The sequence below is a fragment of the Alteromonas sp. Mac1 genome (assembly GCF_001562125.1).
In the GTDB taxonomy this organism is placed as follows: Bacteria; Pseudomonadota; Gammaproteobacteria; order Enterobacterales; family Alteromonadaceae; genus Alteromonas; species Alteromonas stellipolaris.
On record NZ_CP013932.1, the window covers coordinates 440,001 to 497,671 of the forward strand.

General features: G+C 44.8%; 48 protein-coding genes and 2 rRNA genes (2 of these 50 cut by a window edge). 29 read left to right on the forward strand and 21 right to left on the reverse strand.

What is annotated here, in order from left to right; all coding sequences use genetic code 11:
* Together AV939_RS01760 and rrf are read left to right on the forward strand one after the other, a co-directional pair.
* Positions 1 to 54, forward strand: a 16S ribosomal RNA gene (locus AV939_RS01760); it begins 1,479 nt to the left of the window's first position.
* A 175-nt stretch (positions 55 to 229) separates the two neighbouring features.
* A 5S ribosomal RNA gene (rrf, locus tag AV939_RS01765) occupies positions 230 to 345 on the forward strand.
* Between the two features lie 476 nt (positions 346 to 821).
* Here the strand turns inward: rrf and AV939_RS01770 are convergent.
* Both AV939_RS01770 and gpmA read right to left on the reverse strand, forming a co-directional pair.
* Positions 822 to 1,970, reverse strand: a complete 1,149-nt coding sequence (locus AV939_RS01770; RefSeq protein ID WP_057794466.1) for an iron-containing alcohol dehydrogenase — start codon at positions 1,968 to 1,970, stop codon at positions 822 to 824.
* Positions 1,971 to 2,180: 210 nt separating this feature from the next.
* Positions 2,181 to 2,927 carry a 2,3-diphosphoglycerate-dependent phosphoglycerate mutase gene (gene gpmA / locus AV939_RS01775; RefSeq protein WP_057794463.1) on the reverse strand — a complete coding sequence of 249 codons (747 nt, stop codon included), beginning with the start codon at positions 2,925 to 2,927 and terminating at the stop codon, positions 2,181 to 2,183.
* 393 nt (positions 2,928 to 3,320) lie between these two features.
* Here gpmA and acnA point away from each other — a divergent pair, with 393 nt between their 5' ends.
* Positions 3,321 to 6,032: an aconitate hydratase AcnA gene (acnA, locus tag AV939_RS01780; RefSeq protein WP_061996867.1), complete on the forward strand. Its 2,712-nt coding sequence runs from the start codon at positions 3,321 to 3,323 to the stop codon at positions 6,030 to 6,032.
* A 100-nt stretch (positions 6,033 to 6,132) separates the two neighbouring features.
* Here acnA and AV939_RS01785 read toward each other — a convergent pair whose 3' ends face one another.
* Together AV939_RS01785 and AV939_RS01790 are read right to left on the reverse strand one after the other, a co-directional pair.
* Positions 6,133 to 6,624 carry a sel1 repeat family protein gene (locus AV939_RS01785; protein WP_061996869.1) on the reverse strand — a complete coding sequence of 164 codons (492 nt, stop codon included), beginning with the start codon at positions 6,622 to 6,624 and terminating at the stop codon, positions 6,133 to 6,135.
* 96 nt (positions 6,625 to 6,720) lie between these two features.
* A complete protein-coding gene (locus AV939_RS01790) occupies positions 6,721 to 8,937 on the reverse strand; it encodes a GspE/PulE family protein (RefSeq protein WP_082604982.1) in 2,217 nt (738 codons plus the stop codon).
* 470 nt (positions 8,938 to 9,407) lie between these two features.
* Here AV939_RS01790 and rpsJ point away from each other — a divergent pair, with 470 nt between their 5' ends.
* The 11 genes from rpsJ to rpsQ are packed head-to-tail and all read left to right on the forward strand — an operon-like array spanning position 9,408 to position 14,350.
* A complete protein-coding gene (rpsJ, locus tag AV939_RS01795) occupies positions 9,408 to 9,719 on the forward strand; it encodes a 30S ribosomal protein S10 (protein WP_006012796.1) in 312 nt (103 codons plus the stop codon).
* Positions 9,720 to 9,737: 18 nt separating this feature from the next.
* Positions 9,738 to 10,376, forward strand: coding sequence for a 50S ribosomal protein L3 (rplC, locus tag AV939_RS01800; protein WP_013785735.1), 639 nt, complete (start codon positions 9,738 to 9,740; stop codon positions 10,374 to 10,376).
* An 18-nt stretch (positions 10,377 to 10,394) separates the two neighbouring features.
* On the forward strand, positions 10,395 to 11,000 hold the full coding sequence (gene rplD, locus AV939_RS01805; RefSeq protein ID WP_013785734.1) for a 50S ribosomal protein L4: 606 nt from the start codon (positions 10,395 to 10,397) through the stop codon (positions 10,998 to 11,000).
* Positions 10,997 to 11,296 carry a 50S ribosomal protein L23 gene (gene rplW / locus AV939_RS01810; RefSeq protein ID WP_013785733.1) on the forward strand — a complete coding sequence of 100 codons (300 nt, stop codon included), beginning with the start codon at positions 10,997 to 10,999 and terminating at the stop codon, positions 11,294 to 11,296. The genes rplD and rplW overlap by 4 nt, the downstream gene beginning before the upstream one ends.
* 14 nt (positions 11,297 to 11,310) lie before the next feature.
* Positions 11,311 to 12,135 carry a 50S ribosomal protein L2 gene (rplB, locus tag AV939_RS01815; RefSeq protein WP_057794456.1) on the forward strand — a complete coding sequence of 275 codons (825 nt, stop codon included), beginning with the start codon at positions 11,311 to 11,313 and terminating at the stop codon, positions 12,133 to 12,135.
* A gap of 15 nt (positions 12,136 to 12,150) precedes the next feature.
* Positions 12,151 to 12,426 carry a 30S ribosomal protein S19 gene (gene rpsS, locus AV939_RS01820; protein WP_013785731.1) on the forward strand — a complete coding sequence of 92 codons (276 nt, stop codon included), beginning with the start codon at positions 12,151 to 12,153 and terminating at the stop codon, positions 12,424 to 12,426.
* 12 nt (positions 12,427 to 12,438) lie between these two features.
* Positions 12,439 to 12,771: a 50S ribosomal protein L22 gene (gene rplV, locus AV939_RS01825; protein ID WP_013785730.1), complete on the forward strand. Its 333-nt coding sequence runs from the start codon at positions 12,439 to 12,441 to the stop codon at positions 12,769 to 12,771.
* A 9-nt stretch (positions 12,772 to 12,780) separates the two neighbouring features.
* On the forward strand, positions 12,781 to 13,485 hold the full coding sequence (rpsC, locus tag AV939_RS01830) for a 30S ribosomal protein S3 (protein ID WP_013785729.1): 705 nt from the start codon (positions 12,781 to 12,783) through the stop codon (positions 13,483 to 13,485).
* Positions 13,486 to 13,488: 3 nt separating this feature from the next.
* A complete protein-coding gene (gene rplP, locus AV939_RS01835) occupies positions 13,489 to 13,902 on the forward strand; it encodes a 50S ribosomal protein L16 (protein ID WP_013785728.1) in 414 nt (137 codons plus the stop codon).
* Positions 13,902 to 14,093, forward strand: a complete 192-nt coding sequence (gene rpmC, locus AV939_RS01840; RefSeq protein WP_013785727.1) for a 50S ribosomal protein L29 — start codon at positions 13,902 to 13,904, stop codon at positions 14,091 to 14,093. Before rplP ends, rpmC begins: the two co-directional genes overlap by 1 nt.
* Complete coding sequence (gene rpsQ / locus AV939_RS01845; protein WP_013785726.1) at positions 14,093 to 14,350, forward strand: 30S ribosomal protein S17; 258 nt, start codon at positions 14,093 to 14,095, stop codon at positions 14,348 to 14,350. Before rpmC ends, rpsQ begins: the two co-directional genes overlap by 1 nt.
* Before the next feature lie 75 nt (positions 14,351 to 14,425).
* On the opposite strand, the gene AV939_RS01850 is transcribed toward rpsQ, so the two are convergent.
* Together AV939_RS01850 and AV939_RS01855 are read right to left on the reverse strand one after the other, a co-directional pair.
* Positions 14,426 to 15,517: a glycosyltransferase gene (locus AV939_RS01850; RefSeq protein ID WP_057794453.1), complete on the reverse strand. Its 1,092-nt coding sequence runs from the start codon at positions 15,515 to 15,517 to the stop codon at positions 14,426 to 14,428.
* Complete coding sequence (locus AV939_RS01855; protein WP_061996880.1) at positions 15,514 to 16,548, reverse strand: glycosyltransferase family 9 protein; 1,035 nt, start codon at positions 16,546 to 16,548, stop codon at positions 15,514 to 15,516. The genes AV939_RS01850 and AV939_RS01855 overlap by 4 nt, the downstream gene beginning before the upstream one ends.
* Before the next feature lie 144 nt (positions 16,549 to 16,692).
* Here AV939_RS01855 and AV939_RS01860 point away from each other — a divergent pair, with 144 nt between their 5' ends.
* Positions 16,693 to 18,009, forward strand: a complete 1,317-nt coding sequence (locus AV939_RS01860; RefSeq protein ID WP_061996882.1) for a 3-deoxy-D-manno-octulosonic acid transferase — start codon at positions 16,693 to 16,695, stop codon at positions 18,007 to 18,009.
* A gap of 295 nt (positions 18,010 to 18,304) precedes the next feature.
* Here AV939_RS01860 and AV939_RS01865 read toward each other — a convergent pair whose 3' ends face one another.
* On the reverse strand, positions 18,305 to 20,104 hold the full coding sequence (locus AV939_RS01865; protein ID WP_057794448.1) for a cation:proton antiporter: 1,800 nt from the start codon (positions 20,102 to 20,104) through the stop codon (positions 18,305 to 18,307).
* A 247-nt stretch (positions 20,105 to 20,351) separates the two neighbouring features.
* On the opposite strand from AV939_RS01865, the gene AV939_RS01870 reads away from it, so the two are divergent.
* Together AV939_RS01870 and AV939_RS01875 are read left to right on the forward strand one after the other, a co-directional pair.
* Positions 20,352 to 21,215, forward strand: a complete 864-nt coding sequence (locus AV939_RS01870; protein ID WP_061996884.1) for a hypothetical protein — start codon at positions 20,352 to 20,354, stop codon at positions 21,213 to 21,215.
* A gap of 113 nt (positions 21,216 to 21,328) precedes the next feature.
* Positions 21,329 to 21,916 (forward strand): hypothetical protein, encoded by a 588-nt coding sequence (locus AV939_RS01875; protein WP_061996886.1) that lies wholly within the window; start codon positions 21,329 to 21,331, stop codon positions 21,914 to 21,916.
* 20 nt (positions 21,917 to 21,936) lie between these two features.
* Here AV939_RS01875 and AV939_RS01880 read toward each other — a convergent pair whose 3' ends face one another.
* Both AV939_RS01880 and AV939_RS01885 read right to left on the reverse strand, forming a co-directional pair.
* Positions 21,937 to 23,847: a methyl-accepting chemotaxis protein gene (locus tag AV939_RS01880; RefSeq protein ID WP_061996888.1), complete on the reverse strand. Its 1,911-nt coding sequence runs from the start codon at positions 23,845 to 23,847 to the stop codon at positions 21,937 to 21,939.
* Between the two features lie 325 nt (positions 23,848 to 24,172).
* A complete protein-coding gene (locus AV939_RS01885; RefSeq protein WP_061996890.1) occupies positions 24,173 to 26,365 on the reverse strand; it encodes a M3 family metallopeptidase in 2,193 nt (730 codons plus the stop codon).
* 408 nt (positions 26,366 to 26,773) lie between these two features.
* On the opposite strand from AV939_RS01885, the gene AV939_RS01890 reads away from it, so the two are divergent.
* The gene (locus AV939_RS01890; RefSeq protein WP_061996892.1) at positions 26,774 to 27,292 is read left to right on the forward strand and encodes a YgjV family protein; all 519 of its coding nucleotides are present in this window, start codon (positions 26,774 to 26,776) and stop codon (positions 27,290 to 27,292) included.
* Between the two features lie 102 nt (positions 27,293 to 27,394).
* Here the strand turns inward: AV939_RS01890 and purU are convergent, their stop codons facing one another.
* Both purU and thpR read right to left on the reverse strand, forming a co-directional pair.
* Positions 27,395 to 28,249 carry a formyltetrahydrofolate deformylase gene (gene purU / locus AV939_RS01895; RefSeq protein WP_057794436.1) on the reverse strand — a complete coding sequence of 285 codons (855 nt, stop codon included), beginning with the start codon at positions 28,247 to 28,249 and terminating at the stop codon, positions 27,395 to 27,397.
* A 139-nt stretch (positions 28,250 to 28,388) separates the two neighbouring features.
* Positions 28,389 to 29,057, reverse strand: a complete 669-nt coding sequence (gene thpR, locus AV939_RS01900) for an RNA 2',3'-cyclic phosphodiesterase (RefSeq protein WP_061996893.1) — start codon at positions 29,055 to 29,057, stop codon at positions 28,389 to 28,391.
* Between the two features lie 189 nt (positions 29,058 to 29,246).
* Between thpR and hrpB the strand changes: the two genes are divergently transcribed.
* A complete protein-coding gene (hrpB, locus tag AV939_RS01905) occupies positions 29,247 to 31,874 on the forward strand; it encodes an ATP-dependent helicase HrpB (RefSeq protein WP_061996894.1) in 2,628 nt (875 codons plus the stop codon).
* A gap of 28 nt (positions 31,875 to 31,902) precedes the next feature.
* Here the strand turns inward: hrpB and AV939_RS01910 are convergent, their stop codons facing one another.
* Positions 31,903 to 33,129, reverse strand: a complete 1,227-nt coding sequence (locus AV939_RS01910) for a lytic murein transglycosylase (protein WP_061996895.1) — start codon at positions 33,127 to 33,129, stop codon at positions 31,903 to 31,905.
* Positions 33,130 to 33,256: 127 nt separating this feature from the next.
* Positions 33,257 to 33,460 (reverse strand): hypothetical protein, encoded by a 204-nt coding sequence (locus AV939_RS01915; RefSeq protein WP_057794432.1) that lies wholly within the window; start codon positions 33,458 to 33,460, stop codon positions 33,257 to 33,259.
* 226 nt (positions 33,461 to 33,686) lie between these two features.
* Here AV939_RS01915 and mrcB point away from each other — a divergent pair, with 226 nt between their 5' ends.
* Positions 33,687 to 36,032: a penicillin-binding protein 1B gene (gene mrcB / locus AV939_RS01920; protein ID WP_167542078.1), complete on the forward strand. Its 2,346-nt coding sequence runs from the start codon at positions 33,687 to 33,689 to the stop codon at positions 36,030 to 36,032.
* A 212-nt stretch (positions 36,033 to 36,244) separates the two neighbouring features.
* Here mrcB and AV939_RS01925 read toward each other — a convergent pair whose 3' ends face one another.
* Together AV939_RS01925 and AV939_RS01930 are read right to left on the reverse strand one after the other, a co-directional pair.
* The gene (locus AV939_RS01925) at positions 36,245 to 36,538 is read right to left on the reverse strand and encodes a hypothetical protein (RefSeq protein WP_061996899.1); all 294 of its coding nucleotides are present in this window, start codon (positions 36,536 to 36,538) and stop codon (positions 36,245 to 36,247) included.
* 370 nt (positions 36,539 to 36,908) lie between these two features.
* Positions 36,909 to 37,826 (reverse strand): DUF808 domain-containing protein, encoded by a 918-nt coding sequence (locus AV939_RS01930; protein WP_061996900.1) that lies wholly within the window; start codon positions 37,824 to 37,826, stop codon positions 36,909 to 36,911.
* Positions 37,827 to 37,997: 171 nt separating this feature from the next.
* Between AV939_RS01930 and AV939_RS01935 the strand changes: the two genes are divergently transcribed.
* Together AV939_RS01935 and AV939_RS01940 are read left to right on the forward strand one after the other, a co-directional pair.
* Positions 37,998 to 38,777, forward strand: a complete 780-nt coding sequence (locus AV939_RS01935) for an AraC family transcriptional regulator (RefSeq protein ID WP_063456610.1) — start codon at positions 37,998 to 38,000, stop codon at positions 38,775 to 38,777.
* Positions 38,778 to 39,001: 224 nt separating this feature from the next.
* The gene (locus AV939_RS01940; protein WP_061996901.1) at positions 39,002 to 39,880 is read left to right on the forward strand and encodes a DMT family transporter; all 879 of its coding nucleotides are present in this window, start codon (positions 39,002 to 39,004) and stop codon (positions 39,878 to 39,880) included.
* A gap of 39 nt (positions 39,881 to 39,919) precedes the next feature.
* On the opposite strand, the gene AV939_RS01945 is transcribed toward AV939_RS01940, so the two are convergent.
* Complete coding sequence (locus AV939_RS01945; protein WP_057794424.1) at positions 39,920 to 40,801, reverse strand: hypothetical protein; 882 nt, start codon at positions 40,799 to 40,801, stop codon at positions 39,920 to 39,922.
* A gap of 226 nt (positions 40,802 to 41,027) precedes the next feature.
* On the opposite strand from AV939_RS01945, the gene glnK reads away from it, so the two are divergent.
* From glnK to AV939_RS01965, 4 genes are all read left to right on the forward strand, one after another.
* On the forward strand, positions 41,028 to 41,366 hold the full coding sequence (gene glnK / locus AV939_RS01950) for a P-II family nitrogen regulator (protein ID WP_013785695.1): 339 nt from the start codon (positions 41,028 to 41,030) through the stop codon (positions 41,364 to 41,366).
* Positions 41,367 to 41,398: 32 nt separating this feature from the next.
* The gene (locus tag AV939_RS01955) at positions 41,399 to 42,646 is read left to right on the forward strand and encodes an ammonium transporter (RefSeq protein ID WP_013785694.1); all 1,248 of its coding nucleotides are present in this window, start codon (positions 41,399 to 41,401) and stop codon (positions 42,644 to 42,646) included.
* A 183-nt stretch (positions 42,647 to 42,829) separates the two neighbouring features.
* Complete coding sequence (gene ggt, locus AV939_RS01960; RefSeq protein ID WP_057794422.1) at positions 42,830 to 44,509, forward strand: gamma-glutamyltransferase; 1,680 nt, start codon at positions 42,830 to 42,832, stop codon at positions 44,507 to 44,509.
* 50 nt (positions 44,510 to 44,559) lie between these two features.
* On the forward strand, positions 44,560 to 45,489 hold the full coding sequence (locus AV939_RS01965; RefSeq protein ID WP_057794420.1) for a Dyp-type peroxidase: 930 nt from the start codon (positions 44,560 to 44,562) through the stop codon (positions 45,487 to 45,489).
* Positions 45,490 to 45,502: 13 nt separating this feature from the next.
* Here AV939_RS01965 and AV939_RS01970 read toward each other — a convergent pair whose 3' ends face one another.
* From AV939_RS01970 to AV939_RS01985, 4 genes are all read right to left on the reverse strand, one after another.
* Positions 45,503 to 46,585, reverse strand: coding sequence for an adenylate/guanylate cyclase domain-containing protein (locus AV939_RS01970; RefSeq protein WP_057794418.1), 1,083 nt, complete (start codon positions 46,583 to 46,585; stop codon positions 45,503 to 45,505).
* A gap of 18 nt (positions 46,586 to 46,603) precedes the next feature.
* On the reverse strand, positions 46,604 to 47,887 hold the full coding sequence (gene hemL / locus AV939_RS01975) for a glutamate-1-semialdehyde 2,1-aminomutase (RefSeq protein WP_057794416.1): 1,284 nt from the start codon (positions 47,885 to 47,887) through the stop codon (positions 46,604 to 46,606).
* Positions 47,874 to 48,905, reverse strand: coding sequence for an aspartate carbamoyltransferase (locus tag AV939_RS01980; RefSeq protein WP_057794414.1), 1,032 nt, complete (start codon positions 48,903 to 48,905; stop codon positions 47,874 to 47,876). Before AV939_RS01980 ends, hemL begins: the two co-directional genes overlap by 14 nt.
* An 85-nt stretch (positions 48,906 to 48,990) precedes the next feature.
* On the reverse strand, positions 48,991 to 49,647 hold the full coding sequence (locus AV939_RS01985) for a TetR/AcrR family transcriptional regulator (protein ID WP_057794412.1): 657 nt from the start codon (positions 49,645 to 49,647) through the stop codon (positions 48,991 to 48,993).
* Between the two features lie 120 nt (positions 49,648 to 49,767).
* Here AV939_RS01985 and AV939_RS01990 point away from each other — a divergent pair, with 120 nt between their 5' ends.
* The 3 genes from AV939_RS01990 (at position 49,768) to AV939_RS02000 (ending at position 54,946) form a co-directional block, all read left to right on the forward strand.
* Positions 49,768 to 50,922 carry an efflux RND transporter periplasmic adaptor subunit gene (locus AV939_RS01990; protein ID WP_057794410.1) on the forward strand — a complete coding sequence of 385 codons (1,155 nt, stop codon included), beginning with the start codon at positions 49,768 to 49,770 and terminating at the stop codon, positions 50,920 to 50,922.
* A complete protein-coding gene (locus tag AV939_RS01995) occupies positions 50,919 to 54,065 on the forward strand; it encodes an efflux RND transporter permease subunit (protein WP_057794408.1) in 3,147 nt (1,048 codons plus the stop codon). The genes AV939_RS01990 and AV939_RS01995 overlap by 4 nt, the downstream gene beginning before the upstream one ends.
* Before the next feature lie 185 nt (positions 54,066 to 54,250).
* Positions 54,251 to 54,946, forward strand: coding sequence for a DUF2982 domain-containing protein (locus AV939_RS02000; RefSeq protein WP_057794406.1), 696 nt, complete (start codon positions 54,251 to 54,253; stop codon positions 54,944 to 54,946).
* Between the two features lie 11 nt (positions 54,947 to 54,957).
* On the opposite strand, the gene AV939_RS02005 is transcribed toward AV939_RS02000, so the two are convergent.
* Positions 54,958 to 57,671, reverse strand: partial view of a hybrid sensor histidine kinase/response regulator gene (locus AV939_RS02005; protein ID WP_057794405.1) — the 3' portion only. 418 nt of this gene lie beyond the right edge of the window; the window shows 2,714 of its 3,132 coding nt (coding positions 419–3,132); its start codon lies beyond the right edge, outside the window; its stop codon occupies positions 54,958 to 54,960.

The following is a 57,671-nucleotide window of genomic DNA, read 5'->3' on the forward strand; positions in this document are numbered from 1 at the left end:
GTGAAGTCGTAACAAGGTAACCCTAGGGGAACCTGGGGTTGGATCACCTCCTTACCAAGGCTTTATATCTTGAGTGTTGTAAGACAAAGCTAATAGCAACTAGAGTAGTAGTACTCAGTGCTCAAAGATTGATTACGTGAATATCAGAATTCCTAAATTGTTAATTATTAAAGTAATATGGACTAAATAAGTCGGTATTACGCAAACTAACGTTTGCAAAAGTTTTTGCCTTGGCAGCCATAGCGATACGGTACCACCTGATCCCATTCCGAACTCAGAAGTGAAACGTATTAGCGGCGATGGTAGTGTGGGGTTTCCCCATGTGAGAGTAGCACACTGCCAAGCGTTTCCCCATGTGAGAGTAGCACACTGCCAAGCTCCCATTCGAAGAAAGGGCTATCCTAACGGATAGCCCTTTTTTTATGCTTGTAGAAAAGTGTGAGTTAGCGCGAAGCCCGTTGGTAGAAGTTACCATGTAGCTTACTTATGCTGATCGACTGACTCCAGCCGTATCCAGATCTTCAAAATAATATATTAATACGCCACTACTGAAAACTATGGTTAAAGTGAGTCGCTTAATTACGTACCTATAGTAAGTTACACAGAAAAAATAATAAAATCATGTGAGGCTAGTAGGTTAAGCTACATATTTCATGCCATAGCTTATCTGTCTGCTTTAAAACATAAGCTTTCAATTTAAGTAATTTAGTTAATCCCATAAGCCCCACCAAGTGAAATATGAACATGAAAGTATATGTGGGCATAAAGCCCACTAAACCAGAAGCATAAGTAAGATTGCTTAAGTAAGATTGCTGAGGCGTTTAAAACGCCTCTTTGTATATCTGTGCGATATCTTGTTTGCTTAATACTCTTGGGTTGTTACGTAGTAACCGAGTCACCTTGCTCGCTTCTTCCGCTAACAAGGGAATAGCGTCTTCGCTAATGTCAAAGTCACGCAGTGTGGCGGGGATCTCTACGTTTCTGCACAATGCTTCAATGGCATCTACTACCTGATTAGCAATCTCTAACGTGGTTTTATTGGCAACGGGTAAGTGTAAAAAAACCGCCACATCTACAAATCGCTGTTGGCATGCGCCTATATTCCAGCGCATAACATGGGGCAACATAACCGCATTGCTCATCCCGTGAGATAAATGAAAGCGACCGCCTAGGGGGTAAGCTAGCGCATGCACGGCGCCAACTCCTGCGTTCCCAAATGCCAAACCTGCCATTAAACTTCCTGTTGCCATATCTTCACGTGCTTTAATATCGTGGCCGTTTGCATAGGCTAGGGGGAGCGAGTGAAAGATAAGTGTCATGGCCTTGCTAGCCAGTGCATCGGTGATAGGGCTGGCATTAACGGATAAGTAGGCCTCAAGCGCATGCACAAAGGCATCCACACCGCTGGCGGCAGTAATGTGTTTCGGGCAGCTTAATGTCATTTCAGGTGTCACAATCGCAACATCGGGTAACAGGTAATCGCTTACTATGCCTTTTTTAACGTGCGCGATGGGGTCGGCCAATATGGCAATATTAGTGACTTCTGAACCTGTACCCGCCGTGGTGGGAATGGCAATGAGGGGTAATGTGCGCCCTGCAACCAAGTTCTCACCAAACAGCTCTGTAATATTGCCCGTGTAATCAAACGTAGCCGCAAGCACTTTGGCGCTGTCTATTGCGCTACCGCCGCCAACGGCAATAATTCCGTCTACTTTATGTTGTTTTAATCGAGTAAGTCTTTGCTCAATAATGCCTATTTCAGGTTCAGGGGGAATGTCGTCTATTACAATAGTGCATTCGCAATTCAGCACATTGGTTACATGGCTAAGGGCACCTGATTGGCTAACGCCTTTATCGGTAATAATGGCGGGGGCCTTTATGTTTAATCTTGAAAGCTCATTGGCAAGGTTCGCTAACGCACCCTCGCCCGTAATGAGTTTATTGGCTGATTTGAAGACCGATACCTGCATAGTGCACCTGCTGTAAAAACTGAGCTTGATGCCAATGTAGAGGGATTAGGTGCTGTTTACAAATTAGTAACAATGATAATGGTAGAAAAGGGAAACGCTTTAAAAAGTGTCCATATAAGATTAGTAGGCATAAAAAAACCGCAAACATTGTTTGCGGTTTTTAGTTGTCGCTCTAATAGTCAGCGTTAGCTTTAATTACTAAGCTTTTGATTACTTAGCTTTGCCTTGCTTAGCAACGGCATCCATCATTGCTTTAATCGCTTCTGGGTCGCCTAAGTATTCTTTAGAGATAGGCTTCAAGTTTTCGTCTAGCTCGTATACCAAAGGTACGCCAGTTGGAATATTTAGGCTTAGTACGTCTTCATCAGACATGCCATCTAAGTATTTAACCAATGCGCGAAGGCTGTTGCCGTGAGCAGCGATAATAACGCGCTTGCCAGCTTGAATGTCTGGACGAATAACATCGTGCCAGTAGGGAAGTACACGCTCGATGGTCATCTTCAAGCTTTCACCGCGAGGAAGGATCTCGGCATCAACGTTATTGTAACGACGATCTACCCCTGGGAAGTGTTCGCTGTCAGTATCTACTGCTGGTGGTGGAATGTCGAAACTACGACGCCAAACTTTAACTTGCTCTTCACCATGCTTAGCGGCCGTTTCAGCTTTGTCTAGCCCTGTAAGCGCACCGTAGTGACGCTCGTTCAAACGCCAGTGACGCTCAACAGGTAAGTAGTGTTGACCCATTTCTTCCAAAGAGATATTCAACGTTTTGATAGCACGAAGTAATACAGACGTGTAAGCCTGATCGAATTCAAAACCTGCATCTTTCATTAACTGACCAGCGGTTTTAGCTTGTGCTACACCTGTGTCAGTTAAGTCGACGTCGTGCCAACCAGTGAAACGATTTTCAAGGTTCCACTGACTTTCTCCATGACGAATAAGTACCAGTTTATACATAGTAAGGTTACCTGCGGCGTTAAAGTGAAAATGCCCGACGAGTGCCAATGAATTGGTACGTCAGACGGATACGAAAAAAGATGAACGCTATCATCGTTGATCGGCAATGAAAAATCCAGTTTCGAAAAGCCAAGTTTAACAGGTAAGACAAGCGAAGTAGCAAAGTAGACCCTTTAAGTAGCAACGTAAACTGCTAGGGCAAGGGGATGAAATCAACATGAACTTTTTTTCACTTTGTTACCGTATACAGCTATAAGTGAGAGTAAGTAGGAGCGCTAAATCATTGCAGTGCAAAATAGAAGTGACCAATAGCACTGCAATTCAATAAGGTTAGCGCTTCCTAATTTGCTCCTAAAACTATATTTATGACAGGCAAATAAGGATGGTGAGCGCGTGAAATATCAATCTTTTTCCAATATCGATGTCGATGGCAATTCCTTCAAAGCCATTAGCTTTGACAAAGTAAATGAGAACTTTGCGCTCGACCGATTACCGTATTGTATTAAAATTCTCTTAGAAAACTTACTGCGCCACGAAAACGAAGAGTTTGTGACCAGTGACGACATTGAACAAGTTGCTACCTGGAACACTGAAAATCACGTCGAGCATGAAGTCTCATTCGTTCCTGCCCGCGTTATCTTGCAGGATTTCACTGGTGTTCCAGCCATTGTTGATTTGGCCGCCATGCGCGATGCAGTTAACAAGTTGGGGGGCGATGCTCAGGCTATTAACCCCCTAAATCCCGTGGAGTTGGTAATTGACCATTCAGTAATGGTTGATTTCTTCGCAGAAGAAAACGCGTTAGAGAAAAACACCGACGTTGAAATTGAGCGCAATAAAGAGCGTTACCAGTTTTTAAAATGGGGGCAATCAAGCTTCGATAATTTCAAAGTTGTTCCTCCTGGTCGAGGAATAGTCCACCAAGTTAACCTTGAATACCTTGCTCGTGTTGCTTTCACCAAGCAAGAAGGTAACGACACTCTAGTGTATCCCGATACGCTTGTAGGCACCGATTCACACACCACCATGATTAATGGGCTTGGCGTATTAGGCTGGGGTGTAGGCGGTATTGAAGCGGAAGCGGCCATGCTAGGCCAACCCGTTACCATGCTACTACCTAAAGTAGTGGGCTTTCGTTTAGATGGTAAACTGCCTACCGGCGTAACCGCAACCGACATGGTGCTGACTATTACCCAGCAATTACGAGCACACGGTGTTGTGGGTAAGTTCGTAGAATTCTATGGTCCGGGCTTGAAGCATTTAACCACAGCCGATCGCGCCACTATTGCTAACATGGCACCAGAATATGGTGCAACCTGCGGTATCTTTCCTATCGATGCAGTGGCGCTAGATTATCTGCGCTTAACCGGGCGTGACGAATCACAGATTAAACTTGTTGAAGCGTATGCGAAGGAAAGTTCGCTGTGGCACGACGACTTCAGTAAAGATGCACAATACCACGAAACTTTAGAGCTGGACTTAAACGACGTTGTGCCTTCTATTGCAGGACCTAAACGCCCTCAAGATAGAATTGCGCTAGATAACGCTTCGAAGGCATTCAATGAATGGCACCGTTCGCAGATTGATGTGAAAGTGCTAGACGAAGAAACTGAGTTTGTCGCAGAAGGCGGTGCAGTACCTGAAGTGAACGAAGAGCATGATTCGTATGTAGAATTCCGTGGCAATAAATTTAACTTAGAAGATGGCGCTATTGTTATTGCCGCCATTACCAGTTGTACCAATACATCAAACCCTTCAGTGCTTATTGGTGCAGGGTTACTTGCTAAAAAAGCGGCGGAAAAAGGGTTAACCCGAAAGCCTTGGGTAAAAACGTCATTGGCCCCTGGTTCGCAGGTGGTGACGCAATACCTTGAAGATGCAAACTTGATGGACCCACTAGAAGCACTCGGTTTCAACCTTGTAGGTTATGGTTGTACTACGTGTATTGGTAACTCAGGGCCCTTGCCTGATGCTATTAGCGATGCAATCAAGAAGGCCAAGCTTACTGTTACCTCTGTACTATCAGGGAACCGTAACTTCGAAGGTCGTATTCATTCAGATGTTGCAGCGAATTACTTAGCGTCGCCACCATTGGTGGTGGCCTATGCGTTAGCCGGTAATATGAATATTGATATTACTAAAGAGCCATTAGGGTTAGGCAGCAATGGCGAGCCAGTATATTTAAAAGATATCTGGCCAAGTGAAGATGAAATTCAAAGCCATATTGCCGAACATGTCACCAGTGATATCTTCAAGGCAAAATACGCAGACGTATTTAAAGGAAGTGGTGTGTGGAATGACCTAACGGTTAGCCCAACATCGGTATACGATTGGCCCGACTCTACCTATATTAAACATCCGCCGTTTTTCCAAACCATGGGCGAGCAACCTGAAGCTCTTAGCGCTATCGAGAACGCGAGATGTTTGGTAAAAGTGGGCGATTCAATCACCACAGATCATATCTCTCCGGCAGGCGCGATAGCGCCAGACAGCCCTGCAGGTGAATACTTGCAAGCAGAGGGCGTAGATACCAAAGACTTTAATTCTTACGGTTCTAGGCGTGGTAACCACGAAGTAATGATGCGGGGGACTTTTGCTAATGTTCGCTTACAGAATCAGTTAGCGCCAGGTACAAAGGGCAGTGCAACTACCCACTACCCAAGCGGTGATTCTATGTCTATTTACCACGCGGCTATGCGTTATAAAGAGGAAGGCGTTGGTGCTGTGGTCGTTGGCGGTAAAGAATACGGTACAGGCTCTAGCCGAGATTGGGCCGCCAAAGGACCCTCATTAATGGGCGTGAAAGCGGTAATGGTGGAAAGCTATGAGCGTATTCACCGTTCTAACCTAATTGGTATGGGCATATTACCGTTGCAGTTTAAGCCTGGCGACAGTGCGAGTAGCTTAGGAATTAAAGGTAACGAAACCTTCTCAATTGGTGCAGTAAGTCGCGACCAAAAAGAAGTAGATGTAACTGTAACGTCTGATGCAGGCGAGTCGCAAACGTTCTCGATGGATATTCGAATCGATACCTCAAACGAGTTCACTTATTTCGAAAACGGCGGTATTTTGCATTATGTAATTCGTCAATATTTGAAGAAATAGGGATTGGATAAAAAGCGGCGTTTAGCGTTTTAGTGCGCTAGGAGCTAAAAGTAAAAAAGCCCGATGAATTTCGGGCTTTTTTTATGAATTAACCGATTAATTAGTAGAATCGCTTACTACAGATAATCTCTTTAATATTAGAGCCAATTGCCGCACGCTTTTCGCAGCGTAAGTCTTGAGCTTTCGCGCCATACAGTGCAATGTGTTCATCTACATAGGGCTGCATCGAGGTCTTGAAATCTTCTGGCAAAGCATCACGAATAGAGCGAAAAGAACGATTCCACTCCGCCGTTTTTTGTTCCATCGCGACTTGCAACCACAACCAACCCTCTTCATAGTTAGGTTCAATTCCCCAACCCTGAAAATACATTTGAGCTAAGTAATATTGGGATGTCTTATTACCCAGTTTCGCGCCTTCCAGTAACTTAGTATAGGCCTCTTCGTATTTTTCAGCTTTTAGCGCGTACAAACCACCTTCAACAATCGAAAGATATTCACTCTCCCACATTTTGTCTTTGGTACTTGATTGGGCGTCTGCTGCCGTTGATACTAGTATGCCTGCGAATAACATCGCAAAAGCTATTGCTTTCATCTTGGTTTCCTTTCCTTTAGTCATAAATGTATTAGCTTTATTTAATACTGAAACGCTCAAATCTACAAAATTAGAGTGTTAGTAAATATTTCATGATTAATCGCCGCCCACAATTTGCACCTGTGGAATGTCAGTATCCCCTTTAATGACTTTAAAAATGGCATCTTGTACTAAGGTGCGCATACCGTCTTGGGTGGCTTGCTTTTTCATCTCTGAAACACTGGCTTCTTTGTAAACCAACGAGCGTAATTCAGGTGTCATTCCTAGAAGCTCATGAACCCCTGTTCTGCCTTTATAGCCTGTATTACCACATTCTTCACAGCCTTTTGCTCTGTGAAGTTTGAGCGGAGAAGGCAACGCTAATTCATCTAGCATCTGCGCACCATACTGCCTTTCAATGAAGGCCATGTCAGTATCACTAGCTACGTACTCTTCTTTACACTTACCACAAAGGGTTCGAATAAGGCGCTGGGCTAATATACCTACGCAGGCATCTGAGAAGTTTACGGGGTCTAGTCCTAAATCTAACAGACGAGTAATGGTTTCAGGTGCAGAGTTGGTATGTAGGGTAGATAATACCAGGTGACCAGTAAGCGAGGCTTCAATGCCAGCGTGAGCTGTTTCTTTATCACGCATCTCACCAATAAGAATAATATCGGGGTCGGCTCGCAAAAATGCCCGTAGGGCGTTAGCAAACGTGAAGCCTATTTTGGGACTTACCTGCACCTGCTGCAAACCGGGCTGGGTAATCTCTACTGGGTCTTCTGCGGTCCATATTTTTTTCTCAGGCGTGTTTAAATAACCTAAAATAGCATGCAGGGTGGTGGTTTTACCGGAACCTGTTGGACCCACCACTAATAAAATGCCATGTGGCTTTTTAATCATGTCTTCTAAGCGCTTCAAATTGGTAGGCGCTAAGTTCATTTTCTCGATAGGCATAGCACCGCCAGATGCTAGCAAACGCATAACTACACCTTCACCGGCCACAGTAGGAATGGTGGCAACACGCACTTCTACCAGCTGCCCATTCATCTTAAACGCTAACTTACCGTCTTGAGGTACACGCTTTTCTGCAATGTTTAGGTTAGACATAATTTTAATACGGGCAATAACCGCATTATGGTGTGAGTTAGGCACCTTGTTCATGTCACGGCACACGCCATCAACTCGCATTCTTACACGAGTAGGGGCATTCTTCTCAGGGTCGATATGAATATCAGATGCGCCAAGGCGTTTTGCATCGTGTAATACACGACTAACCAAACGTACTACCGCAGGGGCATCGTCGGAAAGTTCATCGACAAGCTCGTCGTTTTCCTCACTTGATAAACCAATCTCATCAAGAATTTCATTCATGTCGCCTGGGGCAGCACCGCCGCCACCTTCACCCAAATACTGTAGTATGTGGTGAGGTAGGCCAACAGCAATTTCATAGCTCTCTATACCCAACGCGCTTTCCGTTTCCATCAACAGCGCCGCGTTATTAGGCTCTGCCATTAATACAATGGGATTACCTTCCACATCAGAAATAACCGCAACATGGTTACGTTTAAGATAAGACAGGTTTAGTTTACTTTCACCTTCATAACGATGGTACTTATCGGGTAAATAACCAATAAAGGGAACCTGGTAATGAATAGAAAGGGAATGCCCAATTTCATGCTCGGGAACGCGATGCTCTGACATCAAACCCTGCACGATAGTGCGAGTGTCTTTAGAAGTAGATAGCAGTGCTTTTAATGCAGGTTCGTTTATTAAACCTTTATGTAATAAAGAATCAAATGGATTGTTTGTACCACCAAGTTCATAACGGAATTTAGCCCCTAACACTAATGCTAAGTCGTTGGCGCGCGCTAAATCATTATCATCAAAACTGCCGTTTTGTTTATTGATAATTTGCATAACGCCCATCAATACGCCGGCATTAAGAATAGGCACACACAAAATATTAGTGGTTTTGAAGTCGTTGTCTTTATCGAATTTATCAGCAAACCGTAAACGAGGATGAATAGCTTTCAGCTCAGCGGCGTTATAAGGGTCGGCTATGAGTAAAGGCAGTTGTGAGATAGCAACATAGCCTGCAATAGACATAGGGCTTATAGGGACTTTAATCTCTAAGGTTTCTTTACCCGTTTTAAACCGAGCGACCAAGTCTTGGTGTTGTCGGCGACGCTGAAAGATGCTCATACGGGTAGCACCAAACATGTTAAGGATGATGGGCTCAAGCAAACTGTAAGCGTCTAATAAAGACGAGTGATTATTCAGAATGCGTTTAACATGGGTGAAAATATGCTGACTGTCTTCTACTTCCATAGTGCTCTTAGCACAGCGTAACGCTGCTATATCCAAATTTGATTAAACATTGTGGCATACGTTTTACCACCTTATAGGTATAGCGCATTAACGGCAATACAACTTACATTAAGGTAGTGCAACAATAACGTAACTTTACATCACCTATAAAAAAGAAGCAGCTGTACTAAAGTCATATATTTGCAATTAATGTGTACAAAAAGCGATCTAGCAGTTGCAATGTATCCTGCCTTCTGTATAATTCGCGCCCACTGCCCAAATAGGGCAATGTTTCTAGCCGCGACCTCACTGCTTTTAGGGTGGTTGCCAGCGTAGCAAGCGAAATCGATAAGATAAGACTGCTACAGGCGTGTTAGGAAAAAGAACAGGGTTCCAATTGGGAACCATCGGTTTACGCACATCTTTTCTTTCCAGAATAAAATGGAAGAGAAAAGGTGAATTTTTTTGTTCTTTCGATTGGAGCTTAATCGATGCCAAATCAAAGAATTCGTATTCGTTTGAAAGCGTTTGATCACAAGTTGATCGATCAGTCTACGGCTGAAATCGTTGAAACGGCGAAACGTACTGGTGCTCAGGTCAGCGGTCCTATTCCTCTGCCTACTCGCAAAGAACGCTATACAGTATTGACATCTCCTCACGTAAATAAAGATGCACGTGATCAATATGAGATTCGTACTCACAAGCGTTTAGTAGACATCATTGAGCCAACTGATAAAACAGTTGACGCGTTGATGCGTTTGGACTTGGCTGCCGGTGTTGATGTTCAAATCAGCCTGGGCTAACAAGAGAGGGTAATAACAATGGCGATTGGTCTAGTCGGTCGTAAAGTGGGTATGACTCGCATCTTCACTGAAGATGGTACGTCTATCCCTGTGACTGTTATTGAAGCGACCCCAAACCGTGTGACTCAGTTACGTACTGAAGAACTTGACGGTTATCGCGCTCTTCAGGTTACTACTGGAAGCAAGAAAACGAACCGCGTTAACAAAGCTGAAGCAGGTCATTTTGCCAAAGCTGGTGTTGAAGCAGGTCGTGCTCTAGTAGAATTCCGCCTGGAAGATAACGAAGGTGGCGATATTGAAGTAGGCAGTGAAATCACTGTTGAAATCTTTAACGACACTAAAAAGATTGATGTCACTGGTACATCAAAAGGTAAAGGTTTTGCTGGCGCGATCAAACGTTGGAACTTTAGTTCACAACGTATGACTCACGGTAACTCTTTGTCTCACCGTGCACCTGGTTCGATTGGTCAAAACCAATCACCTGGTAAAGTTTTCAAAGGTAAGAAAATGGCTGGTCAGCTTGGTAACAAGCAAGTGACTACCCAATCTTTGGAAGTGGTACGTGTAGACGTAGAAAACAGCCTAATCCTTGTTAAAGGTGCCGTACCTGGCGCAACTGGCGGCGATGTAATCGTCAAGCCAGCTGTTAAAGCGTAACGTCTGGGGAGTGAACTGATGGAATTAACATTGAAAGATGCGCAAAGCGCTCTTGAAGTATCCGAAGCGACCTTTGGACGTGAATTCAACGAAGCCTTGGTACACCAAGTCGTTGTAGCTTACGGTGCAGGTGCTCGTCAGGGTACAAAGGCGCAGAAGACTCGCGCTGAAGTACGTGGTGGTGGTAAGAAGCCATGGCGTCAAAAAGGCACAGGCCGTGCTCGTGCTGGTACTATCCGCAGCCCAATTTGGGTTGGTGGTGGCCGTGCATTCGCAGCCAAGCCTCGTGACTTTGATCAAAAAGTTAACAAGAAAATGTATCGTGGTGCTATCAAAAGCATCTTGTCTGAACTAATCCGTCAAGACCGTTTGGTTGTGGTAGAGAAGTTTGGTGTGGAAGCACCTAAGACAAAAGAACTTATTGCTAAGCTTAACGACTATGAACTAAATGACGTTCTTATCGTTACTGCTGATGTTGATGAGAACTTGTTCCTAGCGGCACGCAACTTGTACAAAGTTGACGTACGTGATGTTGCAGGCATCGACCCAGTAAGTTTGATTGCATTTGAAAAAGTGCTAATTACAGCTGATGCGGTTAAACAACTTGAGGAGGCGTTAGCATGAAAGAAGAACGTCTACTGAAGGTGCTTTTAGCACCGCATGTTTCAGAAAAGTCTACTATGGCTGCTGAAGCAAGCAACACGGTTGTATTTAAAGTAGCGAAAGATTCGAACAAAGCTGAAATCAAAGCTGCAGTTGAAAAACTGTTTGAAGTTGAGGTTGAAGGCGTTCGTACTGTAAACGTTAAGGGTAAAACCAAGCGTCACGGTCAGTCTTTCGGTAAACGCAGTGACTGGAAAAAGGCCTACGTGGTTCTTAAAGAAGGTCAGGACATCGACTTTGTCGGTGGCGCTGAGTAAGAAGGGGATTAGAAATGCCATTATTGAAAGCTAAGCCAACTTCTGCCGGTCGTCGTCACGTTGTTCAGGTTACTAACCCTGACCTTCACAAAGGCGCGCCTTACGCACCTTTGCTTGAAAAGAACAGCAAATCTGGCGGTCGTAACAACCATGGTCGTATTACAACTCGTCATATTGGTGGTGGTCATAAACAACACTACCGTGTGATTGACTTTAAACGCAACAAAGACGGCATTCCAGCCGCTGTTGAGCGTTTAGAATACGATCCTAACCGTTCTGCTAACATTGCTTTAGTATTGTATGCAGATGGTGAGCGTCGTTACATTCTGGCTCCAAAGGGTATGAAAGCTGGTGATGCAATCCAGTCTGGTTCGGATGCTCCGATCAAGTCTGGTAACACATTACCAATGCGTAATATCCCAGTAGGTTCTGTTGTACACGCAATTGAAATGAAGCCTGGTAAAGGTGCACAAATTGCACGTTCTGCCGGTGCTTATGCTCAGATCCTAGCACGTGACGGAAACTATGTTACCTTGCGTCTACGTTCTGGCGAAATGCGTAAAGTACTATCTGATTGCCGCGCCACCATTGGTGAAGTAGGCAATGCAGAGCACATGCTGCGTTCACTGGGTAAAGCCGGTGCAACCCGCTGGCGTGGTGTTCGTCCTACAGTTCGTGGTGTTGCCATGAACCCAGTAGACCACCCACACGGTGGTGGTGAAGGACGCACGTCGGGTGGTCGTCATCCAGTATCTCCTTGGGGTGTTCCTACTAAAGGTAAGAAAACCCGAAGTAACAAGCGTACCGATAAACTTATCGTACGTCGTCGTAATAAGTAACAGCGAGGATTCACCATGCCACGTTCTCTCAAGAAGGGTCCATTTATTGACCTTCACTTGCTGAAGAAGGTAGAGGCTGCAGTGGAAAAGAACGAACGTAAACCAATTAAGACTTGGTCTCGTCGTTCTATGATCATCCCAGATATGATTGGGTTGACCATTGCGGTCCATAACGGTCGCCAGCACGTTCCAGTCATCATCAGCGATGAAATGGTCGGCCACAAGTTGGGCGAATTTGCGCCAACGCGTACTTACCGCGGCCATGTCGCGGATAAGAAAAGCAAACGATAAGGGGTAGGATAAATGGAAGCATTAGCTAAACACCGTTTTGCCCGCTCGTCTGCTCAAAAAGCACGCTTGGTAGCGGATCAAATTCGCGGTATGCACGTTGAGAAAGCGCTTGAGCTTCTTACGTACAGCCCGAAGAAAAGCGCAGCGCTGGTTAAAAAAGTTTTGGAATCTGCGATTGCAAATGCAGAACACAATGAAGGCGCTGACATCGACGAATTAGTCGTTGCCAAGGTTTTCGTTGACGAAGGTCCAACTATGAAACGTATCAAGCCACGTGCCAAAGGCCGTGCAGATCGTATCTTTAAGCGTAGCAGTCACATCACTGTGGTTGTAGCGGATAACTAGGAGTAGATAATGGGACAGAAGGTACATCCTACAGGTATACGCCTGGGTATCAGTAAACCATGGACTTCTACCTGGTACGCTAATACTGGTGACTATGCGGATAACCTGTATAACGATCATCAGGTACGTAAGTATCTGACTAAACAGCTTAAAAGCGCTTCACTTTCTAAAATCGTGATCGAGCGTCCTGCTAAGAGCATCCGTGTGACTATTCACACTGCTCGTCCAGGCGTAGTAATCGGTAAAAAAGGTGAAGATGTAGAGAAGCTTCGCGCCTATGTTTCTAAGCTAGCCGGTGTGCCAGCTCAGATTAACATTGCAGAAGTTCGCAAGCCTGAGCTTGACGGACAACTGGTTGCCGATAGTATCTCTAGCCAGCTAGAGCGTCGTGTAATGTTCCGTCGTGCTATGAAGCGCGCGGTACAAAACGCAATGCGTCTTGGTGCTAAGGGTATTAAAGTTGAAGTAAGTGGCCGTTTGGGCGGAGCAGAAATTGCTCGTTCTGAATGGTACCGTGAAGGTCGCGTACCTCTGCACACATTCCGTGCAGATATCGATTACGCAACTTCAGAAGCTGCAACTACCTACGGTATTATTGGTGTGAAGGTATGGATCTTCAAAGGTGAAGTTCTGGGCGGTTTGCCTACAACTCAAGAGCAAGCTCCGCCTGCTCAACCTAAGAAGAAAGGCCGCAACTCTAAGCGTGAGGGCTAAATCATGTTACAACCAAAGCGTACGAAATTTCGTAAAATGCATAAAGGTCGTAACCGTGGTCTTGCCATTGCGGGGAGCAAGGTAAGCTTCGGTACTTATGGCCTGAAAGCAGTTGGCCGTGGTCGTATGACCGCTCGCCAAATCGAAGCAGCGCGTCGTGCTATGACTCGTCACGTTAAACGTCAAGGTAAAATTTGGATTCGAGTTTTCCCTGATAAGCCAATTACTGAGAAGCCTCTTGAAGTGCGTCAAGGTAAAGGTAAAGGTAACGTTGAGTACTGGGTATGCCAAATTCAACCTGGACGTGTTCTTTATGAGATGGAAGGTGTTCCTGAATCTCTAGCACGCGAAGCGTTTGAATTGGCAGCGGCTAAACTGCCATTTAAGACAACCTTTGTAACTCGGACGGTGATGTAATGAAAGCGACTGAACTGAAAGAAAAAAGCGTAGAAGAGCTGAACGCAGAGTTGATTAACCTGCTACGCGAACAGTTCAACTTGCGCATGCAGCACTCAACTGGTCAACTTGAAAAGACTGATCAATTGAGAACTGTACGTCGTAACATCGCGCGTGTTAAAACCATTCTGACTCAAAAGGCTGATGCGTAATGACTGAACAAAAAGTTCGTACAGTGCAAGGTCGTGTGGTTAGCAACAAGATGGATAAAACCATTACTGTTGTTGTTGAGCGTTTTGTAAAACACCCTATCTACGGGAAGTTCATCAAACGTTCTACTAAACTTCACGCCCACGATGAAGAAAACGTATGTAACCAAGGCGACGTAGTCACTATTAGTGAATGTCGTCCATTGTCTAAAAGCAAAAATTGGACATTGGTTAGCGTTGTAGAAAAAGCTGGCGTTTAATCGCTGACTTTTCTTACAATTGAAAAAGCCGCTCTTGAGCGGCTTTTTTATTGCTTAAAATTCAACAATACAAAATTAAGATGGCTGTGTGACGGTCAAATACAACTCGCTATAACTGGCAGCCATTTCCTTGGTACTGAAATGCCCTTTTACATGTTGATACAACTGATTGCCTAAGGTCTCTCGGGTTTGCTTATCATTTACCAGTGTAATCAGCGCATCGGCTATTTCATCTATATTCCCTGGCGTCACCATTAATCCCGTTTCATCATGCTCGATAATTTCTGGAATGCCGCCTACAGGTGTAGATACCACAGCACGCTTACAGGCTCCCGCTTGAAGAAGAATAACGCCCAAGCCCTCTGCATAAGCGGGGTGAACCACAATATCAACACTCGGCAGAATTTTGCTGACCTCATCGGTAAAGCCGCACAGGTGCACATGTTCGGTGAGAAGATGTCGTTCGATAAGCGCTTGATAGCTTTCTTTAAGATTCCCTTTGCCAAAGAGTAAGCAGCTTACTTTAGGGTTATTTTGAACCACTTTTTCCATAGCCAAAATAATATCGGCTTGGCCTTTACGAGATATAAGCTGAGCAAAGTTGGCAATAACTGTATGGTCTGAAGGGATGGAAAAGGTTTCACTTAGCCACGCTTTGTCCGCAGTCTTAGAGAACTCCTTAAAGTCTACTGATGAGTGAATAACCGGTTGGTGTTTTACCGCCTCACAGTGATGGCTCACTACATTAAATACGCCCTCGGAAATACTCGCTACAGCCGCAAACTGGCTGTACTTGTAGGTAGCAAACAGTGACTCAGGATTATCTACTCGTCGGGTGCATATAGCGGGAATGCCGGTTATCTTTGCTACCATGGCGCCGAATACATCTGCCCCACGGCGGCTATGTACATGAATCACGTCGGCCTTAATTTTACGAGCGATGTTCACCATGCGTTTTACTGCAAATAAGTCGGTTTCTCCGCGATAGGAAATAGTATGTGTTTGGCAGCCCGAAAGGGCCAGCGACGCAATTTTACTGTCTTCTGGACATATTAAGTGGTTTTCGTAATCAAACTGACGGTTCAGTGAATCTAACAAGTAGACCACTTGTTTAGCGCCGCCGTACAGGTTTCGACCCAATTCAATATGCAAAATCTTTAAGCTCACAAGTATTCCTTCACAGTGGTAAAAACTTCTTCTGGGCGAATGGATGCCATACAGTCAAATGTACCATTACAGGTTGGTTTACGCTTGCATGGCGCACAGACTAGGCTTTTATATAATACATGAGTGTTGGCATTATCAGTATATGTATACGGACAGGTAGACCCAAAAAGAGCAACTGTAGGGCGAAGAAAAGTGACCGCCATGTGTGTTAAGCCAGTATCAACGCCAATAAAGGCTTTAGACTGTTTCACGGCCACGGCTGATACTGCTAACGATATATGCCCCGCTAATGAATAAACATCACTATCATTGAAGGTTAGTGACTCTGCATCACAGCTATCTGACGGGCCGCCTAGAATAACAATAGCGATATCACTGTGTTGACGAATCAGAGTGATAAGTTGCTTCCAGTGATTAATTGGCCAGTGCTTTTGCGGGCGGGTAGTAAAGGGGGCTAGTACAATATAATTGCTATTCACCAACAGTGCATCTAGTGTGCGCCGTAATTGTAGTGTGGCAGCTTCCCCCATTTCGACATGTAGTTGGTAGGAGTTAGCGCCCATATGCTTTGCTAAAAATCGGTACTCGCTACTGATTTCTTCTGATATTGGTTTATCTATCGTGTCGGTCAAAAAGCGCTGGCTTTGCTCTCTACTGTTAAAACCAATACGGTGGGCCGCGCCACTGAGATAGGCTAAAAAGGCACTTTTAAGTAAGCCTTGGGCATCAATGGCGTGGGTAAAGCCTTTATCGCGGAGTTGTCGCCTAAATGCCAGAACGGATTTGAACAAAGACCAATAGGCGCGCTTCTTACCAAACGCTTTCCATTCGCTTTTCGGCCATACAAGAATGTCATCTACAAAAGGGTGGTGCAGTATTAGCTCTGCATACGGTTTTTCGACTAACCAAGTAACTCGGGCATTTGGTAGAGCTGCTTTTATGCTGGACGGAAGCCCTGAGGCCATTACAATGTCACCAATAGCGCTAAGCCTGATTAAAAGTACGTTCGGCTGGGTTGCAGTAGAGCTCATAAAACTTACATGTAGACGAGTTATAATGGGTGAGTAAAACACATAATAACGTCAGTTTGATGACGACCTAGCTTAGCGCTACGCTTTTCGTTTATTGTGTAGTTAGCCAGTCAGGCTGCCAAAGAATAACAATAGGAATTACTAATGATAAGAGGCGGTAAAGAAGCCGAATACAGACCTACATTACTAGAAGATGTCTGTCGCTGGCTTTACTCCTGTGTATTATTTTGCATTATCCCTTTCGCATTTATCCAGCTAATGCGCCGTGGTTCGACAAGAAATAAAGAATATAACCAGCGCCGGTTTGAACGATTCGGTTTCGTAGCTATACCCCCTAAAACTGGCGGTTACCTGTTTCACTGTGTTTCAGTTGGTGAAGTGGTGGCGGCATCTTGCTTAATAAAGCGCATCATTCAGGCTGAGCCAGATACACAAATTACGGTGACCACCACTACACCCACAGGATCGGCAAGGGTACGTGATATTTTTGGTAATACTGTGCATCATTTTTACTTACCCTATGACCTGCATACGGCCATGGCTGCAATGATAAAGCGCGTTAAACCTAAAGCAGTACTTATTACCGAAGTCGAATTATGGCCTAACTTTATACATGCCTGCTGGAAGCGTCACATACCGATAATGGTGATTAATGCGCGTATGACAGATAGGTCGGCCAAGCGCTACATGAAGATAAGTAAGCTATTTAGGCCGATGCTAAACAAACTTTCTCATATATGTACTCAAGGCCAACGTGATTACAATAATTACCTTGCACTCGGTATGCCTGAAACACGTATGACCCAAACCAATAATATTAAGTTTGACCAAGCTGCTAGCAAAACGGATCAAAGCGTAGGGTTTATGGGCCTTTCACTAACAGATGGCCCAATATTAGTTGCTGGCAGTACCCACGATCTTGAAGAGCAAGCCATGATTGATGCCATAAAGATAATCGGCTCATCAAGTGCAGTTAATCTTCGCCTACTGTTAGTGCCTCGTCATCCAGAACGGTTTGATACAGTCGCTAAGCTTTTAGAGCAAAACGAACTTGAATACGTTCGTACAAGTAACATTGATGCTATATCCCCAGAAAATAACGTTATTTTGCTTGATGAAATGGGCAAATTAAATAGTGCTTATAGCGTTGCCAGTTTCGCGTTTGTAGGTGGCTCGATTGCAAATCGAGGTGGCCATAATGCGCTAGAGCCAGCCGCCTTTTCAATTCCCATAATGATGGGGCCGCATACCTATAACAACCCAGTAATTTGTGAGTATTTGGCAGAACGTGGTGCCCTTACCAAAATAGAGAATGCACAGGAAATTGCTCAGCAGTGTGAAGCTTGGATTAATAACCCGTTGAAACGAGAAGAAGCTGGAAAAGCCGGCCGTAAAGTTTTAGAGGAAAACAGTGGTGCATTGGATAAAACGTTAGCGGTTGTAAAACGTAATGTAGATTAGCCTTACCTATAAATATCAATTGGTTAATTTTAGCTCACCAAAATTGTGCGCGCATTGCACCAAGGTTTTTCTTTGCACTCCTGTGGCAGCTCTTTAATTTATCAATAAATATATAACTTGTTGAAAATAAAAATAAAATACAAAGTGGTCTGTTCTTTGCTTTTATAATGCCGACAGCGTAGTTACGGTAAAATATAAACAATTATGCTTCTCACGAAGAAGCACTGAATTACGCGTTCTCCAGGGAGATGCACCCTGCTTAGGCAGGGTGCCATCTTAACCCGCTAGCATCTTCTTATACCGCTTCACCTTCAGGTAAAATCAAACTAATTACTCGCCACCCAGCTTTAGGGTGAATGCTGTTTCCATTCACAAACGTGAAGCTTTTTCCTTCAACATCTATGGCTATTAATGGTGTAGCTCTATCGCCATACTTTTCATTGTACTGCGCGAAGGTGAACTCATCAGACAGTCGTGTGGTTTTCACGCTAGCATCGCGGGCAATTGCAGAGGCTAAATAGCCATAAGTCACACCTTCATCGAATAAGGTAAGACGTTTAGCGTATTGTTCGCTTACTTGGTGACTTGGACGGGTGGACTGTTCGTTACTTGTCAGTGCCCACACTTTGTCTTTGCCCATGGTATTTTCAAAGTGATACGCAATGGGGGGGTTAAGTTGTTTGTAAGGCGACATAATTAACACCGTACCAAAGCTGGCAATATCGAGATGACGAGCTGCATGATCTGACATAGGGTTACCAAAATATACAGGAATATCCATCATTCGGGCTTCTCGAATGGCATCCCAGTTGGTATCTGCAACGGTAACGCTTAGCTCTTGTTTAATCATTTCATCAGCAAGCATACGGTTAAACTTACTACCACCGAACATAAGGTAAGCGGTAGGGGCAGGGGCTCTTACTTTAAGCAACGTAGCGACACTTCGAGAAGTCAGGCTTTGTACCACTACAGTCGCGATAATCACAAGAAAGACCATAGGCACGATAACACCAGCACCCTCGTAGCCAATTTCCTCAAGCTTTAAAGAAAACAATGCAGATACGGCTGCGGCCACAATTCCGCGAGGAGCAATCCAGCTCAACAAGGCGAGCTCATTAAGTTTAAGACCTGTGCCAATAGAAGATGCTGCTACCGATAATGGGCGTGCAATAAACATGATTGCGCCAAGTACAACAAGCGCTCCCCAACCAATGTCCGCAATAGATTGAAGGCTAAGACGGGTAGCAAGTAAAATGAACAAGCCAGAAATAAGCAGTACACTCAAGGTTTCTTTGAACTCTAAAATGTCTTCTACTTCCACGTTCTTCATATTGGCTAGCACCATACCTGTGATAGTGACCGCCAATAGTCCAGATTCATGTGCAACATAATTTGACGCAGCAAACACACCAAGAATAATAGTTAAAACCGCGGTATTTAATAAGTAATGCGGTATCCAATCTTTGCGAATAGAAAGTCCTAGCAAGTAACCCGAACTAAACCCTAGTAGGAAACCAATCCCGATGGTTTTGCCAAAGGTGATAAACGTATGGGAAATCGCATTGCCTTGAGAGGCGACAATAAACTCAAATACCAATACGGCCAGCAGAGCGCCGATGGGGTCGATAACAATGCCTTCCCACCGTAAGATACTCGCTAAGTTAGATTTAGGTCGTACCGTACGCAGCATAGGGACAATCACAGTAGGGCCGGTCACCGTCACGATAGCACCGAATAAAAAGGAGAGTTGCCACGACAAGTCTAGGCTGTAATGGGCCGCCACTGCGGCTATAACCCAGGTGACTAATACACCCACACTACAAAGGTTACGTACCATATTGCCATGGCCCGCAATATCGCCAAACTTAAGGGTAAGGGATCCCTCGAACAGAATAATAGCAACGGAAAGCGATACAACAGGAAATAAAAGGTCGCCAAAAAGCGCATCAGCGTTAAGCACACCAAATACTGGGCCAACCACAATGCCTACAATCAAAAGCGGCAAAATGGCAGGTAAACGAACTTTGTACGCGAGGTATTGGCAGCTAATCGACAATAAGCCTACTGCTACCAAAGACATGAGTGGATCTGACAATGCGTGTTCCCTTATTTTATAATGCTAAGTGTATAGCCATACTTATAATGTTATGCGGCTCCATCATATAGCAACTTATCTACATGCCGACAGAGACTTTCGTATAAGCGCAATATAATTAAAACAGAGTTTAGTCCATGAGGGATCAATTCGCTTATATTCAACGTTGTCGTGGAAGGGGAAGCGTAGTATTTTAAGATTTCATTTATTACGCGCCAAAGAGCGCCTTATCAACGGACTATAAACGTTGCTTAATCACTCATTTTTACCTGTAGCAGTTGCTACGTTTTTTTCGCTCTCGCTACTTTCTGGTTGTGCTGCTTCATACCCTGAAGCTCAGACAAAAATATCAGTGGGTGAGTTAACGGTACTTCCTGATGTGTTGGAAGAAACGTCGGGGCTGTTTTGTAATGCATCAACACTCGTGAGTTTGAACGACTCTGGCAACAAGCCGGAACTGTTTCATTTATCTTATGAAGGTAAGGTGGTCGAAACCGATAGACTGGCGTTAGACAATATCGACTGGGAAGCCATTACGGCAAGTTCAACTCATTGGTACGTGGCGGATGTTGGCAATAACAAAGGCCGTCGTGAGAGTCTTACTATTTATAAGGTTAATAAAAACGACCTTAACGATATTGTGACGATGACAGTAACCTACGAAGGCAACGAGCCAAATAGCAATATGCCTTATGCCCATGATTTTGATTCTGAGGCCATGGTGTATGCCAACGGAAAGCTAATTTTGTTCTCGAAAAGCTGGCGTACTGGCGTAGCCAAGGTGTATGAAGTTAACGAGTCTACTCAACCACAAACATTAACCGCGTTTGCGCACATTGAAGGTTTACCAGGCGTTATTACTGGCGCCGATTACGATGCCGCTCGAAACCTTTACGTGATTGTGGGCTATAAATCTGACCCTTTTGGTAACTTTGATACTTTCATTGCACAGGTTGATAGTCAGTTTGTTCCTATTAATATCTGGCCGTTACCTGCTTATAAACAAGTAGAAGGTGTATGTGTTGATGACAACGGCAATTACTGGTTTTCAGAAGAAGCTGCTGGGCATCGCAAGGCATCTCTTACCGAAGTTAAAATCATTCAAAAATAAATTCGTCTACATTTTAATCACTTAAAGGGAGTTAGCATAATGGCTAATTCCCACGCTTTATACTTCGTGGTTATATAAGTTCCTACTCTGCTTTTGCATATTAGGTCGGTTTAATGCGTAGATTCTCTCAGCTTATAGTGATGCTTACAGCGCTTCAAAGTGCATGGGTATCCATGTCTGCATCTGCTTCAGCGATAGAAGATGCTGAACAGTGGTTGAGTGAATATGTAAGTTTGGATGATACTTTTTCCATCGCCTTATCTAAAAACAAAATTAGATTTAAAGGCTGTAAGCAGAAGCAATATCAGTTAGTGATTAATCAGCAATTCACTAAACGCTTCAATGTGGAAGCCATTGTGCACTATAACAAAGGCTTACTCGATTACGGCGTACTCGCTCAGCGGGTTAAAAGCCATGAATTTGAGGTGGTGAGTTGGTGGGATAAAGGAAGTTACCGGGTTGGGTTAAGCCACAAAATTCGTCCTGAACATGAAATTTCCATTCCTGTTGCTGAAGTGATTCAACTCCCTACCAGTACTACAGCAAGTGTGTATTTTGAAGTTCCGTTAATGGAAGAAAGGCACACGTTGACGGTTGCGGCTTCTAGAGAATCATGGAAGTCGGACAGTGCAACAATCCAGTTGCCGTGGAACGAAGCCCACGACAACCAAGTAAAACTTCAATACGCCATCGCATTTTAACGCCAATAGCATTTATCGTTTTATAATTTAAACTGACTTACTTCTTGAGCCAGTTCGTTGGCTAATTCGTCTAGCTTCTCGCTAACCCCTACCAACACATGTGTGGCATTAAGGGTTTCATCACTCGATGAACTTATCTCATTAATACTCCGGCTAATATCTTCAACGACGGTAGCTTGTTGTTCTGTGGCGGTGGCCACTTGGGTATTCACATCGTTAATCAGCACAATTTCCTCAGCAATTTTCTGCAGCAGCTTATCGATATCATCGGTAGCGCCAACCACTTCTCTGGTTTGTGCTTTACTATCTTGCATTTGAGAAACTGCCGTTTTGGAGTCTAGCTGGAACTTATCAATCTTAATCTGAATTTCATCGGTGGCGACAGCTGCACGCTGAGCAAGAGTGCGAACTTCATCGGCTACAACTGAGAAGCCTCTTCCATGATCGCCAGCCCGAGCGGCTTCTATAGCGGCATTCAACGCAAGCAAGTTAGTTTGCTCTGAAATACTACGAATAGTATCAAGTATGCCGCCAATAGCCGCAGTGTGCTCATCAAGGGACTGAATAACCTCAGACACGCTTTCTACTTGGGTAGAAAGATTTGATATTGCGTGCACCGCTTTTTGCGTAAATAGTCGGCCTTCTTGCGAGCTTTCAGTGGCTCGATTCGCATTTTGCGCCGCGTAAGTAGCAGACTGTGCGACCTCGGTTACGGTGCTCCCCATTTCAGTTAACGCTGTTGCCGCCTGAATGGTTTGGTCACGCTGACTACGAGTAGAGCGTTCATTTTGCTGCGATTGGCTGGCTACTTCTTGAGCTGAGGCTTTTAGGGCTTGGCTAGTTTTCGCTACCGATGCAATTGTGCTGTGAAGGTGGTCAATAAAGCTATTGAAGCCTTCAACCAGTCGAGCGGTTTCTTTTTGTTCTGGTACGTCAATTCTTGAACGTAAATCGCCTTGCCCTTTTCCAAGTTGCTGGAAAATATCAGCCAGTGATTCGATAGGTTTTGTAAGAGATGATGCCAGCCAAATACCAAGCAACGCAAACAAGCCCGCAATAGCAATAGACCATAAAATGATTTGTCGACTGCCGGCATTTAACGAGGCATAAAGTTCTTGTTCTGGTACTTGGGCAACCACGTACCAACCGGATTTTTCTACATACGTACTAGCAAAAAGGACGTCATTTGAATTTACTTCACTGGTTGCCATCGCAAAGTCACGCTGTTGCAGTAAAGACCGCGACGCATCTGCGCCACTTATCGCGCTCAGTTTGGATTTTCCCAACAGGCTAGTGTCAGGGTGAGCAATAATAGTGCCTTCGCCATCAACCAAATACACAAAACCGGTTTGGGCAATTTTTACCGCGTTAATAATGTCTAGTAACTCGTCCACTGACTTCGCGACACCAGACATACCGCGGCCTGCGGTTTGTTGGAAGTTTGCGAACAATCTATAACCTTGGCCAGGTTCGTTATACAAGCTAAGTGAAATTGGCGTACCACTATCACGGTAAGCGAAAAACCAGCCGTCGAATTCATCGTTTTTCAGCACTCGTAAAAAACCGTCTTGGTTCCAATACTTGGTGGTTTTTCTATCGACGAAAGAGGCAACAGTTAAGTCGTTGAAATTCACGATGTCGTTCAGATAAGCGATAAGTCGCCTTTCACCGGAACTATCAGCGCCTGCTGCCGACCAAGCTAATATGTCAGGGTTGGATGCTATGCCATGGGCAACAGAAAGCATCACACTGGCTTCTCTGTCTACCTGATTACCTATTTGCTTCAACAGTGAAGGAAGCTGAAGCTGCTCCATGTTCTCTTTTACTAAGTCTCGGGCTATCCATTGGCTAATTGAACCTACCAAGATAGAGGCTGCCAAAACGGCCACCATTAGTGAAATAATCAGTTTTTGTTTAATACTCAAAGTCATAACTTCCGACCATATTTTGACTGCTGAAATAACGACGCTGCACTGCAGGCACAGTCACGTCTTGGGCGTTGGGTTATTACTGTTAGCGTCTACGTAGCTGCTTAGTTGCAGGTTATTAATCACTTCATGAAACACGAGGAGAGGTAGTGCGCACTAGTTTTTTTATTATTGTATTTATATCGGCTGACTATCGCGAATTATTATACTTTCGACGTATAAAAGCCGACAAGATGATTTTGAGGTTAAATTGACCGAAAGGTCAAGAAAAAGCCGCGAAATGAGATGAATTTTTCAATATCGCGGCTTCTTTAGAGCGGTTTAGCGATTAATCTTCGCTTTTATCTTCAAGGATAGGAAAGCCTCGGTCGCGCATTAATGCGTCAACTTTGGCATCGCGGCCGCGGAATTTGCGATAGGCTTCTGCTGGGTCCATCGCATTACGAACTGAAAAGAGGTACTTCACTAAGCGATCGCCCACTTCTTTGTCGTAAAATCCACCCGGTGCTTCCATAAAGGCTTCTGATGCATCAGCCGTCAGTACCTCTGCCCACATATAGCCGTAATAGGCTGCGGCATAACCTTCACCCGAGAACACGTGACCAAAGTGAGGTGTGCGGTGACGCATAACAATCTCTTCAGGCATACCGAGTTTTGTAAGCTCTTCACGTTCAAAGGTATCTGGCTCAATATTAGCTGGATCAGTAGTATGGTACTTCAAATCCATAATGGCAGAGGCCATATACTCAGTGGTTTTGAAACCCTCGTTAAAGGTTGATGCCTTTTTAATCTTAGCAACAAGTTCAGCAGGGATAGGTTCACCCGTTTCATAATGTACTAAGAACTGATTAATGACTTCGTCGGTGGTTAACCAGCGCTCTAACAGTTGCGACTGGAACTCAGTGTAATCACGTACACCCGAGTGCGAAGAAGGGTATTTCACGTCAGCAGATAAGAAATGCAGTGCATGACCAAATTCGTGGAAATAGGTTTCTGCATCATCAAATGAGATGAGTGTGGGTTCGCCCTCAGCCCCTTTAACGAAATTAGAGTTGTTAGAAGATAGCACTGTCTTTTTACCATCGAAGGTTGTTGATGAGCGATAGGTCGTTGCCCATGCGCCCGAGCGCTTACCTTTGCGTGAGAACGGATCTAAGTACCACAAACCAATGTGTTCACCAGAGTCTTTGTCGGTCACTTCCCAAACTTTAACGTCTTCGTGGAATACCGGTACTTTGCCTTCTTCTACAGGCGTAAAGTTGAAGTTAAACAAACGACCCGCTACGTAGAACATAGCGTCACGCAATTTATCTAACTGAAGGTATTGTTTCACTTCATTAGAGTCTAAATCGTATTTTTCTTGACGAACTTTTTCTGCATAGAATCGATAATCCCAAGGCTCAATAGTGATATCGGCGCCTTCAGCATCAGCAATTGCTTGCATATCGGCCACTTCTTGCTCAACCCGGGCAATGGCTGCTGGCCAAACCTTCATCATTAGATCCATAGCGTTTTCAGGGTTCTTCGCCATACGATCTTCTAAACGCCACTGAGCATAGTTTTCATACCCAAGTAGTTCTACGCGCTCATCACGCAATGTGAGAATGCGTTTAATGGTTTCGTTGTTATCAAACTCATCTGCGTTGTCGCCACGGCTGTAGTATGTGTTCCATACTTTTTCACGTAACTCACGGTTCGTAGAGTACGTTAGGAAAGGATCCATAGATGAACGGGTATTAGTAATCGCATATTTATCCGTCTCACCACGGCTTTGGGCAGCAGATTTCGCACCTTTTACGAAAGACTCAGGTAAGCCACCTAGTTGGTCTTCAGTAATATACGTTACGTAGTTTTCTTCATCCGCCAGTACGTTATTTGAAAACGACGTATATAGGGTAGCTAACTCTTCGTTGATTGCGGCATAGCGCTTTTTCGCTTCACTGTCTAAGGTGGCGCCATTGCGTGCGAATTCGTTGTAGGTCATCCAGGCAATACGCTGTTCTTCTTCGGTTAATGTCGATAGTTCATCTGACTCATAAACCGCTTTAACACGTTCAAACAACTTTTCGTTCTGGGTGATTTTGGTAGAAAATGCTGACAACTTGGGCGACATTTCTACTTGAATAGCACGAAATTCAGGGCTTGATTTATTCGCACTCCAAATGCCGTAGTAACGAAATACGCGGCTAAGCTCGCTTCCTGAACGTTCCATCTCCACAATAACGTTTTCAAACGTAGGTGGCTCAGGGTTATTCGCAATCGCATCAATCTCTTTAAGATTGAGTTCCATTGCTTTTTCAAGGGCAGGCTTTAGGTCTTCCAGTTTCATTTTATCGAAAGCGGGAACGCCGCCGTACGGGCCTTTAAATTCTTGAAGGAGTACATTGTCGAACTGCTGAGTTTTTGTTGCGGCTGCTTCAGTAGTGTCTACGGAAGTTGTCTGAGGGGCTTTTTGCTCAGAACAAGCACTAAGTGCAACCACTACCGCCATGGCGGTAAGTGACGTTTTAAATTTTCCCATTATTTTTTCCTGTCTTATTATGGTTATGTTTTCTTTTGTTGTTTCTTGACGTGAGGGTGTGTTGACCTTTGATTTAGGCTGCTGGATAGCTTTACGATTAATACGCTTCCATTAAGACCAAAACTTCTACAGTAAAGGTTTACATACCCTAGTAAAGCAAATCAATTTCACCGATTGAAGTGCTAATTAAAATCACACACATTCAATACTATGCCATTGTAAAACTAACTTAAATGTCTCTTAACGTATTAAGCCGCTAGACCAACGAGAATGCGAGTAATAGCGCCTAGATGACACTCATCGAAAAGCCTAAAAAAACCATTGAAAGTTTTAGGCTAATCACTACACTTCGCGCCATTAAATAACTGATTTTTTTGCCTCACTTGTTATCGATGAAGGAGCATTGGCGTGTTTGAATTATTGCTTCATACAATCCCTGTATTGTTTGCTGTTGGATCGTTTTGGTCCAATACAGAGCGTAAGCTCCTATTATTGAATTTAGGGCTGTGTGCGGCACTCGCCAGTTTACTTGCCTTCGAGCAAGCGTGGGGCGGGGTAGTAGTGATTATGGTGGCGGGGTTGAGTACTACCTATCGTGTCGTTACCCAAAAGCTACTACCCGCGTATGCTACTTACATCATTTTGGCATTAATGACGGTGCTTGTGGCAAGTATTAATACCCTTACGGGGAAGACTGGGTTACTAGAGCTAATGCCAGTACTGACTTTTATGGTGTATCGCTTTGGCGAGTTACACTGCAAAGAAGCAGGACTGCGTATTTGTATGATAATTGGCTCGGTAAACTTTACGGTATACGGTGTGGCTACTCAAACATGGGGGCTGGCAATTACTGAAGCCTTATTCGCTATTTCAAATGCGTGGTATTACGTTAAGTTACGCAGGAAAATTGCCGCACTGTCGGTATAACGTTAAATAGGCGGCCAAGTTTGCACCACAATAAAAAGCCAGACGAGTCACTCTCGTCTGGCTTTTTTGTTTATCACATTGCCGTATCTGTAAAACGGTGTCTTACGCAAATACCACGGTTTTATTGCGATGAATAATTACGCGGTCTTCTAAATGATAACGAACGCCATGGGCAAGAGCGGTTACTTCGCAGTCTTTGCCTTTTCTTACCATATCAACCGCGCTGTCGCTGTGACTAATACGCTTAACGCTTTGCTCAATAATAGGGCCTTCGTCTAAGTCTTTCGTGACGTAATGGCAGGTTGCTCCAATTAACTTAACGCCGCGGTCGTAAGCCTGTTGGTAAGGCTTAGCCCCTGCAAAGCTCGGCAAAAAGCTATGGTGAATGTTAATTGCTTTGCCTTGGAGTTGTTGGCATAGCGTATCTGGCAAGATTTGCATGAAACGAGCAAGTACTGTCAGGTCGATTTTATATTCTTCCAACAGGGTTGAGATTTGCGCAAACGCAGCCTCTTTACCGAGTGCTTTAAAGTCTACCCAGTGAAACGGCACCTTGTACCAATCGGCAAATTGTTTCATTTGCGGGTGGTTACCAATAATGCACGGGATATCGCAATCAAGCTCACCGGTGTGCCAGCGATGCAGTAAATCAACCATACAGTGAGATTCCACGCTACCTAATAAGGCAACGCGCTGCTTCTTGCCTGAATCAGAGAGCTTCCAATTCATTTGGAATTCGTTAGCCAAAGGCGCAAATTCTGCTAAAAAGCTGTCGTAATCTAACCCAATAGAATCGGCACCAATTTCGTGGCGCATAAAGAATCTACCGGTTTGTAAATCGGTGTGATGGTTAGCTTCAACAATGGTGGCACCATGGTTAGCTAAAAACTGAGAAACACTGGCAACTAAGCCAATTTGGTCAGGGCAATCTATTACTAATCGAAACGTTTGTTGCATGAAATTGAAGTCTCACTAAATAAGACCCCCTTTTTACCCAGCTACGCCAGTGAAGTAAAGGCTTTTAGGGTGAAAAAGCCTAACTGAAATAGGCTATTTTGCTATAAATAATATCACTCGATGAATGGCAGTTAACGAACTACTCATCATTAATTCCTCGGCGTAGCTTTTCACGCACCGACATATTGTGCCTTAAATTCCAACTTTGCCTAATGGGGTACGTAACCCCTTGGGGGGTTGAGACAGATTCGAACAGGTGAAATGCCGAGGCGTGCATCTCTACATGTGGTGTATACAAAGGTACAGGTAGCGCCACCGTGGCTTTTCGAATAACAGTGACATGGGGCGCAAACCCTTTGCCATCTACCTCTATTGCCGCGGCTCTCGCGGCTTTACGAGTCGATTTAGCTAATGCCATAAGTTCTGCTGGCGGTGACTCTGGTGCGGCGAAGAGAATCTTTGGGCCGTTCCAAATACCGGTAGTGTCTAACGTTAGGGAGAATGGCGAATGTACTAGCGTATCGAGTTCAGCGACTAACGCCTCATGCTGACGGTGAGTAATATGGCCAAGAAAACTTAAGGTCATATGGTAATTGGCTGCGTTTACCGCATAAGGTTGGGATGCGCCTGCGTCACGCCTTTTACCTTTGCTCTCTTTACCTTTTTTTCCTCTACCTTCATTTTGGGCTCGGCCCTCAGAAAGAGTGAACATGTTGCGGGCTGTCACCTCTGGGAGGGCTTGTTGCCGCCAACTATCGAGGGCTAACTTTTCTGTTGAATGTAAATCTAAACCAATGAAACAACGCATACTCACTCCTCTATCTACGTGTAATTAGCTCAAAACGGCCTAGTTAATAGAAAATGATTTCAACCCCAATGGACATATCGTCAGGTGTCTCTATTTCGCTGTGCTTGCGTTAACGTAATGCAGAACTTCTGCTAAAGGTAAATTCAAGTACAATAGTGTGAGAAGTTTATCTAGGTATTGCAAACCTTTATGTTACAGCCGTTATTACATTTACCCGCCGCCCAGCTTATTGAACCCGTTAACACCGCAATCGGCGAAAACAACCTTATCATAGGTGCACCGCCGGGTGCAGGTAAGTCGACGGTACTCCCACTTTCTCTATTAAGCGCGATACCACAGGGCAAAGTGTTGTTGATGCAGCCTCGCCGCGTAGTCGTAAGGAATTTGGCGAATTACCTGGCAGGCATACTCAATGAAAACGTGGGCGACACAGTAGGTTACCGAATTAAAGGTGAAAGCAAGGTAGGAAAGAACACCCGCCTCGAACTCATTACCGAAGGTATACTCGCCAGAATGATTCAGTCAGACCCTGAACTGACTGGGGTATCGGCCATTGTATTTGATGAATTTCATGAGCGCAGTATTCATAGCGACTTCGGTTTAGCCTTAGCACTCGATGTGCAAGGGGGCTTGCGGGAAGATCTCCGCCTAGTGGTAATGTCAGCCACCCTTGATGTAGAGCCGCTGACTGCATTAATAGATAAACACGGTGCCGTGCCTGTAATTAACCTCAATGCAGAAGGGCGAACTTTCCCCGTTAATATGCATTACAGCAAAGATGTGCTCGCCCATGATGTGGTTAGCGCTACCGCTGAAATGACGACGCGAGTGTTTTCTCAGCATCAAGGTGATGTACTGGTCTTCTTGCCAGGAAGCGGGGCCATTCGAGGCGTAGCACAACGACTCTCCGCGTTGGTAGATAAATATGATGTGGCATTGCACTCACTTTTTGGCGCGATGGGCAAAGACGCCCAACAAGCCGCTATCAACCCGGACCCACAAGGGCGACGTAAGATTATTCTTGCCACCAATATTGCCGAAACTAGTTTAACCATAGAAGGGGTTAAAGTGGTGGTAGACAGCATGTGGGAGAACCAAGCGCAATATAATCCTTCCAGTGGCTTTACCCAGTTAATGCAGCAGCGTATATCCCGCGCTTCGGCTATTCAGCGGGCGGGGCGAGCAGGGCGAGTTAGCGAAGGTGATTGCTACCGGCTATGCAACCAGAGCAGTTTTGAGCGTATGGCGCAACATAATGCCCCGCAGGTATTGCGAGAAGATGTGTCGTCCTTATTGCTAGATGCGCTGCAATGGGGCGCTACACCCTCATCGTTGGCAATGTTAACCCAGCCAAGCACTGCGCAGTTAAAAGTGGCTAGTCATAATTTAATCGCCATTAATGCCCTTAGAACCCTTGATGACAGCCAAATAATAACCCCTTATGGCCGAACACTGTCTAACATACCGTGTCATCCGAATTTGGCGAATTTATTAGTACGCTGCGAGCAAGGTGTGCAAGGGGTAGCGCCAGCAATGCAAAGGAAACTTAAATGTGTTGCGCCCATCGTAGTGGCATTGGCCGAAAACCTAGGTGGGCAGTTTACACAAACTTATGTTATTGATGCGTTGTTGAATCTTGATGGTCAAACGCGCAAGCAGCTTCATCAGCAAGCATCTAAATATGCTAAATATGTTGGTGTTAACCAGAACGATTTGGACATTAACGGAATAGATGAAGACGCATTGGCGCTTTGTATTGCTATTGCCTTTCCTCAGCGGGTGGCGTTCTATCGCGGTCTAGCTTCTGACAAGGTTAGCGAAGGGCTAAATGGAAAACAAAAAGGACAAGGAGCTACACAAGGTAAATTTAAACAAAGCGGATATAAGCTCGCCAGTGGCAAGGGCGGTGAGTTAGAGCAGCATTCTTCCCCTCAGTGGTTGGCAGTTTTACATGGTCAGCAAACCGGAAATACGGTGAAATTCAGGTTAGCCCAGCCTATTGATGAAGCGCTGCTTCGCGCCGTGTTCCCAGATGAGTTTACTCATAAAAAACAAGTACGCTTCAACGTGGTAAAAAAGGCAATGGAAGCACGGGTGATTACCGGTTTTCATGCTATCGACTTAGCCAGTGAGCCTGTGTCAGGGCAAGAAAAGCAACAAGGTAATAGCTTTTGGAAAAAACAGACTGCTCATGCTTGGTTTGAATATTTAGAGAATATCCCAGTAAGTGAGTGGCCACTAACTTCTGGCGACTGGCAATGGTGGAATAGACTTAAATTGGCAGCCTCGTTTAATTTACCTCAGCCGCAAGCGTTCGATAAGCCAGACCCATGGCCACAGTCTTTGCCGGCATTAATGCACAGCGCAAAAGAGGCATTAATTGAGCCTTTAAGTCGATGTGAATCTTTGACGAAACTACAAAAATTGCCATGGAAGAACACACTAAATAATGCACTGAGCTGGCCGCAACAAGATGCCCTAGCTTCATTATTACCTACTCATTTGCCAATACCCACAGGGCGAGATGCCACACTTGAGTATCGCGATAATGGTGACGTAGTGTTAGCAGTTAGAATGCAAGAGATGTATAGCCAAACTGCTCCGCTTACCGTAGCCGATGGCAAAATAAATATTGTTTGCGAATTATTATCGCCTGCTGGGCGACCATTGCAAACCACCAAAGATTTAGCAGGCTTTTGGACGGGGAGTTATTTAGCGATTCAGAAAGAAATGAAGGGGCGATACCCCAAGCACTTTTGGCCAGATGAACCGGCCACCGCGACACCCACCGCCAGAACAAAAAAGGCGATGGGTTAAAGCAGTAAACTATTTAATCGAAATGGCATTAGGCACTCTTGTCGACTAAATCCAACGATTGCATGACATTTAGGCCAGGAAAGCCATCAGCAATCATATCATTTGCAATTTGATAGTTGCGAATACCTTCACGGGTGGCAGGGCCAATGATCCCATCCGGGGTGCCAACATCGAAGCCGCGGTCGTTCAGTTTTTTCTGGAGACCAATAATATCGTTTCGGCTGTAAGCCGGTAAGTCAGGAAGGGGAGCAACAATACCGGATGCCCCTGAAATTCTATCGGCTAACACGCCTACGGCAATGGCGTAAAACTCTGAATTATTCCAACGCATGATCACGCGAAAGTTTTGGTAACCCACAAAAGCTGGGCCGGCATGACCTGCAGGCACTACCACATACGCTTCGGTGTCGTCTTCACCCAACGGGCTTGCATCGGCTTGCCTCACGCCAAGTTCATTCCACTGAGCAATGGTACGGCGGTTTTTATACCCAGAGAGTTGATAGTCAAAATTTTCTGGAAGCTGCACTTCACGGCCCCAACGAAAACCTCGTTGCCAACCTAAACTCGCAAGAAAGTTGGCCGCAGAGGTTAGGGCATCTTCTTCACTGTTCCATAAGTTAATTTGACCGTCATTGTCGCCGTCTACCGCGTAATGGGTATAAGCCGATGGCATAAATTGAGTATGACCCATGGCTCCAGCCCAAGAACCGACCATTTCTTCACGGGTAAGTGACTCACGCTCAAATAACTTCACTGCCACTAAAAGCTCTTGCGTGAAGTATCTACTTCTACGGGGATCGCAAGCAAGCGTGGCTAACGAATCGAGAACGGGCATTTTGCCTTTGTAATTACCAAAGTTAGTTTCAAGACCCCAAAACGCTAGCAAATAGTGTGGCGGCACACCGTACTTGTCACTTAATTTGTGCAGCAAGTCCTTGTGCTTTTCGTACATTTCCTGGCCTTTGTTCGTGCGCCAATCGGTTACACGTTTGCTAAAATAGCCTGGAAAGGTTTGAACGAATTCTGGTTGGCTTCTATCAAGCTCAATAACACGTGCTTGGTATGCTAATGTGGGGAAAATGGCATCAACAGTTTCTTGACTCACACCTTGCTCAAGTGCTTTGTTAGCTAGTTCAGTGGTACACATGGAAAACGCCTCATCGGCCATTGCAGAAGTGCTGCAAAGCCCTGAAAGCAGTGCTGACATCATTGATACTGCAGTAACCCACTGCTTCCCTTTACCCTTAAAACCCATAATTCAATTCCTGTATTGCGAGCACACATGCTATCTCAATGTGACTGTAAAACGCGAGTATAATTCAATGATGCCCTAAGGTTTATGGCCGACAAGAGGCAATTACACGTAAATTTACCATGTGAAGTTATGCCGTTGGCGCTTGTTTTAGAATTTCAATGATTTCGCCATCATTATTTAATTCAGCAAGCTCGATTAAATATCCTTTTTGGAGTTCATCTAACGAACGCCCTTCCAGTAACTCTTTCACTCTGTCCGTTTCTCCCGCTACGATAGCCGATTGTAACCCTTCCATATTGGCAATAGAACTCGCCCTGTTTTCAGATGTCATAATTTTTCCTTGAGTGTAAGCATTCAACATTACTACGGGTGGCATCATTGAAACGATTGATTTTAAGGTGGTGCTATTTTTGTAGTTGTTGCCGAGGGGGAGCAGTGGTAGTGTTCGCTAACTTCAGAGTGTGCAGCACGCAGATGTTGATATGCTGCTACAAAATTCTTCAGCATTCGCTGGAAATTATGTGTAGAAAACTGCACAATTTTTTCAGCTTCATATCATGGCATTCTCAGTGGCAAAAAAAGTGGCAAAAAAACAGACTAAAGCAGCATCTAAACCTAAATCTTTTTCAATAATGAAACTTTTCTTACGCGTATTTTTGATAGGCGTAGTGGTACTGGGTGCCTATGCTTTTTATTTAGATGCGCAGATTAAACATGAATTTTCAGGCAACAAATGGGAAGTCCCCGCACAGATTTTCGCCCGTCCTTTAGCGCTTAGTAAAGGGCAAGAAATTACCCCCACAGAAGTGATTGATGAATTAACCTTGTTGGGATACCGCAAAGTTAATGAAGCAGATAGTAGCGGTGAATACAGTTATCGAAATGGTATCTTAAATATTCAGCGCCGGGCTTTTCACTTCCCAGAAGGAGCGGAAGGACTTCGTCATATAGAGATCACGTGGCAAGGCAGTCGAATTAGCCTAATTCAGGATAGAACCCAAACTCGTCCTTTTGGCACTATCAAGCTTGAACCATGGTTAGTTACGCGCATGGTAAGTGGTAGTCAGGAAGACAGAATGTTGGTCACACTGGACACTATCCCCGACATGCTGCCAAAAGCGCTAACCTTGGTTGAAGATCGCAACTTTTATAATCACCATGGTGTGGCGCCTTTATCCATATTGCGGGCGCTGTTAGCTAATATTGCGGCGGGCAGAACCGTACAAGGTGGTAGCACGCTTACCCAGCAATTAGTCAAAAATATGTTTCTAACCCGCGAGCGCTCAATTGTGCGTAAAGCGAAAGAAGCTATTATGGCGGTGATCATAGATGCCAGATATTCTAAGTCGGAAATCATTCAAGCTTACTTAAACGAAGTCTTCTTGGGGCAAAATGGTGACATGGCGGTGCACGGTTTCGGGCTGGCGAGTTATTTCTATTTCGACCGGCCAGCGAATGAATTGAGCACAACTGAAATTGCTACGCTTGTGGCTATTATAAAAGGCCCTTCTTATTATAATCCACGTAAACATCCCGAGCGTGTTAAAGAGCGCCGAGACTTGGTGTTGCGTATGCTATTTGACGAAAATGAAATCGACCGCAGCCAGTATGAGCGGGCGATAAATATGCCGTTAGGTTTGGCTAGTGGCGCGAGTTTAGCCAGCGGCAAACACCCTGCATTTATGGAGCAGGTGCGACGAGAGCTTGCAGATATTCTAGCCGACTCAAGCTTGCGTGACTCGGGTGTAAAAGTGTTTACCACCTTAGATATCGTGGCCCAGCGCAGGGCTGAAAAAGCCCTCTCGGGTACGATTTCAAGTTTACAAGCGAATAGAAAAAATCCTCTTCAAGGCGCGATGGTTGTCACCGACAGTGCGAAAGGCGAAGTGCGAGCGATAGTGGGTGGTAAAGATTATTCATTTAAAGGGTTTAACCGAGCGTTGGGAGCCAAGCGTCCAATCGGTTCATTGATTAAACCTGCGGTGTATTTATCGGCCCTTGAAGACCCAACTCGATTTAATTTAGCCACGCCTCTGGAAGATCAGCCTATTACGCTAGAAAGCCGCAATGGGCAGCAATGGTCTCCGTTAAATTACGATAAAGAATTTAGAGGACAGGTGCCGCTTATTCAAGGATTGGTTGAATCTTTGAATGTGCCTACTGTTAATTTAGGCATGCAAGTGGGGCTTGATGTTATTGCTGACACTATTGCGCGACTAGGCGTTACCTCTCAGGTTAATTTAGTGCCTTCACTTACGTTAGGGGCGGTTGAGTTAACGCCGTTTGTGACTAACCAAATGTACCAAACGCTATCAAACGGTGGGCGCTATGTGCCTCTGCATACGGTAAGTTCCGTTGTCACTGCCGACAATGCACTGTTGTGGAAAAAAGCTGAATTCTACGCCCAGCGAACCGACGAAGCCGCTACTTACCTACTAAATTACGCCTTGTATAAAGTCACTGTAGAAGGGACGGCAAAACAAGTCGGCGCGAACTTCGGTAACGTGAATATGGCAGGTAAAACCGGTACTACCGATGATTACCGTGATAGTTGGTTTAGCGGCTTTGATCGTAACAATGTGGTTACTGTGTGGGTAGGAAATGATGATAACCTGCCAGTAAATTTAACCGGTGCTAGTGGTGCATTACCTGTCTTTATTAATTATATGAAGTCTCAGTCACCCAAGTCTTTATCTCGCCGCTTTCCTGAAGGATTGGGTATTGCGCACTTTGATGCCAAGACCGGTGCGGTTGTGATTGCCGGATGTACGGGCAGCATGAGTGTACCTGCTATTCTAGATGTATTGCCGCCAGCGCAACAAGATTGTTCTGGTAAAGCGGTGAAGCCTGATGGAGAAAAAGAGGGCGAAAAGAAAAGCTGGTGGGAAAGAATATTTGGATAAAAAAACAGGTAGGCAGTAAAAAGCATCCAACTCAATATGCTTTTTATTGCCTCCTGCAAAGCCCCAGGGAGTAGGCTAAACTTTAAAATTGGGTCTAAAACTGGTCTAGCATGTAACGCGCTGTTGAAAACACTACAGCGCTAAGTGCAAATGCTGCTACGGGTGCTAAGACCAACATAAATAAAGCGCTCGCGGTTAGCATACCTGCCTCCTTACGCGTCGTTATCGTTTTGAAACTCGTCACTTTTCATTGGCGTAATCGTAATATCTGCAATTGCAACTAACGTGCTGGCTTCTGCCGCATCCGGTTCAAAAGTATGACTGGCCGTTAATACGTCGTAAGTGATACCTATTGTCATATCTTGTTTTACCTCAGCCATTGCGTTAGCCACTAAATAATCGGTTTGCGATATTAAGTTACTTGTTGGTTCATCAGCCATCACTGTGGTGGCAGTAAATGCAGTACTTAGAATCAGCGCAGTAAGTAATTTTTTGTTAGTAAACATGGTTCATCTCCTATGAATAAAAGTTAGTCACTGCACTAAATCGGACTGCTTGGCAGTTATTTATTAAGTCGTTATCAATTAACAATTAGTTTATAGCGAGGGTTGTGCCATCTTTTAAGGATGCATTAACCAATTGATTTTTATGTGGTTTTATTTTTAATGATTTTCAGGTAGGTCGTCAAAATAAATGAAATAACTAATATTTGGTTATTTTATAAATATGTTTTGGTCAAAATGACTAACGTTGGGCTAGTGGGAAATGAAAAGTAACCTGGGAAGTAGTAAATCAAATAATATGAACAAGCTAAGTAGTTTACTAGTGGGCGAAATAAGCTTAAGGAGCGGTGACTCTGCTCCTTAAGCAAACTATTTAGTTTTTACGTAAGCGAGAGACCAAGGTGAAGGTGACTGCTAAAATAGCGCCTGCTATTAGGCCCGCAAGCCCATCAGCAATGATAGCCATTACCGTGAAGATAGATGGCGCGAGTTCGCTAAACCACACTGCCGCGTGATGCAGAAAACCAATATTGTGGGTAAGAATGCCGCCGCCCACCAAAAACATGGCAATAGTACCGACTACCGCAAGGGTTTTCATTAAAATAGGCGCAGCAATTAATAGTGCGCGGCCCAAGAAGCGTCGAAGGCTATTCATGGTGCCCGTGAGTGATTTACGCAGTAAATACAGCCCTACATCATCCATCTTAACAATACCAGCAACCAGCCCATAAACCCCTAATGTAATGGCAATGCTAAGGGCCACCAATACACCTACTTGGGTGGTAAAAGTCGCATCTGTTACACTACCTAGCGCAATAACAATAATTTCCGCAGAAAGAATGAAGTCAGTACGAATGGCGCCTTTAATCTTCTCTTTTTCAAACGCGACCATATCTACTTTTTCATCAGCTAAGGCGTTTATTCTCGCTTCACGTTCTGCTGACTCATCATCATGAGGTAAGTATTTATGAAGCAGCTTTTCAGCCCCTTCAAAGCACAAATACAGCCCACCGAGCACAAGAAGTACGGTGATCAACGAAGGCACAAAAGCGCTAATAAGCAAAGCGGCAGGAACCAAGATAACTTTGTTCAGCAATGAGCCTTTTGCCACGGCCCACACAACGGGTAATTCTCTGTCTGCTTTCACCCCCTGTACTTGGTTAGCGTTAAGCGCCAAATCATCACCCAAAACACCAGCAGTTTTCTTTGCTGCCACTTTCGACATAACAGCAATGTCATCCATTAATGTCGCGATATCATCGAGAAGGGCTAATAAGTTCGCAGCGGCCACATCACATTCCTTTAAAAAGCCAAAAATGCAGCATACGTTGCACTGTCATAGCTTGGCAATGTTAAGGTATAAAAAGTATTCGCAAATTTTTAATACATTGAGTTTTTCTGCCCTAGTTTCTTTTAAACGTGGCTCGTAAGCTTAAAACGCTATGTATGACTGTGAGGTAACGTGAAGCCGTCATTATCTATTCGTTCCTATACCCGCACTATGTGCAAGCATGCTCATGACTATTACCAGTTAGTATTGCCACTTAACGGACATATTGATATTGCGCTTGATACTTTCAGTGGGAGCGTAGGAGTAGGAGAGGGGATTTGTATAGCACCTGGGTTCATACATGGTTTTACTGCTGATGAGCAGGCGAAATTTATTGTAGCGGATTTACACACAGTGCCGAGTAATATTGCAGATGGTTATAGATCAGCTGAAGGCTCTTCACCCGCTAACGGCTCTCTGCCAGCTAACGGCTCCTTATTGACTGGCGGCGCTCCCACTTTTCGAATAAGCACACCCATGCAGGCGTTTTTAGCGTACGTGGAAGTGCAGCTAACGCATCATATAACTGATGATGAAAATGACGCCATGATAAGATTGTTCTCAACTCTTCTAGCCCAGCAGCAACGTGGTGTTGTCACTGATAAGCGTATTACTCCCGTGCTCTCTTGCATTCACCAAGATGTCGCTTATCCTCACACCATAGCGTCGCTTGCTAATATTGCCTGTGTGGGAGCAACACAATTTAAAAAGCGCTTCATAGCAAGTACGGGGATAGGGCTAAGGGAATACCTGATTAAAGTGCGTATGGAAAAAGCACGGGCCTTACTGAGCAACACAGATATGCCTATTATTGCGGTGGCTGTAAACGTGGGGTATGACGATGTGTCGGCGTTTACCCGTCGGTTTAAACAACATGTGGGCATGCCGCCTACACACTTCAAACGCCGATAGCTACGAAGATTGCCACTAAGATAGCCAGGTAACTAACTTTAATCAGCACCTTTCATTAGCGCAGTATTTGACAACAAAATATGTGAAACCAAAACATTTATTAACACAGCAAAGCTCAACAGAAAATCAGGCTTTCAAACCAATCATGCCGTCTTTCCTGCACAGAATGAATATGCAATTAGGGGTATGCTTAGGTCTTCTTCAATTTTAACAATGAGAAAGCAATGGCAACGTTTATAGGGCTTGTAGCCATTATTTCGTGGGGCGTCTTAGCAGTATTGGGCGTTTACGCATCGTCAGTGCCGCCTTTTCAGTTACTTTTTATCTGCTTTTCAGTTTCTGCGTTATTGCTTTTTTTAAAGCGATTAATTAAGCGAGAGCCATTATTTACATTACCTAAATTAACACTCACCCAATGGATAGTGGCTACCTGTGGTTTATTTGGGTTCCACTTTTGTTATTTCCTAGCTCTTCGCTACGCACCGCCCATTGAAGCAAGCCTTATTGCCTACCTTTGGCCGTTGCTGCTCGGTATTGCTGTGGCAAACGCGCACCAACGAGTGTTTGCGGTGATAGGAGGCGTACTGGGGTTTATTGGTTGCGGAATTTTAGTCACAGGTGGTGAAAGTATTCAGTTTAATAGCGAATACACTTTGGGCTACGGGCTGGCATTAATCTGCGCCTTAATCTGGTCAGGCTATTCGTGGTTTATGGCTGGTACAAAGAGCGATGTTGAAGACATTGGCTGGATATCCATTGCCGTGGCAGTACTAGCGCTGGGTTCCCACCTAACCCTAGAGTCGAGTCACTGGGATCTTTCATTTTACGCCTGGGTAAGTGCAATACTATTAGGGCTTGGGCCTGTAGGAGGCGCCTTTTACTTATGGGACATTGGGCTCAAATTTGGTAATCGGCAATTATTAGCGAGCTTAAGCTTTGCCACACCTGTCATTTCCAGTATTGCGTTATTTTTGTTTGGAATAAGTACACTGTCTGCCGCCATTTCAATGGCAATAGTGCTTATTATGATTGGCGCGCTAATTAGCAATGCTGTACCTGCGCTTATTATGAAGCGTCGTCTTCGCCAAGCGGCAAGAGTTTAATTAATTAAAAGAACTCAAAAGGCCTTAGAGTCTAAGCGGCTAGTCTTTCACAGGTTCTTTAGTGACGCGAGCCTCAATAAAGCGGTCGTAGTCGCTGCCCTTACTACATTCAAGTGTACCGCCCGCCAAACCACTTAAAACGGTAAGCGCTTTGTTAGTAGTGCCAGAACAATTTACTTTTTTCACCGGCCTTTCATAGTAGCTTCTATCCTCTTCGCCTTTTCGCGTATCAACAAGGTCTGGGCTTTCTATTTTCTGCCTATGTGCTTCAGCCGCTCTTAAGCCTTCCTCAGCAATTTCTTCTTGCTCTCTTCGATTAAAAAATTGCGAGGCACTGGCCCGTGGAGACAAGTTTAAAGTGCCAGCTTGCTGGTTCCTCGTTGTGGAGTTGATAGTGGCTCGGGCATTGGAAATAGTAGGCGCGGGTGCTTCTGTTGGTGCAGCCTTGTCTTCTTTAGTTTCTGTGGGTTTAGCTTCAGTAGGTGTAGCTTCAGTAGGTTTAACTTTTACTGGCTGAGTCTCTGCCACTTTTGGCCGCTCGGTAGTTTCGATCACTTTTTCCAAAGGGCGTTCTTGCGCTTTGGTTTCATTAACGGGAGGCGTGATTTCTGTGGATGCAGGTGCCTCAGCAATGGTTTTATTTACACTGACTTTGGGGAAATACAAGGTCGCACTAATGGGAGCAGGTTTATGTGCTGATGTCACACCGCTTTCGAACGTAGTAGAGAAGATCACTATTACTAACCCAATCAGGTGTACAAGGGTTGAGATAAGTAAGCCTTTTGCTAGCTTCCCCTTACTACTCGCATTAAAAACCTGCGCTCGTTCAGGCACATACCCACGCAAATACTCAGGCTCTATGATAGGTGTGATAATTGTCATATCTACTAACTGACCCGCAACGTCACTAATTAGTTCCATCCTAATTTCATCGCTATTTTCAGTTAATTTAACTCACGACGCTCCAAAATTGGGCATTGATGGCGCGATGCACCGCCGTGGTGCGATAAATGTAAACAAAATGCATCGTGTTTTAGTTAACATGTTGTTTTTAAATGCTAATTATTTGTGGCACATCTCTTGGTTTACTTCCCTGTACAAGACACGAAATGTGCAAAACAACCATTACAAAAACTGGGAGCAACTCATGAAACTAGTCACAGCGATCATCAAGCCGTTCAAGCTAGATGATGTTCGTGAAGCCATTTCAGAAATCGGAATTGACGGTTTAACCGTTACCGAAGTGAAAGGTTTCGGACGTCAAAAAGGACACACTGAACTTTACCGCGGCGCGGAATATCAAGTGGATTTCTTGCCTAAAGTCAAACTGGAAATTGCCGTTCAGGACGACCAGGTAGATCGCTTGGTAGAAGCCATCGTTGGCGCAGCCAAGACTGGCAAGATTGGTGACGGTAAGGTATTTGTTTACGACCTTGAACAAGCCGTACGTATTCGAACTGGCGAGTCAGACACAGACGCGTTGTAAGCCAAAACGATTAATTTGCGGAGAAAAGCATAATGGAAATTACATTTGAACTCGGGTATGCATTAGATACCTTTTACTTCTTAATCTGCGGTGCACTAGTTATGTGGATGGCGGCAGGTTTCGCCATGCTAGAAGCTGGCTTGGTACGCGCTAAAAACACGACAGAAATTCTAACTAAAAATATCGCGTTATTTGCCATTGCTAGCACCATGTATATGATTTGCGGCTACGGCATCATGTATGGTGGCGGCGAGTGGAGCCCGTTCCTAGGTGGAATTATGGGTGACGGCGCAACTGGTGTTGCTGAAGATGCAGCAACTTATGCACCTTCTGCTGATTTCTTCTTCCAAGTAGTATTCGTTGCAACGGCAATGTCTATTGTTTCTGGTGCAGTGGCTGAGCGTATGAAGCTTTGGGCTTTCTTAGCGTTTGCGGTTGTAATGACTGGTTTCATCTATCCTATGGAAGGTGCTTGGACTTGGGGCGGTGAAGCTGTATTTGGTATGTACACCCTTGGCGACCTAGGTTTCTCTGACTTTGCAGGTTCTGGTATTGTTCACATGGCAGGTGCTGCCGCAGCATTAGCTGGTGTATTGGTACTTGGCGCTCGTAAAGGCAAATATACTGCTGACGGTAAAGTTAACGCTATTCCAGGTGCAAACCTTCCACTTGCTACGCTTGGTACATTCATTTTATGGATGGGTTGGTTCGGCTTTAACGGTGGTTCAGTACTAGCTACTGCAACAGTTGAAAGTGCAAACGCAGTAGCTATTGTATTTATGAACACTAACGCAGCAGCTGCAGGTGGTTGTATTGCAGCGCTTATCTTAGCGCGCATTATGTTCGGCAAAGCTGACTTAACTATGGCTCTTAACGGTGCACTAGCTGGTTTGGTTGCTATTACTGCTGAGCCATCTACTCCTACTCCACTTCAAGCAACCTTGTTCGGTGGCCTAGGTGGTATCTTAGTAGTGCTAAGCATTGTAGCGTTAGATAAACTTAAAATTGATGATCCAGTAGGTGCTATCTCTGTTCACGGTGTTGTTGGTCTACTTGGTCTTATCCTTGTTCCATTCACTAACGACGGTTCAAGCATTGTTGGTCAGTTAATTGGTGCTGCTACCATCTTTGTTTGGGTGTTTGTAGTAAGCCTAGTTGTTTGGTTAGCGATTAAAGCCGTCATTGGTGTTCGTGTAACTGAAGAAGAAGAATTCGACGGTGTTGATATGAGTGAATGTGGTCTGGAAGCTTATCCTGACTTCACCAACGGCCGTACGTAAGGAAGTCTGAACAGGCAAAATTACTTATAATAACGATAATGCCTGTATCACCAATCTTAAGCCCCGCATCTGCGGGGCTTTTTTCGTTTTTCATAAAGTTAAAAATAACGCTAAACTATTGATAATTTACTTAGTTAGCAATAATGCTAAATTAGGTTTGTTCTCTTATTAGGATAATAAATCATGCTGTTGCGATGTTTGTTACTACTGTGTGTCAGTCAAATGGCTTATGGGTACGATAGAGTTACCGGCGCGCCTTTTGCGAGTCGTTCAGAAGTTATTGCTCAACATGGTATGGCCGCAACAAGCCAACCGCTTGCAACCCAAGTAGCTCTTGACGTGCTTAAACGCGGCGGAAGCGCCGTAGATGCTGCCATTGCTGCAAACGCTATGCTGGGGCTTGTTGAACCCACAGGAGCAGGTGTGGGCGGCGATCTATTCGCGATGGTATGGGATGCTAAAGAAAATAAGTTAATAGGGTTGAACGCATCGGGTCGTTCTCCAAAGCTACTGACTAAACAAGTATTTAACGATAGAGGTTTAGCTCAAATACCTAAATTCGGCCCACTTCCTGTGTCTGTGCCTGGTGCAGTAGATGGCTGGTTTATGCTACATGAAAAGTTTGGCAAATTACCTATGACGGCTTTGCTTACGCCGGCCATTGAATATGCCAAGAACGGCTTTCCTGTTTCTGAATTGGTTGCTTATTATTTAGCAATGAACAATGACAGAATTGGTCATTACGATGGTTTTGCAGAAACGTTTCTTATCAACGGAAAAGTCCCAAAAAAAGGGGATGTATTTAAGAACCCTGGTCTTGCGGTAACCTATGAAAAAATTGCAACCGGTGGGCGAGATGCTTTTTATAAGGGAGACATTGCGCAAAATATTGATGCCTATATGAAATCCCAAGGTGGCTATCTTTCTTATGCCGATTTAGCATCGCATACGTCAGAGTGGGTAGAGCCGGTATCGGCGAATTATCGTGGCTACGATGTATGGGAACTTCCCCCTAATGGACAGGGCATTGCGGCATTACAAATACTCAATGTATTAGAGCGCTATGACATTGAAGGCATGGGCTTCAATTCTGCCGAGTATATCCATACCTTCGTAGAGGCCAAAAAGTTAGCGTTTGAAGATCGCGCAAAATTTTATGCTGATCCCGCATTTAATGACATTCCCGTTGAGTGGTTAATTTCCAAAGATTACGCCACTAAACGCCAGCAACTTATAAATAACGATAAAGCCGCAGAGCGTGTAGATGCTGGTATTTACGATGGTGATACAGTTTATTTAACGGTGGCCGATAAAGACGGTAATATGGTATCGCTCATTCAAAGTAATTATCGCGGTATGGGATCAGGTATGACACCACCAGGGCTTGGTTTTGTGCTACAAAATCGCGGTGAAATGTTTACCCTAGAAGAAGGGCATTTCAACGAACTTAAGCCTGAAAAGCGCCCATTTCATACAATTATCCCAGCATTTGTTACTCGTAATGGTGCGCCGTTTTTAAGCTTTGGCGTTATGGGCGGAGGCACACAGCCTCAAATGCATGCGCAAATTATCGTGAACATGCTCGATTTTGGTATGAATTTACAAGAAGCTGGGGATGCGCCGCGTATTTTACATAGTGGTTCTAGTACCCCAACGGGTAAGTTGATGCGTGATGGCGGTTATATCAGCCTTGAATCTGGCTTCGATGAAACAGTGCAGCGAGAGTTAATGGAGCGGGGTCACACATTGCAGCGTGTTGTTGGCGCTTTTGGGGGCTATCAAGCCATAATGTGGGACGATAAGCGAAACGTTTACTTTGGGGCTTCTGAAAGCCGAAAAGATGGACAAGCAGCGGGTTATTAATACACACTTGTTTCATTGTTCGCCATGGTTAAATAACAATAAGAGTGCCCATGACACAACCACAAAAAGGGATTTGCGCAGAACCTAATTTACATGCGCAATATTTACTGCTTAACGTTATTGATGACGATTGTGAGGCGGTAAGGGCGAAGCTTGCCCGGGTGTTGGATATATTCGAACACTTTGAGTCTGAGCACTATGAAGCTATGGTGACCGGCGTTGTGGCGATTGGAACCGGTTATTGGACTGAAGTGTACCCAGGGTTAATTCCAGTAGAACTGATGCCTTTCCCTGATATGCAGTGTGAAGACAGAAGTGCGCCTACTATGCCCTGTGATTTGTTTATTCAAATTAGGGCTGATCGTTTAGATATTTGTCACGCCATCGGTATCGAAGTGATGGATTTACTTCGATTACACGTAGAAATGGTAGAACAAATTCGTGGTTTCCGTTACCTCGATGGTCGCGACCTTACTGGTTACTTGTATGCCGCTGACAACCCGCGTGGAATGAAGCGCAGAGAGGTTGCCATCGTAAACGAAAACGATCCTGATTTTAGCGGTGGAAGTTATCTTCATGTACAGCGCTACAAGCATGACTTACGCCGTTGGCACAGCCTCTCATCACGGCAGCAAGAACAAGTGATGGGGACAACTCAGCAGCATAACTTAGTCAGTGCAGAACAATCTGAATCTTCTCATAGCGTGCGCGCCAACATTATTACCACTGAAAGTGGTAAAGCTGGGCTGATAAAACAAGGTATGCCTTATGGCGATATGGTGTCGCAAGGGCTACTGTTTGTAAGTTGTTCGGCCAGTGCTAGACCCTTTAAAGCTATGCTTCATAGCCAAATATATGGCAATGGTGACGGAGATTACGACCGGTGGTTAGATTTCACCAACGCGGAAACTGGTGCTGCCTTTTTTGCGCCATCCGTTACCTTTATTCGCGAGCAGGCGAAAAATTCAGAATCTGAATAATGTTGGTGAGGCGTTACTGAATATTTAACGCGCCATCCCAGTCATCTGGCAGCAGCATGTTTTGATATATACGACACACATCGATGTGGTGCTTTGCCAAGGAGTCTTGAGGAAAAATGGCTAACGCCGCTTCAAAGTGCGCGATGGCCAAATCCCACTCTTTATCTATTCGACAAGCTAAGCCGGCGGCAATTTTAGATTGAACCGAAAACCGTTCTTCTTGCTGTTCATGCGGTAAATGGCTAAGCACCTCATAAATTTGGATGGGGGCTTTGCGTCCTTTTACCCGAACCCAGTCAAGAAGCCGTGTTTTAATAGGAAACTTGTCTCCCATTCCTTCAAGTACTTGGGCACTGACAATAATGTCAGCACCGTATTTTGGCGCTAGTGCTTCTAAACGACAGGCAATATTAACGCTGTCGCCAATAACCGTGGTATCCATCCTATCGTCGGAACCTACCGTTCCCATTACCACAGGCCCATAGTGTATTCCCACGCCTACATTAATGGGGACAAAGCCCTTTCGCTTACGACGAATATTATAAAAATCAAGGGTTTTGCGTAATTCCATCGCAGCGTTAATCGCGTCAATTGCTTTGTCTTGCGGGGTACCACCAGGGTGATCAAACAGTGCCATCATTGCATCGCCGATAAACTTATCGATAAACCCGCCGTTCTCGTGAATAGGTTTATTCATACGTAAGAAATACGAGTTGAGAAACCCCATGAGTTCCTGAGGGCGCATTTTTTCTGATAAGCCGGTAAACCCACGGATGTCGCAAAAAAGAATTGCCACATCTTGCTCATCGGCATAACCAAGCTCAATATGGCCTGAGCCGGTTTTTGTAATATGGTCGATAAACTGTTGGGGGACGAACTTTTGAAAGGCTTGAGATAACTTTAACGCTTCATCAGCAACGTGTTGATTATGCTGATTGGTTGAGGAGCCTGATTTTGACTTTGCTCTAATTCTTTGCCGGTAGACAAGTCTATTGAGTCTGTGCCGGCGATACTTCACCAGCACAGCGGTAACGACAACACTGTAAGCAAAAACTAAAAACAAGACACTTAGTAGTAACCAATCCGTTGTCGTCAAAATACCTATCCATTATTGTTATTTGAGCATTGCAAACACCTTGTCAGCTGCTTCTAAAGTTTTAGCAATGATATCCTTATCATGCGCTTTCGATACAAATCCAGCTTCGTATGAGGCAGGTGCCAAGTAAACACCTTGCTCCAACATGCCGTGGTAAAACTTGTTGAACTGTTCTGTGTTGCAGTTAATGGCCTGCTGATAATTAGTAACGCGCTCAATGTCGGTAAAGAATATCCCAAACATACTGCCGGCAACATTAGTACTTAGTTTAATGCCATGCTTATTGGCAAGGGCTTGCATACCATCAGCGAGTGCTTGGGTATTTTCAAAGATGCCTTCGTAAAGACCTTCTTCTTGAATTTGCTGCATGGCGGCCAAGCCTGCTGCCATCGCCACTGGGTTACCAGAAAGCGTACCAGCTTGGTAAACAGGACCTGTAGGGGCAATATGGGTAAGAATGTCTCTTCTACCACCAAAGCAACCTACCGGCATTCCGCCGCCAATCACTTTACCCAAGCAAGTTAAGTCGGGTGTTATGCCATAACGTTCTTGAGCTCCGCCGCGCGACACCCGAAAACCAGTCATCACTTCATCAAATATCAGAAGACTACCGTATTCGTCACACACTTCACGAAGACCTTCTAAAAAGCCTTCAACAGGTGGAATACAGTTCATATTACCAGCAACTGGCTCAACAATTATACAGGCAATGTCGTTTCCGTGAGCATTAAACACCTCTTTTACACTATCGATATTATTATATTCGACAGTAAGGGTGTGCTCGGCCACGTTAGCGGGTACCCCAGGAGAGCTCGGCACGCCCATGGTCAATGCCCCAGAACCTGCTTTTACTAGCAAAGAGTCTGCATGGCCGTGGTAACAGCCTTCAAATTTAACGATTTTATTGCGACCCGTGTAGCCGCGAGATAAGCGAATAGCCGACATGGTGGCTTCAGTTCCTGAATTTACCATGCGTACCATTTCCATCGACGGCACCAATTTACTGACCGTTTCAGCCATAATGATTTCAGCTTCGGTAGGCGCACCGAACGAAAGGCCGAATTCAGAGGCATCGATGACTGCTTGACGAATTTGTGGGTTGTTATGACCCAATACCATTGGGCCCCATGATTGCACGTAATCGATATACTGTTTACCGTCGGCGTCCCACATGTAAGGGCCATCAGCCTTGGTAATAAAGCGAGGTGTTCCGCCAACGGCTTTAAAGGCGCGAACGGGAGAATTAACACCGCCAGGAATTGTTTTTTGGGCGCGGGTAAAAAGGACTTCAGATTTTTGCATGTAATTCATTGCTCTTGTTGCTGAACCATACCACTTCACGTTCATATTTAGTCAATAACTCTTCAACGCCTAATGTAAGCGCAAATAGCGCCATGCGTACTAGAACACCGTTGTCAGTTTGTCTGAATATGGCAAGGTTTGGATTTAAATTTAGGTCGTTATCTAACTCGTTAGCCTCTATACGAGAATCCCGAGGAAGTGGATGCATAATGACGGTTTTAGACTGGAAATGGCGAGTATAAATAGAGTGGTTTAAACGAAATTTTCCACGGTATTTATTCGCTTCTTCTTGAGAAGGAAAGCGCTCTTCCTGAATGCGGGTTTGGTAACAAATGTCGGCATCCATACTGCCTTCAAGTGTTTCAGTGATATTAAGCTGATGCCCTGCATTTTCAATCGTATCTATAATTGGCTGTGGCATGGCTAACTCTTTGGGAGATATTAGCGTGAAGCGCACATTTTTAAATAAGCATAAAAGCCGAGATAACGAGTGTACGGTTCTGCCGTAACGAAGGTCGCCAATCATGGCGATATGCAATCCGTCAATACCATGCCCATGATATTCCAATTCACGTTTGATAGTGAATAAGTCGAGTAAGGCTTGAGTAGGGTGCTCATTAGCGCCGTCACCACCGTTAATCACTGGCACACGACTGCCTTCTGCAAACTCGGCTACCGATCCGGCAGCAGGGTGGCGCATGGCAATAATGTCTGAGTAGCCGCTTAGTACACGGGCAGTATCGTAAAGAGATTCGCCTTTAGCTAAGGCTGAACTGGCCATGCCGGTGGTTTCTCGCACTTCGCCACCTAAAAGGTTAAATGCGGTGCCGAAACTGACGCGAGTACGGGTGCTAGGTTCGAAAAATAAATTACCAAGAATGGCGCCTTCAAGCACAGTGGTGCGCTTTTGGCGTTTCGCATAAGGCTGCATAGAATCTGCAACTGAGAATACTTTCTCAATAGCCTCACGATCGAATTGATTAACCGAAAGAATGTGGTTACCGGTAAAGTCAGACATATGTCACTCAATCATCAACGAAAACGGCTGTAGTGTATAACAAACGAGAAAATAAGTAATCCTTCGTCGCCGCCTTGAGGGGGAGTTATTCGTCTTTATTTGAACAATACGTATTAAATAGCAGCAAGGTTTTCTCGACAGCAATTTCTACATGAGCGCTAATTGCTTTATCAGGCATTACCTCTTGAACCCCGCACAGCAATTTGTTGTGGAACTCACTTTGTAGCAATGAACAATAGTCTATGGCCAACTGCACGCTGTTAGCTTTCGTTAGCGCGCCTTTACCATAAAAGAAAAACATTTCAGAGAAGGCTTCTATCGATGCACCAGGCCCAGCATCATAAAATAGTTTTGCTACATGAGGGGTGCTTTGCGCTTCACCAATGACCAGCCTGAAAACAGCAACCGCCTCTGGGTCTTGTATCAACCTGATGAACTGCGAACCTACCTGCTTTAAATAATGGTTTAGCGGAAGGTTAGCATTAGTGCCCTGCATCAATTGATTGGTATCGAGTTGGTAAGACTGACACTTCTTTGTAATTGCGGCCTTAAACAAGGCATCTTTATTGTCGAAATGAGAGTAAACCGTTTGTTTTGATACTCCCGATGCCTTAGCAATATTGTCCATCGAGGTATTAGCAAAACCATTTTCGATAAATAAACACGACGCTGAATGAAGGATAAGGTTATGTTTTTCTTCGCTTTTTGGGCGGCCTTGTCGTTTGTTTTTTTGTTCAGGCAATGGGATCTCACTTAAATTTAAATATCATACTAGACGGTCTAGTATTTATAATCTAGCATAGTAAAAATAGTATACCAAATATGCCTAGGCTAATAAGCCTGCAGAAGCAAGGAAAATGAAATGACAATCGAGTCTACTGAACAAGGAAAAGGAGCATCGACAGCATTGTATGCTGCTATCACTATCTTCGTTGTTGGATTAACGCTTCTGCTGTTTGCTGCTGGGCTTAATGGTGCCACACAAACACTTACCGATCATCCACCTACCGCGGTTTCCACCAAACGGGTTACGCTGCAAAGCGGTTTTGAAATGCCGGTAAAAATTTATGGATTAATTGAATCTCCCAAAGCGGCTGATGTTTCTTTTGATACCAGTGGCCAAGTTATGGCAATTTTTGCTGATGAAGGGGATATGGTTCAAAAAGGTGATGTACTAGCCAAGCTAGACAATGACAGACTGTCTGCGCGCCTTGTTGAATTATACGCAACACTAGAACGTACCCGTGCAGATTTAACGTTGGCAGAGCTAAGCGAAAAACGGGTAACTGTGCTGGTGGAGAAAAAACTAGAATCGTCGCAACGTTTAGATGAAGTTAAAGCTAATACCGCCGTAGCCAGTGCGCAGGTAAAAGAAATTGAAGCAAGTATTGAAAGTCTAGATGTAGAGCAAACTAAAACAAAATTGCTCGCGCCTTTCTCTGGCACAATTAGCGCGCGTTACTTTGATGAAGGTAGTGTTGTTGCAGCAGGGGCTGCTTTGTTAAGTCTTACCAGCGATGCTCCCTTACAAGCTCGCTTTGCGGTGCCAGCAGATATGGTCTCTCTATTTCGAGTAGGTGAAAAGGTAGCCCTTGATGTTGATGCGTTAAATATTGAAGCAACGGTGAGCCAGCTTTCCCCTGTGCGCAATAGACAAACCCGTACTGTTGATATCCTCGTAAATCTATCGAGTAATGCTGGACTAAGACCTGGCGATCTTGCCACCTTGTTGGGACAACGTCACGGCGATAGCATCGGCAGTTGGATACCTGCTAGTGCTCTTAGCAACGGTTTACGGGGTCTATGGCGAGTCTTTGTAGTGAAAGAACAAAAGGGACTTACCCTTGAAAGCAGAACCGTTGAAGTTATTTATACCAACGGTGAGCGTGCCTTTGTACGCGGTGCCTTAAGTGATGGCGACCGCTTAGTAATAGGTGGTACGCATAAGTTGTCGCCAGGGCAATCGGTTAAATTAAGTGAGGGGAATTTGAATAGCGCCGAGGGAGCAACGCGATGAACCCCATGCTATTTGATACTGATAAAAAATACCCATGGTATACGTTGTTCTACAGACGACCTCACTTACTCGTTTTAAGCTTAGTGATACTACTCGTCGCAGGCATGTCTGCGCTAGGTAACTTACCGCGCTTAGAAGACCCTAGAATTGATACCCGAAATGCGCTTGTTATCACGTCCTACCCAGGAGCTTCGGCTGAACGGGTGGAAGCCTTAGTCAGTGATGTAATAGAAGATAAGCTACGCGAAATCTTTGAAATAAAGGAAGTTAAATCTACCTCACGAGCTGGTATTTCAGTCATTACTATTGAGACCCAAGATTGGATTGATAGTAGCAGCAACGAACAGTTATTCAGTGAGATACGAGATGCGATAGGCGAAGCATCAGCAGGCTTCCCTGAAGGCGTGGGTTCGCCTATTTTTGATGAAAAGCGTGGTGCCACTGCATTTACCTTATTATTGGCATTAAAAGCGTCACACCCTGATACCACATCACTTACCCTTACGGGGCGATTAGCGGAAGAGCTGACTGATAGACTTCGTAATGTACATGGCACTGAGTTAGTGCGTATTTATGGTGCTCCCGAAGAAGAAATTAGCGTAAGTATCTCCCCAGATAAACTTGCGGCCACCGGTCTAAACCTTGGGCAAGTAAGCAATATTATTAGCAACGCCGATCCTAAACTTCCTGCAGGTGTACTTGACACTGAAAGTACAAATCTACGCTTCACTGTAGCGAAAGGATTAGACGGAGTGGCCATGGTGTCTGCTATTCCACTCGTTAATCAAGAGGGTCGTTATTTACGGGTAGAAGACATTGCAAAGGTTTCCCGCGGCTATGTAACACCGCGTTCTGACATTGGTGTGCTTGATGGAGAAGAAGTTATCTTCGTTGCAGCCCGAATGCAAACCTCACTACGCGCCGATGTGTGGACTAACGATGCGCTAAGCGTGGTGGATAGCTTTAATCAGGAATTCAAAGGCACGGTTACAGCTGATATCGCCTTTGAGCAAAATAAATATACTGGCAATCGCTTAGCCGAACTATCGGGTAACCTATTGATGGGCTGTGCGGTAGTCATGTTAGTTATTTTACTCTTTATGGGGTTTAAAGCGTCATGGATTGTGGGGTTAGCGCTTCCTTTGTGTGCATCTTTTGCGCTGTTCTCTCTTAACTTTTATAACGAACAAATTCACCAAATGTCCATTTTTGGCATGATTATCGCCATTGGTCTGCTAATTGACAACGCCATTGTTATTACTGATGAAATTCGGATTAATTTACAAGACCCATCTGCTACTCGCGTTGGGGCGATGGCCAAAAGTGTTTCTCACCTTTTTGCGCCTTTACTCGCCTCTACACTCACCACCATATTAGGCTTCATGCCTATTTTTCTGCTAAACGGTAACATCGGTGATTTTGTTGGGCCTATTGCTATAAGCGTGGTGATGGCATTAATCGGCTCGTTGTTTATATCCCTAACCGTAATAGCGGCATTAGCGGCTCGCTTTCTTCCTAAAGGTGAACAAGCTGAGAATGTCGCTAATAAGCATTGGTGGCAAGTAGGGTTACAAGCCCCTAAATTAAGCCAAGCGTTTCGCGTACATTTAGCTGCGTGGATTGCACGACCCATTTTAGTATTACCGCTAGTGCTTGTTTTTTGTATCTCTGGTTTTGTACTTTCAGGCACCCTGGCTAACGTATTTTTCCCTAGTGCAGATAGAGATCAGTTCGAAGTTTACATGTGGACTAAAGAGGGAAGTAGCATAGATAACACCCTCACCTACACCCACAAAGTCGACAGTGTCATTCGCGAAAGTGAAGGGGTGAAGCAAGTGACATGGTTAGTAGGAGGCTCTGCCCCTTCGGTGTATTACAACCAAGTCATGACACGTGATAACTTGCCCAACTTCTCAAATGCGGTAGTTACGACCCATACCGTAGAAGAGGCCGCTAGGCTCATTAGCCGTTTACAACATCATCTTGATGATACCTTCCCCGAAGTTCAAATTGTAGTTCGCGCATTCGGACAAGGTCCGCCTATTGCAGCGCCGGTAGAAGTAGAAATCTTTGGGCCTGATTTAGACATATTGAATGAATTGGGTCAGCAGGTTCGATTTTTAATGTCATCAGTGCCTGGTATTTCCCAATCAACTGCTAGTATCACCATGGGGGAACCGGAACTTAATGTGGATGCTTCAAGTGATACATTGTCGTACCTTGGCTTAAGCCTTTCCGATCTAGCCAGTCAGATGCAAATTAACTTTTCAGGGCTTGCTGGTGGTTCAGTTTTGGAAAGTACGGAAGAAATTCCTGTGCGGGTGAGATTATCAGATAGCTTCAGGCATGATGTCGCGGGCATAAACGCCATGCCTATTCCGGTGACTGGGGATAGTTCAGTCAATAGCGCTATAAATTGGTCGTCGTTAGGTGCGGTAGCATCGTTAACACTCGCACCGTCTATCAGCAGTATTACCCGCCAAGATGGTGAGCGGGTCAATCGTATTCAGGCTTACTTATTGCCGAATGTCCCTCCTGTTGATGCCAGTAATACTTTAAGACAGAAGCTAAACGAAAGCTTAGCCTTACCAGAAGGGTATCGTATTCACCTTGCAGGGGATGCCGATGAACAACAACGGGCTATGGGGCAGTTAGGAACTTATGCGCCGGTTCTCCTTGTGCTGATGCTGACTACCTTAATTCTGACTTTTACGAGTTTACGTATGGCTGGAGTGATTGTATTGGTAGCCATACTATCTGTCGGGCTTGGCATGTTTAGCTTATGGTTATCAGGTTTACCGATAGGCTTTAACCCCTTATTAGGATCTGCAGGACTAATTGGGGTTGCGATAAATGGCTCCATCGTGGTTATTGCGGCGATAAATGCAAACTCAGAGGCTAAACATGGAAATATTGCTGCTATCGTACAAGAAACGATGGGCTGCAGCAGGCACATTCTTTCCACCACCTTTACGACCGTAGGTGGGTTAATCCCGCTATTACTATTCAGCGAAGGCAGCTTCTGGCCGCCTCTTGCTGTCGTGCTGGCCGGTGGCGTAGGCTTTTCTGTCATATTGTCGTTAGTGTTTACACCCACCTTGGTGGCAGCATTTCAGCGATACCGCTATCGACATCTGGCCTAACAACACGAGTTATAAACAGGTAAACTGTATTTATTATTAATCTGTTTGCCTGTTTATGCGTAAAGATCAGAATAAACGAAATGCGCCAACACGCCATTTTAGCTGGTGGAAGACAGACTGCGCCGTCTGCCAGCGAATTCGACTTTATGTGCTGTGGGCCTTAATTATGTTGGTTGTGTACCTGTATGTCTGGCAATAACCCTGAACCTATTCTTATTCGAGCCGCGTCAAAAAGTAATGGTATAACCAGTATTGTTATTGGTTGCGCTGGGTTAGTTTTTGCTGCGCTTTGGTTTGTATTGCTCCCTGATTGGCTATTTCTAGCGGGTATTCTGATCACCAGTGCGGCATTAGTTACCTTGCTGGTGGGCTACTTTAAAATTCGAGAGCCTGAATTCAGCCTAGAAATGACCACGGACGTTATCACCTATCGTCATCGTTTAGGCAGCTGGCAGATACATTGGGAAAACCTACAACGGGCAGACTGCCCTAGAGTACGACAAGGTTTGGATCATGTAGGGCTTGAAACCGTAGGCTTCAAGTTAAAAGACTATACCGAGTTTCTAACCAGTATATCGCCACGTTTAGCCACCCATTTGTTGATGGAGCAGCGGCCTTTGTTGCTGCATAATACGAATGAAGGCTGTGCCACGGGAAGTTGCTACGAAGAGTCTATGTTCGATGATAATCATTTTACGTTAAACAATGGCACTGTACTCACCGGGGTAAAAGCCATGTTGGCCAATCGTATGGCAGAGCTTCGCAAGCGCCTTGGTTATGACGTGTTTATTGCCACCTCTGATATAGACAGAACTCCAGAAGAGTTTGCTGCGCTTATCTCTCAATGCCAAGCCGCCCGTAGAACCAATAACGCTGAATAACGCTAGTTGGGCTAGCCAGTACGTGTCTGTCCTTCTGAACAGACTCGCTCAATTTCATCGAGTAACAACGGCATATGTTCAGCCACTAAAAAATGTTGCCCTAATTTAAGGGCGCTTTCGAGTTCATCTGCCAAGCTTTGCAGTCGCGGCGCACCTATGTAACAGCAGGCCCCATGTAATTTGTGAATTTCGAGCTTAAGTTCTGCGTAATCTTTTTCATTCCACAGTGCTTTTAAAGTCGTCAGCATGTCTGGCGCCATGGTAATAAAGTCTTCAAGTAGCTCTTTGGCTGCTTCATGGTTTTGATGTGCGCGCTTTAACGCAAGCTGCCAGTCTAAGGAAGGTAGTAATATGTGCCCCGGCTCAGTGTTATGGCACCAAGAACGTATAAGGTCTACCAGCAACCCAATCTCAATGGGTTTGGGCAAATAGTCGTCCATACCCGAAGCCAGCAACCTTTCCTGCTCTTCTTTAAAGGCATGGGCGGTTACTGCAATAATAGGCGTACCCATATTCAGTGTGGTTTTTCTGATTGCTCGCGACGCTTGAAGCCCATCCATGATGGGCATTTGAACATCCATTAATATCAAGTCAAACTCTTGGGTTTGGCACTGATTAACCGCGTCTTCGCCACTTGTTGTAGTGACCAATGATATCGGTGAGTTATCAAGCCAGGTATGCAGTAGCTTGAGGTTCATATCCATATCATCCACGGCTAAAATTCTTGCCCGTGGAAGTGAGTTCAATTTATCTTGAAGTGGGTTTCGTGGTACTGCTTTCTTATTGTTTACTAAACCATCAAGCTTACTTAGTGTCATCGGCATGCGTATTTGAGTATGAAAGTGCTGAGACAAACTCGGGTATTGGGTAAAAGGCTCAGGGCCTGAATACCAAAGCACGCGTTTGGTCGCATTAAACTGTACAAAGCGGCTTAAAAACTCATCCCGCTTGTCCATTTTTGATACCGGCACTGTTGCCATAAAGAAGTCAGTGGAAGATGACTGTAGTGACAGTCTAGAAAGATAGTCAACTGACTCGACAGTGGTAACTTTAGCACCCAGTTGCTTCAACATAGAGGCACTGGCACGGCGTGTTGCAGGTATGGGGTCGAAGATAACTACATGTTTTCCAAGCCACTCGGTATCAGCACTCAATGCATATTTCTGGCTTAAGTGATTGGTTCTTAGGGTAACCACAAAGGTAGAACCTTGCCTTGGCGTACTTTTGAGGGTTAAGTCGCCACGCATGAGTCGCACTAGCTCACGACTAATAACCAAGCCTAATCCGGTACCTTGATAATTGCGGTTTATCGAGTCATCTACTTGGGAAAACGCATTGAAGAGTTTCTTTCTGTCCTGTCGATTTATGCCTATACCCGTATCTTCAACAATGATTTCAATCTCATGAATCCCGTGCAAAAGCGGGCGGCCTTTGACCGCAAGGGTAATAGTACCGGAAGGGGTGAATTTTAGGGCGTTGCTAAGCAGGTTATTCAAAATTTGCTTTATTCTGAAAACATCACCGATTAATTTTTCTGGTAAAGGCGACAGGTCGAAAACAAATTCTAACTTTTTGCTATGGGAAGACTTCGCCATAATCGTCACCATTTCTTCCAATAAAGTATTGGGTGAAAATGGCTGGTTGTTAATTTGTAGCTTACCCGCTTCAATCTTAGAGAAGTCTAATACATCGTTGACTATTGTCAGCAAGTTATCAGCGGCAGTATTGATAATTCGCACTTGTTCTTGTTGATCAGATGGTAAAGAAGCATGGGTCAGTTCTCGGCTAAACCCTAGAATACCGTTAAGAGGCGTACGTATCTCATGGCTCATATTGGCAAGAAATTGCGATTTCACATTACTGGCCTTAATGGCATCTTTACGGGCAATATCTAAGCGCGCATTTTGCTCTTCAATGAGCTCCATATTGTTGCGTAAATCATCGGTAGCTTGCTCAACTTCGTGTTCAAGTTGGCTTCTGCTTTTTTCCATTAGCGCGAATGAAAACAGCCCAGATTCTAAAAATACGCCCACTTGGAAACAGTAAGTGGTGAAGTCGTTTGAGGGGAGTATCCCAACTAGACTTAGCATGCCAATAATGGCCCCTGTTGCCAGCATTCCCCATGCAAATATAAAGTATCGAGCAGGTTGGAAGCGGTTAACAAAGGCCTCGATACCGGCAAAAATATAACTACAAATAGCGATAAGGCCTACGCCGTAAACTAAGTTGTTCTTCCAAATTGAGGGAAGTAAACCCAGGAAACAAATTACCCCAATAGCTATTTGCACTGCCAATAACAGCACAATGACGGGGTGTGCGGACTTGGCATTCTTCTTGGTCTCTAGAAAGCTCACGGTAAACAAACCGGACGAAATACCTATGATCACAAAAATCAGTTCGGTGTGACCAACAAGCCAATAGGGTATCCCTCCTGAAAACAGCAGGTGGATATGGCCGCCCCAAATAAATTGCCAAAGAATAACCGCGAATATGTAGCCGACATAAGCAATCAGGCTGCGCTCGTGAACCCCGAAATACAGCACAAGGTTATAAATGGCCAGTATTAGCAAGCCGCCGTAAAATAGGCCCCACATCAGGCTGTCCATTTGGAACGAACTGCTGTGAACAGACTCAGGTTGCACTCTTAGTGGTGTAATAAGGCTTGATGATTGACTCTCAACACGTATAAAAAGATCGACCCGTTCGGCGTTGGCTAGCGTTACCC

Excerpts from the sequence above, each read along its gene's own strand:
- rpsJ (WP_006012796.1), top strand. The coding sequence starts at position 9,408 with ATGCCAAATCAAAGAATTCGTATTCGTTTGAAAGCGTTTGATCACAAG.
- AV939_RS01980 (WP_057794414.1), bottom strand. The coding sequence starts at position 48,905 with ATGTCTGACTTTACCGGTAACCACATTCTTTCGGTTAATCAATTCGAT.
- glnK (WP_013785695.1), top strand. The coding sequence starts at position 41,028 with ATGAAACTAGTCACAGCGATCATCAAGCCGTTCAAGCTAGATGATGTT.
- AV939_RS01910 (WP_061996895.1), bottom strand. The coding sequence starts at position 33,129 with ATGGGTTTTAAGGGTAAAGGGAAGCAGTGGGTTACTGCAGTATCAATG.
- AV939_RS01915 (WP_057794432.1), bottom strand. The coding sequence starts at position 33,460 with ATGACATCTGAAAACAGGGCGAGTTCTATTGCCAATATGGAAGGGTTA.
- AV939_RS01785 (WP_061996869.1), bottom strand. The coding sequence starts at position 6,624 with ATGAAAGCAATAGCTTTTGCGATGTTATTCGCAGGCATACTAGTATCA.
- AV939_RS01875 (WP_061996886.1), top strand. The coding sequence starts at position 21,329 with ATGCGTAGATTCTCTCAGCTTATAGTGATGCTTACAGCGCTTCAAAGT.
- rplP (WP_013785728.1), top strand. The coding sequence starts at position 13,489 with ATGTTACAACCAAAGCGTACGAAATTTCGTAAAATGCATAAAGGTCGT.
- AV939_RS01945 (WP_057794424.1), bottom strand. The coding sequence starts at position 40,801 with ATGGAACTAATTAGTGACGTTGCGGGTCAGTTAGTAGATATGACAATT.
- AV939_RS01860 (WP_061996882.1), top strand. The coding sequence starts at position 16,693 with ATGATAAGAGGCGGTAAAGAAGCCGAATACAGACCTACATTACTAGAA.
- hrpB (WP_061996894.1), top strand. The coding sequence starts at position 29,247 with ATGTTACAGCCGTTATTACATTTACCCGCCGCCCAGCTTATTGAACCC.
- hemL (WP_057794416.1), bottom strand. The coding sequence starts at position 47,887 with ATGCAAAAATCTGAAGTCCTTTTTACCCGCGCCCAAAAAACAATTCCT.
- rplW (WP_013785733.1), top strand. The coding sequence starts at position 10,997 with ATGAAAGAAGAACGTCTACTGAAGGTGCTTTTAGCACCGCATGTTTCA.
- mrcB (WP_167542078.1), top strand. The coding sequence starts at position 33,687 with ATGGCATTCTCAGTGGCAAAAAAAGTGGCAAAAAAACAGACTAAAGCA.
- rplD (WP_013785734.1), top strand. The coding sequence starts at position 10,395 with ATGGAATTAACATTGAAAGATGCGCAAAGCGCTCTTGAAGTATCCGAA.
- AV939_RS01770 (WP_057794466.1), bottom strand. The coding sequence starts at position 1,970 with ATGCAGGTATCGGTCTTCAAATCAGCCAATAAACTCATTACGGGCGAG.
- AV939_RS01990 (WP_057794410.1), top strand. The coding sequence starts at position 49,768 with ATGACAATCGAGTCTACTGAACAAGGAAAAGGAGCATCGACAGCATTG.
- AV939_RS01940 (WP_061996901.1), top strand. The coding sequence starts at position 39,002 with ATGGCAACGTTTATAGGGCTTGTAGCCATTATTTCGTGGGGCGTCTTA.
- rpmC (WP_013785727.1), top strand. The coding sequence starts at position 13,902 with ATGAAAGCGACTGAACTGAAAGAAAAAAGCGTAGAAGAGCTGAACGCA.
- rplB (WP_057794456.1), top strand. The coding sequence starts at position 11,311 with ATGCCATTATTGAAAGCTAAGCCAACTTCTGCCGGTCGTCGTCACGTT.
- gpmA (WP_057794463.1), bottom strand. The coding sequence starts at position 2,927 with ATGTATAAACTGGTACTTATTCGTCATGGAGAAAGTCAGTGGAACCTT.
- rpsC (WP_013785729.1), top strand. The coding sequence starts at position 12,781 with ATGGGACAGAAGGTACATCCTACAGGTATACGCCTGGGTATCAGTAAA.
- purU (WP_057794436.1), bottom strand. The coding sequence starts at position 28,249 with ATGCAACAAACGTTTCGATTAGTAATAGATTGCCCTGACCAAATTGGC.
- rpsQ (WP_013785726.1), top strand. The coding sequence starts at position 14,093 with ATGACTGAACAAAAAGTTCGTACAGTGCAAGGTCGTGTGGTTAGCAAC.
- rplV (WP_013785730.1), top strand. The coding sequence starts at position 12,439 with ATGGAAGCATTAGCTAAACACCGTTTTGCCCGCTCGTCTGCTCAAAAA.
- AV939_RS01925 (WP_061996899.1), bottom strand. The coding sequence starts at position 36,538 with ATGTTTACTAACAAAAAATTACTTACTGCGCTGATTCTAAGTACTGCA.
- AV939_RS02000 (WP_057794406.1), top strand. The coding sequence starts at position 54,251 with ATGTCTGGCAATAACCCTGAACCTATTCTTATTCGAGCCGCGTCAAAA.
- AV939_RS01995 (WP_057794408.1), top strand. The coding sequence starts at position 50,919 with ATGAACCCCATGCTATTTGATACTGATAAAAAATACCCATGGTATACG.
- AV939_RS01880 (WP_061996888.1), bottom strand. The coding sequence starts at position 23,847 with ATGACTTTGAGTATTAAACAAAAACTGATTATTTCACTAATGGTGGCC.
- AV939_RS01955 (WP_013785694.1), top strand. The coding sequence starts at position 41,399 with ATGGAAATTACATTTGAACTCGGGTATGCATTAGATACCTTTTACTTC.
- AV939_RS01790 (WP_082604982.1), bottom strand. The coding sequence starts at position 8,937 with ATGGAAGTAGAAGACAGTCAGCATATTTTCACCCATGTTAAACGCATT.
- ggt (WP_057794422.1), top strand. The coding sequence starts at position 42,830 with ATGCTGTTGCGATGTTTGTTACTACTGTGTGTCAGTCAAATGGCTTAT.
- AV939_RS01885 (WP_061996890.1), bottom strand. The coding sequence starts at position 26,365 with ATGGGAAAATTTAAAACGTCACTTACCGCCATGGCGGTAGTGGTTGCA.
- AV939_RS01855 (WP_061996880.1), bottom strand. The coding sequence starts at position 16,548 with ATGAGCTCTACTGCAACCCAGCCGAACGTACTTTTAATCAGGCTTAGC.
- rpsS (WP_013785731.1), top strand. The coding sequence starts at position 12,151 with ATGCCACGTTCTCTCAAGAAGGGTCCATTTATTGACCTTCACTTGCTG.
- rplC (WP_013785735.1), top strand. The coding sequence starts at position 9,738 with ATGGCGATTGGTCTAGTCGGTCGTAAAGTGGGTATGACTCGCATCTTC.
- AV939_RS01965 (WP_057794420.1), top strand. The coding sequence starts at position 44,560 with ATGACACAACCACAAAAAGGGATTTGCGCAGAACCTAATTTACATGCG.
- thpR (WP_061996893.1), bottom strand. The coding sequence starts at position 29,057 with ATGCGTTGTTTCATTGGTTTAGATTTACATTCAACAGAAAAGTTAGCC.